A 42,708-nucleotide genomic window follows, 5' to 3' on the forward strand; every position below is an offset into this window, starting at 1 on the left:
AGTCGCTGGCTCACCCCGGGAGAGACCGTGGCCCGCTGGACGAGCATGAACACGATCTGCACCACGAGCGCGAACAACACAATCAGTACGGAACCACCAACAACGCTGGCGTAATCCTTGGTCGCGAAGCCGTCGATCACGAACCGCCCGAGCCCGCCGAGCCCGGTGTAGGCGGCGACCGTCGTGGTCGCCACCACCTGGATCGCCGAGAGGCGGAGCCCGAGCAGGATCAGCGGCAGCGCCACCGGCACCAGCACCCGGCCGAGCACCTGACCGCCCCTGAGCCCCATGCCGTAGGCGGCGTCACGCAGCTCCGGGTCGACGCCCCGGATCCCCTCGAACGTGTTGACCAGGATCGGCGGCACCGCCAGCAGCACCAGCGGGATGATCACCGGCAGGATGGAGGCGGTGCCGAGCAGCAGCACGAACAGCACCAGCAGGCCCAGCGTGGGCAGCGCCCTGGCCAGGTTGGCCGTGACGACCACGAGCAGGCCGCCCCTGCCGGTGTGGCCGATCAGCAGCCCGAGCGGCAGCGCGACCAGCGCCGCCAGGGCCAGCGCGAGGGCCGAGAACTCCAGGTGCTCCAGCAGGCGGGCCGGGATGCCGTCGGGCCCCGACCAGTTGGCGGGGTCGCCGAAGAAGTCGGTCAGCCAGCTCACGACGCCCTCCTGGCTCGTACCCACGGGGTGAGCAGCCGTTGCGCGAGCACCAGGAGGCCGTCGGCGACCAGCGCCAGCAGCACGATCAGCGCGATGCCGACGATCACCGGCGGCAGGAACGGGTTCTGGTAGGCCCGGGTGAACAGCATGCCGAGGCCGCCCTGGCCGATCAGCGCGCCGACGCTGACCAGGCTGATGCTGGAGACGGCCACCACCCGCAGCCCGGCGAGCACGACGGGCGTGGCGATCGGCAGCTCCACCTGGACCAGGCGGCGCAGGGGCGTGAAGCCCATCGCCACGGCCGACTGGCGGACGTGCTCGGGCACCGCGGCCAGCCCGTCGACCACGGCGGGGATGAGCACGGCCATGGCGTAGAAGGTCAGCGGGATGATCACGGTGAGCTGCGACAGGCCGGTGACCGAGATCAGCAGCATGAAGACCGGCAGCGACGGCAGCGCGTAGATGACGTTGAAGACGCCCGCCGTCGGCTGGTAGAGCCAGCGCCACCGCACGCTGGCCAGCCCCAGCGGCAGGGCCAGCGCGAGCCCGGCCACGATCGGCGCCAGAGACATGACGAGATGGTCGCCGAGCAGGTCCTTGATGCTGCCGACCCGCCCGGTGTCCCAGTTGCGCGCGATCCACTCCCAGAGTGTGGGCGGGCCGTCACCCATCGGCGGCCTCCGCGAGTGCCTCGTCGAGCGCCTCTCTGGTGGCCACGCCGACGACCCTGCCGTCGCCGTCGACGGCCACCGCGCAACCCGACGGCGACAGCAGCGCCGCGTCGAGCGCCGAGCGCATGGAGTCGTGGCCGTGCCTGAAGGCGCCGTAGGACTCCAGCGTGCCCGGCCGGTCGCCGGCGACCCAGCCGAGCGGCCTGTCGTCGGCGGTGACGACCAGCAGCCACGGCTCGGCCGTGGGACCGTCGAACCCCTCGGCGACGGTCAGGTCGGTGCGCAGCCGCATGCCCTCGGTGGAGACGAACTGCAGCCGCCGGATCCCCCGGTCGCGGCCGAGGAACTCACGGACGAAGTCGTCGGCGGGCTCCGACAGCAGCGTCTTGGGATCGGCCAGCTGCGCCAGGGTGCCGCCCACGCGGAGCACGGCCACGCGGTCGCCCAGCTTGATGGCCTCGTCGATGTCGTGGGTGACGAAGACGATGGTCTTGTTCAGCTCGGCCTGCAGCCTGAGCAGCTCGTCCTGCAGGGTGGTGCGGACGATCGGGTCGACGGCGCTGAACGGCTCGTCCATCAGCAGCACGGGCGGGTCGGCGGCCAGCGCCCGGGCCACCCCCACGCGCTGCTGCTGCCCGCCGGAGAGCTGGAAGGGGTATCTGTCGCCCATCGCCGGGTCGAGGCCGACGCGTTCGAGCAGCTCCATGGCCCTGGAACGGGCCTTCTTCCGGTCCCAGCCGAGCAGGTAGGGCACCGTCGCGATGTTGTCGACGATCTTGCGGTGCGGGAACAGACCGGCCTGCTGGATGACGTAGCCGATGCCCCGCCGCAACGTCGGCGGATCGATGCCCTGCACGGGCACGCCGTCGAGGAGGATCCGGCCCTCCGTGGCGTCGATCATCCGGTTGATCATCCGGAGGGACGTCGTCTTCCCGCAGCCCGAAGGACCGACGAACACCGTGATCTCGCCCGTGGGCGCCTCGAGACTCAGGGCGTCGACGGCGATGGTTCCGTCTGGGTAGCGTTTGGTGACAGCGTCGAATGTGATCACGCGCGACCTCTCGCATCGTGGCAGGGCCGCGACCCCCCCTGCCACGACCGCCGCATGATCTCTTGAACGACAACCCTACGGTGATCTGAACCGCCCTGTCGCATCGGCCCGAGCTTAAGCGCTTCACTCAGCAGGGTCGATTCTTAACGAAAACCGGACCCGATGGATGCGCCACCCTGGCTTAGTTGGCATGATTGCCTTACCAACTCTTGACGCCGCCTCCCCCTCCCCGGCAATCCGCATTCACAGCAAGAGGAACCGGCCCCGTGACACAGCCGCTCACCGATCAGCGCCCGCGCGCCGACCTGGTCACAGAGCTTTACGACCGTCACGCCGCCGGGCTGTTCGCCTACTGTGCTGACCAGCTCGGCGACCATGGCTCCGCGGCCGACACCCTGATGACCGTCCTCAGCGGCGTTCCCGCGACGGCGCTGCCACGCGCGGCGCTCTACGCGTTCGCCCGCCGCGAGATCCACCGGCGCGACGTCGTCTACGCGCCCCCCGTCGTCGACCCGCTCATCGACCCGGCCTCCGCGCTGGTCGAGCGCACCCTGCGCGAGCTGCGCCCGCACCAGCGCGAGGTGCTGCTGCTGTGCGAGGTCTGCGGGCTCGGCCGCGCCGAGCTGGCCTGGGTGCTCGACGTGGCGCCCGACACGGCCGAAGAGCTCGCGACCAGCGCCGCCCACCGCTACCGGCAACTGCTCGGCAGGGCGCTGGCCGCCACCGGGGCCCGGGTGCCGAAGCCGGTGGCCGACGTCTACGGCGCGCTCGGGGTCGCGCCGCTTCGCGACGTGCTCGGCCGCCTGCCGTGGCCGCTGCCGCCGGCCTCCCTCCGCGTCCACTTCGCCGGATCCCGTACGGCCGGGGCCGCGCCGCTGTTCGTCAAGCCGCTCTGGCCGGTGCCGCCCCGGTGGCCGTTACCGCTGAGCGAGCCCGATCCGGCGACGAGCACCGCCATCTTCCCGGCCGAGCTGCTGGCGCCCCCTCCACCGGCCCGCGTCCCGGAGCACGACGCGACCACGGCTCCGATGCCCCGGCTGCGCGACCCGATGGCCCCTACCGACACCTCCGGGTTCGGCCGGGTCTTCTCCCGGCCTCGCGAGCGGCCGTTCTTCCTGTCGGCTCCCGTGCCGGACGTCGTGCGGCCGGAGCCGCCCGCGACCGGCGACGTCCTCGTCCACCGCACCCCCGTCACCCCGCCGTCGCCCGGCGAGGGCTCGCCCGGCAACCTGTTCGTCCCCCAGAAGCCGGCCGAGGAGCCGGTCTACCGGATGCCGCTGCCCGAGGAGTTCGCCCGGCCGCCCGGCTCTCCGCCGTCCGCCCGGCAGACCGGCGCCCGCGACACCGGCGCCCCCAAACGCTCCGACAGCACCGCACCGGCAGCCGTCCGGGCATCCGATGCGCCGGAACGCGCCGACCGGAAGACCGACAGGCAGCCCGCTGCCCGGAAGGCCGGCGGCCGAGAGAGCGACACCTGGCAGGCCGACACCCGGAAGGCCAGAGGCCGAGAGACCGACGACCGGGAGACCACCACCCGGAAGGCCAGGGGCCGAGAGACCGACACCTGGCAGACCACCACCCGGAAGGCCGGCGGCCGAGAGACCGACGCCTGGAGGGCCAGGGGCCGGGAGATCGGGAGCCTCCGGCCGGGCCGCGGAGGCGCGGGGCCGGTTCCCGGTGACCGGGAGTCGGGCGCCAGGACCCCGCCGGCGGCTGGACGCGCGGACCGGAAGACTGGCGGCCGGGCGTTCGGCGCTCCCCACCGGCCCGGCCGCGCACGGCCGGTTCCGGGCGACCGGAGGGTCGCCGGGACGGTTCCGGGCGACCGGCGGCCCGTGAAGGCGGCCGCCGGCCGCGGGAAGGTCACGCCCAAGCCCGGTGCGCGCAAGCCCGGCAAACCCGGCAAGCCGCAGGCGCGCAAGCGCAGGCGCGGCAATCACGACTGGGCGTGGGAGCTGATCGGGTTCCTGATCTGCGTGGCCATCGCGATGATCGTGTTCTTCTCGATGCCGTCGCTCATCGGCCCCTGATCGCGGTCCGCCCTCGAACGGGTCAGCCGGTTAAGCCGGTCAGTCGGCGTGAAGGTCGGTCGATCGGACTGGCCGGTCGAACGGGCTGGCCGGTCGAACGGGTCAGTCGGTCGAACGGGTCAGTCGGTCGAACGGGTCAGTCGGTCGAACGGGTCAGTCGGTCGAACGGGCTGGCCGGTCGAACGGGTCAGTCGGTCGAACGGGTCAGTCGGTTGACAGGATCAGGCCGCTGGTCGGCACACCGGTGCCGGCGGTGACCAGGACGTTGCGCACTCCGGCGATCTGGTTGACCGAGGTGCCGCGGATCTGGCGCACTGCTTCGGCGATGCCGTTCATGCCGTGGATGTACGCCTCGCCGAGCTGGCCGCCGTGGGGGTTGACGGGCAGGTGGCCGTCGAGTTCGATGCCGCCGTCCTTGACGAGGCCGGCCGCCTCGCCGCGCCCGCAGAATCCCAGCTCCTCCAACTGGGCCAGGACGAACGGCGTGAAGTGGTCGTACAGGATGGCGGTCTGGATGTCGCCGGGGCCGAGTCCGGACATCTCCCAGAGCCGCCTGCCCACCACGGACATCTCCGGCAGGCCGCTCATGTCGTCACGGTAGTAGCTGGTCATCATCCGCTGCTCCTCGCCCGCCCCCTGCGCGGCGGCCGTGATCACGGCGGGAGAGCGGCGCAGGTCGCGAGCCCGCTCGGCGGAGGTCACCACGAGCGCCACCGCGCCGTCGCTCTCCTGGCAGCAGTCGAGCAGGTGCAGCGGCTCCACGATCCACCGCGACGCCTGGTGCTCCTCCAGCGTGATCGGCCGCTGGTAGAACCACGCGGCCGGGTTGGTGGAGGCGTGACGGCGCATGGCCACGGCGACCCGTCCGAAGTCCTCGGAGGTGGCGCCGTAGGTGTGCAGGTAGCGCTGGGCGAACATGGCCACCCAGGCGGCGGGCGTCATCAGCCCGAACGGCACGTGCCAGCTCATCTCCAGCCCCTGCGACGTCGGCTGGCCGCCGAGGCGCGCGTCGGGCTGCCCGAACCGCCGGCCCGAGCGCTCGTTGAAGGCGCGGTAGCAGACGACGGTGCGGGCCATGCCGGTGGCGACGGCCATGGCGGCGTGGGCCACCGTCCCGCAGGCGGCGCCGCCGCCGTACTCGATCCGGGAGAAGAACGTCAGCTCGCCCGCCCCGATCTCCCTGGCCACGGCGATCTCCTGGTTGGAGTCCTGGGTGTAGGTCACCATCCCGTCGACCTCGGCGGCGTCGAGGCCGGCGTCGTCGAGGGCGGCGAACACGGCCTCGGCGGCGAGCCGGAGCTCGGTCCGGCCGGAGTCCTTGCTGAACTCGGTGGCGCCGATGCCCGCGATGGCGGCTTGCGACTGCGACACGACACTGCTCCTTCGAACGAACGCACACTGACGCATTCCGCCTGGGCGGGGCGGTCAAGGGACCCGCTCAGGCGCCTCCGGCCGAGGGCTCGCCGAGCTCGGGCAGGGTGAAGGTCACGGTGCCGGTGGCGTGGTCGCCGAGGCTGACCTTGCCCCGCACCTCGGCCGTGAACTCGGCGCCCGCCCGCGAGACGATCGTCCCGCCGAAGCTCAGGCGGTCGCCCGCGTAGGCCGGGACGCCCAGCCTGACGTTGATCCGGTTGATGATCGCGCCGGGTCCCGTCCAGTCCGTGACGTACCGTTCGACCAGGCCCATCGTGGTCAGGATGTTGAGGAAGACGTCCTTGGAGCCCTGCGCGCGGGCGCCCTGGACGTCGTGGTGCAGGGGGGTGAAGTCCATCGTGGCCAGGGCGGTGGAGACGACCACCGTGGGCGTGAGGTCGATCGACAGCTCGGGGAGCACCGAACCGACCTCGACCTGATCTCCGGTCAGCGTCCGCATCACGGCTCCCGTGGCGCCCACATGGGCAGGATCAGTTCATCGTCCATGGCTCGATAGGTGGCGCGTAACGGCATGCCGATACGCACCGCCTCGGGCGGGCAGTCCACTACATTGCCCACGATTCTCACCCCTTCCGGCAATTCCACCACTGCCACCACGAAGGGCGTCTCGCGTCCGGGGACCGGAGGATGGTGGTGGACGACGTAACTGAAGACCGTCCCCTCGCCGCGGGCCACGACGTGGGTGCGGTTGGTGGAGCGGCAGACCGGGCAGACCGGGCCCGGCGGATGGCGGAGCTCCCCGCAGTCGGCGCAGCTCTGGATGCGCAGCTCGCCCTGCCGCACACCCTCCCAGAAGAACGCGGTGTCCGCGTTGACGGCGGGTCGCAGAGGGTAGGGCTCGGCTTGGCGGCGGGCCGGAACCGGGCGGAACTTCAGCACCCGGAACATCATCTCCGCCACCGGCTCGTCGGCCTCGTCGTACCAGGTGACGTTCCAGGTGACGAAGTATCCCTCGCCCAGGGCGGTCCGCTTCGGCCCGGCCAGCCCGGAGAAGCGCGTCGCGGGCGTCAGTCGTTCACCCAATCGGGCGTAGCGGTGGTAGACCTGCTCGCAGTTCGTCGCCACCACGCCCGTGTAGCCCTGGCCGTCGAGCGCCGCCATCAGGTCGTCCGCCGGCGACCGGACCTTGTCGCGGGGACGCACCCCCGGCATGGTCCACACCTGGGCCATCGCGGGCGGCGCGACGCCCCGCTCCAGGTAGACCGGGTTCGAGTCGCCCATCGCGTCCAGCCAGTGCCGGATCATGGGCGCGTTGACCGGATCCGCGCCCGGGGCGCCCCGCACCTCCCCGAGCGCCGCCTGCTTGGCCGCCAGCTCGCGCAGCTCCTCGTCGGTCATCGGGGCGGCCTCGGCAGGCTCAGCCCGAGCATGGCGATCAGCTCCCGCTGCACCTCGTTGACCCCGCCGCCGAACGTCAGCACGACCGCGCCCTTGACGCCGCGGTCCAGGCGCTCCATCAGCTCGGCCGTCTCCGGGTCGGACGGGTCGCCGTAGCGGGCCAGGACGTCGCAGACGATCCTGCCGACCTCCTGCATCCGCTCCGAGCCGTAGATCTTGGTGGCCGACGCGTCGGGGGCGCCCAGCCAGCCGAGGTCCATGTTCGCCGCGACCTGCCAGTTGAGCAGCTCGTTCGTACGGAAGTAGGCGCGCACCCGGCCGAGCGCGCGCCGCACGTCGGGCACGTCCACCAGCCCCGTGCGGCGGGCCCAGGCCAGGAAGCGGTCGTAGGTCTGGCCCAGGTTGCCGGCGGGGCCGAGCGTGACGCGCTCGTGGTTGAGCTGGTTGACGATCAGGTCCCAGCCCTTGTCCACCTCGCCCACCACCATGCCGACCGGGACGCGGACGTCGGAGTAGTAGGTGGCGTTCGTGTGGTGGCGGCCGTCCATGGTGATGATCGGCGTCCAGGAGTAGCCCGGGTCGGCCGTCGAGGCGATCATCATGGTGATGCCCTTGTGCTTCTTGGCCGTGGGGTTGGTGCGGGTGGCCAGCCAGATGTACTGGGCGTAGTGGGCTCCGCTGGTGAAGATCTTCTGGCCGTTCACGATGTAGTGGTCGCCGTCGAGCACCGCCGTGGTGCGCAGGGCGGCCAGGTCGGTGCCCGCCTCGGGCTCGCTGTAGCCGATCGCGAAGTGACACTCGCCGGCCAGGATGCGCGGCAGGAAGGTGTCCTTCTGCTCCCGCGTCCCGTACTGCATGAGGGTCGGCCCGACCGTCTGGACGGTGATGAGCGGGTACGGCACGCTCGCCCGGGCGATCTCGTTGGCGAAGATCTGCTGCTCGATCGGGCCGTAGCCGCTGCCGCCGTACTCCTTGGGCCAGCCGAGGCCGAGCTTCCCGTCGCGGCCGAGGCGGCGGCAGTGTTCCATGTACGCCTCGCCGAACGGGTCGTTGGCGATCTTGCGGCGGTCGTCGGCGGTGAGGCAGTTCCGGAAGTACTCGCGCAGTTCGTCACGCAGCCTGCGCTGGCCGGAGGTGAGGTCGATCAGCATCAGGCGAGGGCTCCGATCAGGTCGAGCTGGGCGTCCTGGCCGCCGAGCAGGTGCGCCAGGTGCTTGGCCTGGGCGAAGTAGCGGTGCAGCGGGTACGTCACGTCGAGGCCGAGGCCGCCGTGCAGGTGCTGGCAGGTGTAGAGGGCCCGCACCGCCTCGCCGACGTGGAAGGCGGCGACGGCCAGGTCCTCCTCGGCCGGCAGTCCCTCGCCGAGCCGCCAGGCGGCCGACCAGACGGCCACGTCGAGCGCCCGCCCGGCGACGTAGACGTCGGCGATCTGCATCGTGACGGCCTGGAACTCGGCGAGCACCCGGCCGAACTGCTTCCTGGTCCTGATGTACTCGGTGGTCAGCTCCAGCGCACCCGCGAGCACGCCGCTCGCCTGCGCCGCCACGGCGGCGGTGAAGAGCTGCCGCACCTCCGTGACGGCCTCGGGCCCGGCCACCCGCTCGGCCGGGGTGCGGTCGAGCACGATGGTGGCGGCCGGCTCACCGGTGGAGGTGAACTCGGGGGTCGTCTCCGGGGAGTCGACCAGGAACACGCCCTCGTCCGCGGTGACCAGCGCCCACGCCTCCAGGTAGGGCACTCCGGTCTTCCGCCCGGTCAGCACCCAGCCCTCGGAGGTCCGGTCCGCGGCGGTGACCGGCGGGTCGGCCGGCGCCCGGCCCGGCTCCCTGAGGGCCACGGTGGCCGAGCGCGCCTGCTGGTGGCGCGTGCCGTACCTGCTGAGGGCGAGCGAGCCGGCCAGGGCGGGCAGCGCGGGAACGGCCGCGGCCCGCGCGCCCACCTCGCGCAGCACGACCGCCATCTCGACGGGCCCCAGCCCTGCGCCGCCCGCCTCCTCGGGCACGCACACGCTGAGCAGCCCGGCCTCGCGCAGCCTGTCCTCTCCCGCCTCCTTGGCGAGCAACTCGGCGGCCAGCCTCCGCAGGTCCTGCTGGGTCTCGTCCAGGTTGAAATCCATCAGCCCTCCAGTAGTCGTCGCCGGCCGTTCGCGGCGAACTCGTCCTCGATCGCCCTGGTGTCCTCGCCGGTCAGCGGCCGCCAGCCCGCGCAGGTACGCCACCAGACCGGGTCGGCGGTCCGCCAGGCGTCGCGGACGAGGTGGCGTTTGACGACCTGGTGCGAGGGGGTCCGCGCCACGGCCACACGCGGTCCTCGTGGATCAGGCCGGGCCGGTCGTCCCCGGCCCAGGCCAGCGGCATCGTGGCCAACGTGTCCGCCGTCATGCGGCCTCCAGCAAGCGCTCGGTCAACCGAAAAGCAAACTAGAACAGATTCTAATATCTGTCTAGTGCCCGCACGTTCTGACAAGTCTGGATATATCCGTGTAACGCCGTGGACATGCATCTATACAGGTTCTTTGTGACTCGTGAGTAACAAGCCACGCCGTACGGAAATCAGATAACGTGTTCTCATGCGTACTCCGCACGCGACCATTGCCGTGCCCCCCGGCGACAGCGAGGGGACCATGGAGAGTCATCCCACCCCCGGCGGGCACAGTGTCCGGACGCGGAGCCAGCACCAGCGCCGCAAGCGCATCGTCCAGGCCGCCGCCGCCCTGGCCTCGCGCGGCGGCGTCGAGGCGATGCAGATGCGCACCGTCGCCGAGCGCGCGGGCGTCGCCCTCGGCACCCTCTACCGCTACTTCCCGTCCAAGATGGACCTGGTGGTGGCGGTCGTGGGCGAGGAGATCGACCTCCTGGAGAGCAGCATCGAGCGCCGGCCGCCGAGCGCGTCCACCCCGGCGGGCCGGGCCGTCGACGTCCTCATGCGCGCCACCCGCGGCCTCATGCGCGAGCCCGAGCTCGCCGACGCGCTGATCCGCTCACTGATCCTGGCCGAGGTCGAGACCCCGTTCGGCGACCGCATGACGGGCCTGCTGCTCCGCGTCGCCGCCGACGGGCTGTCCCAGGAGCAGGCCAGCGAGGAGCAGCTCGCCCTGGCGAGCTCGCTGTCCAGTGTGTGGGTGCACGAGCTGCTCGAGATGCTCCGCGGCCGCCGCGGCTACGAGCAGATCCAGCGCCGCATCGAGATCGCCGCCGAACGGCTCATCACCGACATCTGACGCGGCCTGCCGGGCGGCCCGCTGATCATCGGCGGGCCTAGGCTGGCGGGATGAAGATGCGCGCGATCAGTCAGGACACCTTGGGCGGCCCTGAGGTGCTGAAGATGACAGAGGTCGACCGGCCCGAGCCGGGGCCGACCGAGGTGTTGGTGCGGGTGCACGCGGCCGGGGTCAATCCCACCGACTGGAAGACCCGCGAGTCCGGCGGCGTGCTGCGCATGCGGCCGCCGTTCGTGCTGGGCTGGGAGGTCTCCGGCGTGGTCGAGGCCGTCGGCCTGGGCACGACGATCTACCAGCCGGGTGACGAGGTCTTCGGGCTGCTCCGCTATCCGCAGGGCAACGGCGCCTACGCCGAGTACGTGGCCGCGCCCGCCCGGCATTTCGCCCGCAAGCCCGGCAACGTCGACCACCTCCACGCGGGCGCGATCCCGCTCGCCGGGCTGACCGCCTGGCAGGCGCTCGTCGACACCGCGGGGGTCCACGCGGGCAGCCGCGTGCTCGTGCACGCGGCCGCGGGCGGCGTCGGGCACCTCGCCGTGCAGATCGCCAAGGCCCGCGGCGCCTACGTGATCGGCACCGCCAGCGCCGCCAAGCACGACTTCCTGCGCGGCCTCGGCGCCGACGAGCTCGTCGACTACCGCAGCGAGGACTTCGCCGAGGTGGTGCGCGACGTCGACGTGGTGCTCGAGACCATGGGCGGCGACTACGGGCCCCGCTCGCTGCGGACCCTGCGCGAGGGCGGCACGATCGTCTCGCTCACGATCTCGCTGCTGCACGAGGGCCTGCACGCGATGGCCGCCGAGCGCGGCATCCGCTCGGCGGCCATGCTGGTCGAGCCCGACTACGCGGCCATGCGGTCACTCGCCGCCCTGGTGGAGGCCGAGCGGCTGCGGGTCGAGCTGGCCGCCGTGCTGCCCCTCGCGGAGGCGGCCAAGGCCCACGAGCTGGGTCAGTCGGGCCGCACCACGGGCAAGATCGTGCTCAGCGTTCCGCAGTAAGCACGCGGTCCGCGATGAGAGCCGGGGCGGACTCACCGCTCCCCGGTGAGAACGAGCGCGGGTTCGGCGGGTTCGACCGAAGGGCGCTCGGCCGAGCGCCTGATCACGGCCAGCGCGACGACGAAGGCGACGGCGACCAGGGCCGCGCCGACCAGCAGCGCCAGCCGGTAGCCGCCGGTCAGCGCCGCCGCCGCGCCGGCGCCCTGACCGGCCAGGTCCTCGCTCCGGGAGGCCGACAGCGTGGCCAGGACCGCGAGGCCCAGCGCCGCCCCGACCTGCGCGGTCGTGTTGAACAGGCCCGAGGCCAGGCCGGCGTCCTGTTCGGTGGCGCCCGACATGGCCAGTACGGCCAGCGCGGGCATGGAGCCTCCGACCCCGATGCCGAGCAGGAGCGTCGCCGGCAGCACGTCGAGGACGTAGCCGCCGTCGACCGGCACCCGGGCGAACAGCGCCAGGCCACCGGCGATGAGCGCCAGGCCCACCAGCAGGACCCGCCTGGCGCCGAACCGGTGCACGAGCCGCTCCGCGTACCTCAGCGACAGGGTGCCCATCACGACCGTCGTCGGCAGGAAGGCCAGGCCGGTCGTGAGCGAGTCGTAGCCGAGCACCTGCTGCAGGTAGAGCACGCCAAGGAAGAACATGCCGAACATGCCGGCCACGGTGAGCGCCTGGATGGCGTTCGCCCCCGAGACGTCGGCCGAGCGGAAGATCCGCAGCGGGACGAGCGGGTTGCGGGCCTTCGCCTCGCGGATCACGAACGCGACCAGCAAGACGATCGTCGCGCCTCCGAGCCCGAGGGTCTGGGGTGCGCCCCAGCCCAGCTCGGCCGCGGGCTTGACGATCGTGTAGACGCAGAGCATCAGCGCGGCGGTGATCAGCACGGCGCCGGTCGCGTCCGCTCCGTCGCCGAATCCGAGTCCTCTGTCGCGGGGCAGCAGCCGGATCGCGGCCACCGCGGTGACCAGGCCGATGGGGACGTTGATGAAGAAGATCCAGTGCCAGTTGAGGCCCTGGGTGAGCATTCCCCCGGCGAGCAGCCCGATCGAGCCGCCCGCCGAGGCGACGAAGCTGAAGACGCCGATGGCCCTGGCCTGCTCCCGCGGCTCGGGGAACATCGTGACGATCATGCCCAGGATCACGGCCGAGGTCATCGCGCCGCCCACGCCTTGGACGAAGCGCGCGGCGATCAGCGCCTCCTGACTGCCCGCGAGCCCGCAGGCGAGTGAGGCGGCGACGAAGACGGCCAGCCCTGCCAGGAAGACCCCGCGTCTGGAGACGAGGTCGCCGAGCCGGCCGGCTAACAGCAAAAGGCCGCCGAAGGCGATCAGATAGGCGTTGACCACCCAGGCGAGGCTCGACGGGGTGAAACCGAGATCGTGCTGGATCGCCGGAAGCGCCACGTTCACCACCGTGACGTCGAGGACGATCATCAGCATGCCGGTGCACAGGACCACGAGCGCGACCCAGCGGGAGCGGCCGGTCAGTACGGAGCTCATCGGGATTCCCTTTCGGTAGGTTCGCCGGTGTAGACCGGGCCCGGCCGAGGAACTCATCGGACTGTCGGTGGCGCCGTCTATACAGGAGTTATGACCGACAAGCCATCGAACGAGGAGTTCCTCAGGCTGGCTGATCCGCTGCGCCGCGAGTTGCTGGCCCACTGCTATCGCATGCTGGGGTCGGTGCATGACGCCGAGGATCTCGTCCAGGAGACCTACCTGAGGGCCTGGCGGGCCTACGACAGGTTCGAGGGCCGCTCCTCCCTGCGCACGTGGCTCTACCGCATCGCCACCACGGCCTGCCTGACCGCGCTCGACAGCCGGAGCCGCCGGCCGCTGCCCACCGGGCTGGGCGCGCCGAGCGCCGAGGCCTCCGCGCCCCTGGTCGAGCAGCCCGAGGTGCCCTGGCTGGAGCCGGTGCCCGACGGCATGGTGGGCGCGGGGGCCGACGATCCCGCCGCGATCGTCACCTCGCGCGAGAGCATCCGGCTGGCGCTCATCGCGGCCCTGCAGCATCTGCCGCCCCGGCAGCGCGCGATCCTGATCCTGCGTGACGTGCTCAGGTGGCGGGCGGCCGAGGTGGCCGAGGTGCTCGAGACCACCACGGTGGCCGTCAACAGCGGTCTGCAGCGGGCCCGCGCCCAGCTCAGCGAGGTGTCACCGAGCCTCGACGACCGGGTGGAGCCGCTGCCCGCCGACCAGCAGGCCCAGCTCGACCGCTACGTGGCGGCCTTCGAGAGTTACGACGTGGCCGCGATCGTGGAGCTGTTCACCAAGGACGCGGTCTGGGAGATGCCGCCCTACACCGGCTGGTGGCAGGGCCCCGAGAGCATCGTCGAGCTCATCGAGACCCGGTGTCCGGCCGGGCGGGCGGGCGATCTGCGGCTCGTCCCCGTCGCGGCCAACGGCCAGCCGGCGTTCGGGATGTACTTCCGCGAGGGCGCGACCTATGACGCGTTCGCCTTGCACGTGCTCACCGTGACCGGTGAGGGCGTCAGCCATGTGGTGATGTTCTTCGGCGCCGAGCTGTTCGACACGTTCGGGCTGTCTCGCACGTTGCCGGCCGGGGACCGGGCTTCCACAGCAAAGTAGAACGCGTTACAGTCTGGACCGGAGCATCATTCTGGAGGCGACTGTGAGCACACCTGTGATCGTCGAGGCCGTCCGCACCCCCATCGGCAAGCGGGGCGGCCGGCTGTCCGAGCTCAAACCACAACAGGTGCTGGCCACGGCGCTCAACGGGCTGACCGAACGCTCCGGTGTCGACCCCGCGCTGGTCGGGCAGGTGTTCGCCGGATGCGTGACCCAGGCGGGCGAGCAGGGCGGCCATGTGGGGCGCATGGCCTGGCTCTACGCCGGCCTGCCCTACCAGACGGGGGTCACCACGATCGACGCCCAGTGCGGCTCGTCGCAGCAGGCCGTGCACCTCGCGGCGGCCATGGTCCGCGCCGGGGTGATCGAGGTGGGCATCGGCTGCGGGGTCGAGGTGATGAGCCGGGCGCCGCTGGGCAGCAATGTGCTGCCCGCCAATCCCCGGCCCGACGACTGGAGCATCGACCTGCCCGACCAGTTCACCGCCGCCGACCGCATCGCGCGGCGGCGCGGGCTGACCAGGGAGCGGCTCGACTGGTTCGGCGCGCGGTCCCAGCGGCTGGCGGCCAAGGCGTGGGCCGACGGGCGGTTCGAGCGGGAGATCGTGCCGGTCGGGTCCGTCACCCGAGACCAGGGCCTGCGTGAGACCACGGCCGAAGGGCTGGCCAAGCTCAGGCCGGTGCCGTCCGAGGATTCCCTGCACACCGCGGGCACGTCGTCGCAGATCTCCGACGGAGCCGCCGCCGTGCTGGTGATGAGCGAGGAGTCGGCGCTGCGCCACGGCCTGCGGCCCCGCGCCCGGATCCTGGCCCAGGCCCTGGTGGGCTCGGAGCCCTACTACCACCTCGACGGCCCGGTCGACGCGACGGCCAAGGTGCTCGGCTCGGCCGGGATGACGATGAGCGACATCGACAGGTTCGAGGTGAACGAGGCGTTCGCGTCGGTCGTGCTGTCCTGGGCGAGCGTGCACCAGCCCGACCTCGACCGCGTCAACGTCAACGGCGGCGCCATCGCGCTCGGCCATCCGGTGGGCGCGACCGGCGCCCGGCTGCTCACGACGGCGCTGCACGAGCTGGAGCGCTCGGACTCGTCGACCGCTCTGGTCACGATGTGCGCGGGCGGCGCGCTGGCCACGGCCACGATCCTCGAGCGCATCGCGTGACACGCCGGATATTCCGTATCCATCCCCCGGCCCGCTCCTTCACACTCGAACCACACGCTCTACGGGGGGATCATCGATGAGAAAGACCCGACGCCGGCCATACCTGGAGCAGAGCCCGCAGGACCTGGGCGGCGGGGTGTGGAGCGTGCCGGTGCCGATCCCCGGCAACCCGCTCGGCTACACCCTCGTCTACGCCGTCGAGTCGCCAAAGGGCCCGGTGCTGGTCGACGCCGGATGGAACCATCCCGACGCCTGGGAGGCGCTCCACGGCGGGCTCGCCTCCCTGGGCATCGACGTCGCCACGGTCAGAGGCGTGGTCGTCACCCACTTCCATCCCGACCACGCCGGGCTGGCCGGGCAGGTCAAGGAGACCTCGGGCGCCTGGATCGCGATGCACGAGGCCGACGCCGCGCTGGTCCGGCTCATGCACGGCCTGGCCGACGGCGAGCACCGCAGCTTCCAGGCCGACATGCTCCGCAGGGCCGGCGCCGACCCGGCGGAGGTGGACATCGCCACGGCCCAGCGCCCGAGCCCGCCGGCGCCGCCCGATCGCGAGCTGCGCGACGGCGACCTGGTCGACCTGCCCGGCCGCAAGCTGCGGGCCGTGCACACGCCCGGCCACACTCCCGGTCACATCTGCCTGCACCTGGAGGACGCCGACCGGCTGTTCACCGGCGATCACGTCCTGCCCGACATCACTCCTCACGTCGGCATCTATCCGTACGATCGCCATGATGTCGATCCGCTGGGAGAGTTCCTGGAGTCACTGGAGCGGATCGTCGAGCTGGGTCCGCTGGACGCCCTTCCCGCCCACGAGTGGATATTTCCTGATGCGGCAGCGCGAGCCGGCGAGATCCGCCAGCATCACGAGGAGAAGCTCACCGAGCTTCGCGCGCTGCTGGCCGAGCGGGCGGAGCCGCAGACCATCTGGGAGGTCGCCGCCATGATGACCTGGAACAGATCCTGGGACGACCTGTCTCCCATGCTGCGGGGCATGGCGGCCGGCGAGGCCGCGGCCCACCTGCGCGCCCTGGAGGCGCGCGGCGCGATCACGAGGGTCACCGGAGTCGAGCCCGTACGGTTTCAGGCCCTAGACTCCTAGACATCCGATGTCTAGGGAGAAAAGCGTGGCGGTCACCGACGCGGCCATCGACAAGATCAAGCAGATGATCCTCTCCGGCGAGCTGGCTCCCGGCGACCGGCTGCCGAAGGAGGCCGACCTGGCCGAGCGCCTCGGCCTGTCCCGCAACTCGCTGCGCGAGGCCGTGCGCGCACTGGCCCTGATCAACGTCCTCGACGTGCGGCAGGGCGACGGCACCTACGTCACCAGCCTGGAGCCGCGGCTGCTGCTCGACACCATGTCGTTCGTCCTCGACCTGCACCGCGACGACACCGTGCTGCAGTTCTTCGAGGTGCGCCGCATCCTGGAGCCGGCCGCCACGGCGATGGCCGCCAAGCTGATGACCGACGAGGAGATCGACGAGCTCCGCGTGATCCTCGAGTCGCTGCCCGCCTCTCCCACGATCGAGGAGCTGGTCGCCAACGACCTGCGGTTCCACCGGCGGATCGCGCTTGGGTCGGGCAACAGCGTCCTCTGCTCGTTCATCGAGAGCCTCTCGGGGCCGACGACCAGGGCCCGGGTCTGGCGCGGCCTCACCCAGGAGGGCGCGCTGGACAAGACGCGCGAGCAGCACACCGCGATCTACGAGGCCATCGCCGCCCGTCAGGCCGACGTGGCCCGCTCGTGGGCCACCGTGCACGTGGCGGGTGTGGAGTCCTTGCTTCGCCAGGCCCTCGCCTGACCGGATCGCGCACGGGTATCACACCTGTGTGGCTGACAAACTCGACCGGTATCGAAGCAAGCGCGACGCCGGCCGTACCCCCGAACCCGTCCCCACCGAGACCCCCGAGCCGGGCGAAGGCAACGCGTTCGTGATCCAGGAGCACCACGCGCGGTCGCTGCACTGGGACCTGCGGCTGGAGCGCGACGGCGTGCTCGTCTCGTGGGCCGTGCCCAAGGGCCTGCCCGGCGACCCCGGCACCAACCACCTGGCCGTCCACACCGAGGACCACCCGATGGAGTACCTCACGTTCCGCGGGGAGATCCCGCAGGGCGAGTACGGCGGCGGCACGATGACGGTCTGGGACCAGGGCACCTACGAGACGGAGAAGTGGTCCGACTGCGAGGTCAAGGTGGTGCTGCACGGCGCCCGCGCCTCGGGCCGTTTCGTGTTGTTCCAGACGAACGGCAAGAACTGGATGATCCATCGGATGGATCCCCCGGTCCGCGCCCCCTTCCCACCGCTCGACCCCATGCTTCCGGCCGAGCGCTCACGCCCGCCGCGCGACGCCGAGAAGTACGCGTTCGAGTTCGCCTGGGGCGGCGACCGCGTCCTGGTGCCGATCGAGGGCGGCCGGACGGACGCGGCGCGGAGGCATCCCTGGCTGCGGCCGCTGGCGGCGTCGTTCGGCAGCCGCACCGCGGTCCTCGACGGCGAGGTGGTCACGCTGGGCGGCGCCGAGGTGCTGGTCTGCTACGACCTGCTCTACGACGACGGCCACTCCCTGATCGCCGAGCCCTACACGGCCCGCCGCGCCGCCCTGGAGGCCCTCGGCTTGTCGGCGGCCCGCTGGCAGACCGCCCCCTCCTGGCCCGGCCAGGCCGGGCCGGTGCGCCAGGCCGCCCGTGACCAGGGCCTTCCGGGCGTCCTCGCCAAACGCCTCGACTCCCCCTACGAGCCGGGCCCGTCCACGTCGTGGATCTTCGTGCCGAATCGCCCGACGAATCCACCACCCGGCTAGCGACCAAGCCACGATCATCGCGATCGGCCCACCGTCCGACTGGCGTCCAGACCACCACCAGACCCGCGACCGATGCCCCATCGATAGGCCGTCCAACGCGCCGGCACCTTGCGACTGAACCGCCAGCACATGTCCGGCTCATGTGCCAGGTGGTGCTCCGCACGGGCGACCAGACCTACTCCTTCGGTGATCGCGGGCGCGCGATGCCGGTGAGTGCGCTGTGGGAGGCCGGATAGGCGATACTCGTCGGATGCGGATCGGCGAGATATCCCCTGAGAGCGGCATCGGCGCGGAGTTGCTGACGCTGCAGCGGGCCGCGTACGCCGTGGAGGCGGAGCTCATCGGCGACGACCGGATCCCCCCGCTGCACGAGAGCCTGCCCGAGCTGCGGTCGAAGCCGCTGCGCTGGCTGGGGGCCGTGGACGACGACCGGCTCGTGGGCGCCGTCGCCTGGGCGGAGACCGCGACCGAGGTGGACGTCGACCGGCTGGTCGTGCATCCCGGGGCACACCGGCGCGGCGTCGGGCGGTCCCTGGTCCAGGAGGTCATGACCAGGGCGGGAGACCGCACGATCACGGTGTCCACGGGCCGCGCCAACCACCCCGCACGGGCACTCTACGAACGGCTCGGATTCGCGCTGAGGGGTGAGACCGAGGTCATCCCCGGTTTGTGGGTCGTCGACTACGTCTGTCCCGGCTGAGCCTCCAGCGCCGGACCACAGGGCCGATCTTCCTCGTCGGGCCGGCACCCCGCGCGGGGGCGACCCTGGATTGATGCCTTCAGCTGGTCGGCCGGAGCCTGAGCCCCTGCATGCCGCCGTCGACCGCGAGGGCGGTGCCGGTGGTCGCGCCGGCCTCCGGACCGGCCAGGTAGGCGATCGCCGCGGCGACCTCCTCCGCGCTGACCAGGCGTCCCATCGGCTGCCGGGCGTTCAGCGCCTGACGTTCGGCCTCCGGGTCGTCGGCCGCGTCGAGCAGCCGGCCGATCCACGGGGTGTCGGCCGTGCCGGGATTGACGCAGTTGACCCGGATTCCCTCGCGCACGTGGTCGGCCGCCATCGCGAGGGTGAGTGACAGCACGGCCCCCTTGGTCGCGCTGTAGAGCGCCCGCAGGGGCAGGCCGGCGGTCGCCGCGATCGAGCAGGTGTTGACGATCGAGGCATGCTCCGACCTGCGGAGGTACGGCAGGGCCGCCCGGCTCACCCGGACCATGCCGAGCACGTTGACGTCGAACACCCGCTGCCACTCGCTGTCGGGGTTGTCCTCGACCGTGCCCTGAGCGCCGATGCCCGCGTTGTTCACGACCACGTCGATGCCGCCCAGCCGCTCGGCCGCCTCGGCCACCGCCGCCCGCACGGCGGCGTCGTCGGTGACGTCGGCCCGGATCCCGACGAACGGCTCGCCGGGCGGGTCGAGGTCGAGGCAGGCCACCCGCATGCCCCGCTCGGCCAGCAGTTTCGCGGTGGCCAGGCCGATGCCCGAACCGCCGCCGGTGACGATCGCTCTGAGACTCATGCGTCCTTCCAGACCTCGCCGCCCGGGTAACTGTGGGCGGCGATCGATTCGGGGTGCAGTTCCGCGCCGAAGCCCGGCGCGTCGGGAGTGACGTACCTGCCGCCGCTCACACCGCATCCCCACAGTCATACATCGGATGTCTCTGGGCCCGATGCTGCTGCTCGGCCGTAGCGTATGTCAAGACCTCAACTCCGGAAACATCGGATCGGTGAGCCCCTTTCGCCAACCGCTCCCCCGAACTCCGGCGAGTGTGCCGCCACCTGCGACGATGACGCTCCTCCCGTTCGCTCGCGAGTCACGGTGTCTCACGACTCGCCAGCTGTGGTCGAAAGAGACCCGATGACTCGGCCGTCCGTCCGGGAACCTGGCCGGCCAAGGGATAGGGCGGTTGACGACGACGGTGTAGCGTAATAGAACACGTTTCAGTATGGTTCTCGACCAAGCGCTTGATCAAATTGCCCGAGGTGAACTTCTGTGCGGATCGACCTCGTCGACCAAGACCTCTACGCGGATTCCGGACCACCACACGAGCAGCTGCGCTGGCTACGCGAGAACGACCCCGTCCACCGGCACGACGGCGAGCCTCCGTTCTGGGCCGTCACCCGCTTCGACGATGTCGTCCACGTGTCACGCCACTCCGAGCTCTTCTCCTCCTACCGGCGGCTGGCGCTGTTCAACGAGATGCCCGAGGAGCAACGGGCGCTGCAACGGCTGATGATGCTCAACCAGGACCCGCCGGAGCACACGCGGCGGCGCTCGCTGGTCAACCGAGGGTTCACGCCCCGCACGATCGGCGCCCTCGAACAGCACATCCGCGACATCTGCGACGACCTGCTCGACAAGTGCTCGGGCGAGATCGACTTCGTCACCGAGGTCGCGGCCCCGCTGCCGCTGTACGTGATCTGCGAGCTGCTCGGCGCCCCGGTCACCGACCGGGACAAGATCTTCGGCTGGTCCAACCGCATGATCGGCGCCGAGGACCCCGACTACGCCGACTCCCCCGAGGACGGCAGCGCGGCGGCCATGGAGGTCTACGCCTACGCCAACCAGCTGGCGGCCCAGCGCAGGAGCAATCCCCGGAACGACATCGTCACCAAGCTCATCCAGCCCGACGAGAAGGGCGAGACGCTCGACGAGAACGAGTTCGACCTCTTCGTCCTCCTCCTGGTCGTCGCCGGCAACGAGACCACCCGCAACGCGGCGTCGGGCGGCATGCTCGCCCTCTTCGACCACCCGGATCAGTGGGACCGCCTGGTCGCGGATCCGGCGCTGGCCGCCACAGCCGCCGACGAGATCGTCCGCTGGGTCTCCCCCGTCAACCTGTTCCGCCGCACGGCCACCCAGGACCTGGACCTCGGCGGCAAGCGGATCCGCGAGAACGACAAGGTGGTCGTCTTCTACTCCTCGGCCAACCGGGACGCCTCCGCCTTCCCCGACCCCGAGGTCTTCGACATCGGCCGCAGCCCCAACCCGCACATCGGCTTCGGTGGCGGCGGCGCCCACTTCTGCCTCGGCAACCACCTGGCCAAGCTGGAGCTTCGGATCCTGTTCGAGCAACTGGCCCGCCGCCACCCCCGGCTGCGCCGGACCGGCGAGGCCCGGCGCCTGCGCTCCAACTTCATCAACGGCATCAAGGAGCTGCCCGTCGTCATGAGCTAGTTTCATCGTCCGGATTGGAGCTTGCTCAACTCAGGCGTCGCAGTACGCCGCGGGCGCGCGGGCGACATGCTCAGCCGCCCGCCGCGGTGCTGGGCCGCCCCGGACCAGCAGCCCGGCCTCGATGTTCTTGGAGACACCCGACTGGGTCAGGTTGGCGCTGGACACCAGCAGTACGCGCTGGTCGGCGACTGCGAGCTTCGCGTGCATCTTGGCGCCCTGCTCCGCGCGCTCGCCTACCGGCCAGTGCCATAACTCGACACCCGGCAATCCGGTGAACGCGTGCGCGGGCTCGGCACCGCTGAGTGCCGACCCCGCGCCCTGCAGGGTCTCGACGACCACCATCACCGACACCCCACGTTCGAGCGCCCGGGCCAGCGCGTCGAGCAGCGGCTGGTACGGCGTGGCCGAGTAGGTCATGAGGACCAGCTCGTGCGACGCCTCGCCCGCCACGTCGATGAGCACCTGCGCGGTGGATCGGACGGGCACGGCATGCGTGGCCGGCCCGGTCCACACTGACTCGACCGTGGAGGTGGCCCGATGCCGCTCGTAGCCGGAAGCCACCCCGTGCAGGTAGATCGCCGTCTCTTCGTTCGGCATGCCCAGGACCAGCTGCGCGGACAGGATGCGTTGCGCGACATCGGGGAAGTCCGGCAGCGGCACCGCGTTCGTGATCCCGGACGCCGGGCCGCCTTCGGCGATCCGGTCGGCCAGGGTCCGTAGATGCACCGGGCCGAGGCGCTCCACTGCGTCCGCCGCGATCTTCTCGAAACGGAATTGGACGCCGCTCACGGCAGGTCGCGATAGAGGGCCAGGGCCGGATCGTCAATCGGCACGACGAACCTGCGGTCGAGAAACCGGTTGCCGCGCTCGCAGGTGGTCTCCGAGACGAACAGGCACACGTGGCATGCCGCGCCGTGCAGGAAGTCCTCCGGCTTGCGGGGCAGCCGCTCGGCACAAAGTGGATCGGAGGAGCAACTCCTGGCCTCGGCGAGCGCGCGGCGGGTCAGCCGCACCATACCGACCACGAGGCGTTTCCGGTTTCCCTTGCCGCACTGGTGGAAGAACCGCGCCTCGTGCGGCTTGTTCGGCTTGTCGTTCTCGAACTCGAACGCCCTGGAGTCGACGCGGGCCAGCAGGTTGCAGGCGGTGCAGCGCTTTCTGGGGAGACTTCTGAACGAGGAGTGACCAGATCGTAAGCGCCTGAACCTTTTTCACGAGAGCGTGGTCGCGGGCATCATCGCGAGGGCCGAGACAGGCGATCGGAATCATGCGGTGGCCGCAGGGTCAGCACTGCCTGAACACGCGACGGATCACGGCCAGCGCACCTCCGGGGTGCGTTCCACGAACTGCGCGTACTGCTCGAACGCCCGCTCAACCTCCGCCCGGTCGCTTCTGTGGAGTGGTAAGAGCGGCTGAACGGCGATCCGTACGCGGCTCTTCGCGAGGGTGCGTTTCCAGGTGGCCACGACCCGGCCGGCGCGTACCACGGTGGACTGGAAGACCCCGTTGTTACCGGGGATGATGGCCGCCTTGTGCTCGTCGGCGACCATGAGCGAGCGGTCCTTGTAGCCCAGCAGGTATTCGTCGAACCCCGGCAGCACGAGCACCTCGTCGTCGCCGGCCGGAGGAGGGGCGGTGTCGAGGAGCGCGGCGTCGAGGTACGTCTCCACCCCTTGGACGGTCACCCGGGCCAGCGCGTCGCCGGCCACGGCGATGCCGCGTTTGGCGTCGGCCGCGGTCAGGCCGGTCCAGCCTGCGAAGTCGTGCCGGGTGGTCGGCCCGCGGCCGCGGAAGTAACGCAGGGCGATGGTGCCCAGCGCCTCGTCGCGCTCTGGCCGGTGCGGGTCGGGAACCCACTCGTCGAGCAGCACGAAGCTCTGCTCGTTGCCGATGTTGGGGGCGATGCACAGCAGGCCCCGCTGGCTGGCGTACCACAGCAGGTGGTAGCCGCGCTGGCCACTGGTGTCGATGCCCTTGTCGGCCAGCACGGCCAGGCACTCCGACCGGCTCAGCCGCCCGCCGCCGGTCAGGGCCGCGCCCAGCACCTCCATGGCCTGAACGGCGGTCTCCTCCGAGAGGCCGAGTTGTTCGCGCCGCCTCGCCGCGCCGTTCAGCACCCGGACGCCCATCAATTCGACCATCCAGCGGGCGTCGCGGGACGGGACGAAATGGATGGTGCCACGCATCGGCCACGTGCGCAGCGCCTCACGCCGCTCCAGCGCGGCGGTGACGTCGGCGGCGGTGTATCCGGGCAGTCGCGCGCCGAACGACCACAGACCGCTGGCCAGGTCTTGCGCCTGCATCGCCCCGAGCCAGGTCACCACCTCGGCCACGCCCGTCGCCCGGCCGACGCCGCTGGGCGACGCTCGTAGCAGCAGGCTGGACATCCGCAGGCCGAGCACCTGTTGGGGGGAGAGTTCCACTGATTAACCGTATCCTTCGCCACCGACAATCCGACGATGTGATCGCCTGCTGGTGAGCCGGGGTGGGCAGGGCACTTAGCTCGTCTCCGGTGAACCGGAGCGTCCCGGCGTTCGGGTTCTTGCTGTCGCGCACGGCGAAGGCGTCGGCCGCGCCGGGGATCGCGGCGATCTCGACGCAGCTCTCCTGCTCCTCCTCCTGCTGGTTGCCGCCGCACAACCGGCGGTAGCGCGCTCCCGTGAGGTCCCGCTCGTACAGATCGTTCATCTCGGCCTCATTTCTCCAAGTCCTCCCGCCCGCGCGGGGTGTGCGGGCGGGTCTTACGGGCGGGCGGCCTGAACCCTGGGTGTACGTCAGGCCGCCCGCGGCCCCGCCGGCCGAGGTCGGCCCCGGTCGGCGGGGCGGCTCATCGGGCCTGGCCGGCGAGCAGGCGGCGCCACCATTCGAGCGCCTCCGCGCGGCGCCATCGCTCGGCCGTCCAGGACACGGGCGGCACGCCGGGGCGGGCAAGGGTCCGGCGGCGGATCTGGTAGACGCCGCCGCAGGCGACCAGCTCGTAGGCGGTCATCCGGCAGGAGCAGGTGTACGCGACGACCCGGCCGGGCCCAAGGCTCTGCTCGATCCACCACAGCGCCGTGCCCCCGGGGCGGGGCACGGCCGGATGCGGCGAAATGCCCAGGCAGTCATCGTCCTCTGCGGCGACAGCGAGCGGGGCGAGAACGACGGCGGACGCGGTCACCGCGTCGCCCGTACGATCCGGCGCTTCTGCTCGGCGATGCCCTCCTGCGCCGCGATGGCCTGGCACAACCCCACCAGGTCGTCGGCGTCGACCGTACGGTGCGCGCCCGCGTCCTCAACGGCCCGAGGAAACGGCCGCTCGCGCGTCGCCCACCACCGTCCGGCGTCGCTGCGCATGATCCGCCACCCGGCGAACACCGGACGAGCGGCGGCTACAGCCCTATCGTGTGTCATGGGTCAGGACCACCATCCTGATCTAGGGGTCCGCACGGCGGTTCCAGCGCCTGCGGACCCCGGCTTCGATCGCGTCACCTCCGATTACAACAGCGCGTAATCCTTTGATCACAGGTGCGATCTGGGGACACTAAGGGTTGGTCAGAACGTCCCCCAGGTCTGACAGCGAGGTGCTCACGATGGTGACTGAACTTCCCGCATGGGCCGTACGGCTGCGCGCCGAGCGCCGCAACCGGCTGTGGAGTCAGAAAGAGATGGCCCGTCGTCTCGTTGAGGCCGCTGATGATGAGACGCGCAAGTGCCTTCCCGCTCGGGAGACGATCGTTCGCCGAATCAAGGTGTACGAAGCCGGACACAACCAGCCGCGTGATCCGTACCGACTGCTATACACCCGGGCATTCGGGATCAGCGAAGCCGAATTGTTCGACATGCCGCAGGCTCCGTGGCGCCCGACCCTTGACGATGTCCTCGCCAAGCTGCCTGACAGCGATGCCCTCACCCCGCTCCCCACCCGGACCGGGCGGCGGATCGGAATGAGCACCATCGCCGTTCTGTCCGCGAGAGTCCATCGTTTGCGCCTGGCTGACGACGTGCTGGCCGGCGGCGACCTCCTGCAGCCCGCGTTCCGCGAACTCGACGCCGCCACACGGCTCTACCGCGAGGCCACCTACGCCGAGCACACAAGCCGCGCGCTGCTCGGCGTGATCGGGGAACTCGCGCAGATCACTGGATGGATCGCCAGTGACGCCGGACGACCCGAACAAGCAGCCAACATCTATCGACTCGGCATCCGCGCCGCTCAGGAGGCCGGGGACGGCACCCTGGAATCAAACCTCCTCGGCTCCCTGGCCTACCAGACGGCCAATCTCGGCAACCCTCAGGAAGGGGTGATGCTTGCCCGCGCGGCACTTGACGCGGCCGGGCCGCACGCGCCAGCGCGGGCGCGTGCTCTTGCCTGGGATCGCATCGCCTGGGCATATGTTCAAGTCGAGGAAGCTGAGCCTGCCATGCGAGCGTTGGGTGAGGCCAGGACCTCCCTTGAACAGCACGGCGGCGAGGACGAGCCCGCGTACTTGTACTGGGTGGACGCGAGCGAGCTGCAGATCATGGAAGCACGTGCCTATACCGAACTGCGCCGGCCGCTTCGGGCAGTGCCGCTACTCACCGACGTATTGGGTCGTTACGACGCTACCCACGCTCGCGAGCTCGCCCTGTACCTGTCTTGGCTCGTCGTCGCGCTCGCGGACGCCAACGAGCCAGAGGAAGCGGCTCGTGCCGCCTGGCGAATGTTCGACCTTTCGAAGGACGTGGCCAGCGACAGAACAGCGCGTCGTCATCGTGTCGTCATCGACCGGCTTGCGCCGTACCGGGACGTACCGCAGGTGCGGGAAGTGATAGACCGCGCTCAATGAGGAGTTGCACTCAGAGACAAAGCGCAGCTTCCCGTACGGGTGCGGACGCTGGCCGAAGGCAAGCTCGTCTATAGGCCCCAAGCTGGCGAACGGGTTCAAACCCGTACACCACTGTCGTGGACGCTAACCGACGCGTGTGGACACCGCCACGATCGAGTGGCTCGAACGCTGCCTGGACGAGCATCGCCGCGTCGAGGACACCATGGGAAGTGGTCCACTCCTGCCCGTCGTACGAGCTCAGCTCGACGCGGTCACCGTTCTCGCGCAGGGGACTCCGAGTCGGTTCGCTGCAAACCATCCGTCCGCAGAGCGGGCAACGCGTTCACGATGCCTTGAGAGCGGCAGTCAGGCAGTGATCGACTACGCGCCTGTTCTCATACGATGACCTACCGCCGAAATCATCGGGCTCCGGAGGAGAATCAACAGGCCCCGGGCTTGAGTTGCGACACAGGAGGCGAGTGTGTCGCCGTACCGGCCGTCCTCGACGCTCTGCAGAGTCACCAGAGCGCTGCTCTCGCCGGGCTCGACCTCGCCCACCACCCAGCGCTGCCCGCGGACCGAACCCAGCTCTCCGATGGCCGGCCTCTCAGAGGTCGCACTCGTCACCATTCGCTCCTCGCCGACGACCCTTGCCGGCTTGCGCCATGCCCTACTACCCCGAGACCCAGTAAAGCGGCTTCCTATCGACGACCGGGAACGATCCGGGTCCTTGACGCTGGCATCGGCCCGGAGGCACCTGCTGGAATCTACGGCAGATCGAACCGGCTCGCACCTGAGTGGCTGCCGATGCCTGGCGTTGCGGACAAGGCTCTGCGAAAGCCCGCAAGGAAGTACGCGTCGATCCGTTGGCGATCGGGTCGTAGCAGGGCGAGTTGGGGGCCCAACAGCAGCCCTCTCTCCGTGCCTGAGCTAGGCGCGCAGTTCGGGCAGCACTTCGACGGCCAGGCGCTCGGCCTGCTCGCGGAAGTCGCCCACGGGCATGAGGTTCATCGAGGTGAACCCCGACCGGGCGAACCCGAGCAGCCGTTCCGTCACCTCGGCGGCGCTGCCCGACACCACCCCGGCGTCGCCGGTCGGGGAGCCCACGTGCACCGGGACGTTGTAGACGCAGGCCACCTCACGCCCGCCCGCCGAGTCTGAGGCTGAGGCGGCGGCTAGGACCTGGTCGCGCATGGCCGCCGCCTGCTCCGGCGGCGCGAAGCCGTACGAGGGGATCCAGCCGTCCGCGAGGCGGCCGGTGGCCTCCAGCGCCCGCCTGCCGTAGGTGCCGAGCCAGATGGGGATCGGCCGCTCGGGCTTGGGCTCCAGGTCGGCGTCCACCACCTGGTAGCGGCTGCCCTCGAAGCTGAAACCGGGCTCCGACCACAGACCTCGGATGATCTGGACGGCCTCCACCATCCCGTCCACCTTCTCCCGGGGTGACGGCACCCCGAGCCCGAAGGCCCGGAACTCCTCGTCGGAGTAGCCGCCGCCGAGCCCCAGGATCAGCCGCCCGCCGGACAGCCGGTGCAGGCTCTCGGCCATCTTCGCCACCATCGCGGGCGAGCGGTAGGGCACGCCCAGCACCCGGGTCGCGAGCCGGATCCGCGTGGTGGCCGCCGCCACCCAGGTCAGCAGGGTCCACACCTCGTATGTCGGCTCGCTCCCACAGGGGTGGTCCGAGGCCGACACGAAGTCGAATCCCAGCGACTCGGCCCGTCTGGCGTCGCCCACCGGATCCGCTCCGGCCGCCGCCGAGGTCGAGATGCCCAGCCCGAAAAGTCTTGCGCTCACCATGCCTCCTCAAGGTTTACATGTAAACCTAAGCTAGAATTGGTTACACGTCAACAAAGGAGCATGCGCATGGCCGAGCCACGCTGGCTGGACGACGCCGAGTTCCGGGCCTGGATCGGCTATCGGAGGATGCGACTGCTCCTCGACGCCCAGGTCAGCCGTGACCTCATGCGGGATTCGGGGCTGTCGGCGCCCGACTACGACGTGCTGTCGGCGCTGACCTCGTCCGAGGGGCACCGGCGGCGGCTCACCGAGCTGGCCGACCGGATGCTCTGGTCCAAGAGCCGGCTCTCGCGCCACATCTCCCGGATGGAGCAACGCGGGCTCGTCACCCGCGAGGAGTGCGAGACGGACGCGCGCGGAGCCGTGGTCGTGCTCACCGAAGGGGGGCTGCGCGCGATCGAGGAGGCGGCTCCCGAGCACGTCGAGTCGGTCCGCCGCCACTTCATCGACCTGCTCTCCCCCGAGCAGCTGGAGGTGCTGGGCACCGTCGCGGAGACCGTGCTGGCCCACCTCGCGCCCGACGGCTCCCCAGAGGCGTCAGGGATGCAGCGCTAGCCCCTTGAGCACCTTGTCGACGGGGTTGCGCGGCCCGTGGACGGCCAGGCCGGCGAGCTGCAGCTCCGCCGCCTCCACCGCGCGCACCGCGGCCCGGTTGTCATCGTCGTGGCCCGTCTTGAACATCTCGTCGATGTAGACCGCGACGTCGAACCCCCTGGCCATCGCCTTCTCGCGGACGCGGCCGAGCGCCTCGGCGTCGGCCGCGTAGACGAGCACGGGCTGGCGGAACATCGGCAGATAGCCGTTGCCCGAGCCGTCGGCGTAGGGCTCGCCGACGGTCTCGGGCACCCCGCCGGCCACGGCGCTGGCCAGGAAGGCGGTGACGTTGAGCCGCTGCCAGACGGCCAGGTCGTCGCGGACCACAATGCCGATCTTCGTGTCGAAACGCATGCGGCCAGTCTCCCGTCCCCGCCTCCGCCGGGTCTTGAACGCTGGTGCGCCTACTGCACCCAGATGGGCTCCCAGTCGGGCACCTCGTGGAAGCGGCGCAGCTCGGCCAGCCCGGACAGGATGCCGCCCCAGGCCGCGAACGGAGGCTGCGCTCCGTCGAAGCCGCTCTGCATCAGCGTGAGCCGGGTCTTGCCGCCGGAGCCCTCCAGCTCCCAGGTGCCCACGCCGGTGCCGCCCCAGTCGACCGAGAGCTTGCGCCCGGGCTCCAGCTCCAGGATCCGCGCCGGGTCGGGGTTGTCGAACCCGCCCATGGCGTAGCGCCCTCCGACGTGCGGCTCGATCGCGATGGGGTAGCCGAACCAGCGGGTGGCCGACTCCGAGTCGGTCAGCGACTCGAACACCTTGTCCGGCGTCGCGTCGATCAGCACCTGTGCCAACAACTCGGACGTTCCGGTGAAGTCAACCTTCGGGGTGAGCTCACGGCCGTCGAAGTGCTCGGCCAGGTTGGCCAGCGCCAGATACCAGAAGGTCTGCAGCACGCCGCGGATGTTCTTACCCTCCAGGGCCTCCTGGTGGTCGTAGTGGCTCTGCGACACCGAGACGATCGTCGCCGACGGCCCGTCCTCCTCCACGGAGAACTCGGTGGTGGTCTCCACCCCGCCGAGCGTCCAGGCGAAGCGCACCGTACGGTCGTCGGCGTGGAGCAGCCGCTGGCGCGGCTCGTCGCCCTCGGGCGTGTGCCGGCCCCAGAACTCGTAGCGGCCGGGCAGGTCGACCTCGGCCTTCTCGGCCAGCCAGACGCGCATGGCCTCGGGGTCGGTCAGCGCGTGGCGCACCTCCTTGAGCGGCGCGTGGACGCGGGCGCGTACGATCATCGGCTCAGTCATGTGCTTCTCCTTTGGGGTAGCAGGCGACGGCGAGCTTGAAGGCGTCTCCCTCGGCTCCGCCGTACCTCGTGAACAGGTCGCGCATCAGGGTGTGCAGGTCGTTGAGGAACTCCTGGCGGTTCTCCGGCAGGACGCGGATCTCCCCGGACAGCCCGATCGAGGGCAGCTCCGGGGCCGTGCGGTCGAGCGCGGCGATGTCGGCCTGGACCTCTTCCATCAGGTCCAGCAGGTAGCCCAGGCTCAGCTCGTCCTGCGCCTTGCGCAGCCCGATCCGGCCCACCAGGCGCGGCGACAGCCAGTAGGAGCGGGCGGCGGCCTGGTAAATGCCTTCGAGGATGCCGCGCACCTTGCGCTCGGACACCAGGTCGACCAGTCCCGCGTCGACCAGCCGCTTGACGTGGTAGTAGACGCGCTGCGGCGTCTGCCCGAGCTGCTGCGCCACCTCGGTGCAGGTGCGCGGCTCGGCCAGCTGCCGCAGCACCTCCACGCGCTGCGGCTTGAGCAGTGCCTCAGCCTGCTCGATCTCTTCCAGATACAGGACATCTCTCATCGCAAAATCAATCCTTTACGTAAAACAAGTCTTTGTCAATGGGGGCGGCACAATGACAGGGTGACGGATGACTGGTCCCGCTACTGGCGCTCCCCCGATCAGCGGGTCGAGGCCATGCACGCGCACTTCGAACGGCACGTCTACCATCGCCACAGCCACGAGACCTACTCCTTCGGCGTGACGGAGGAGGGGGCTCAGGCGTTCACCTGCCGCGGATCGGCCCACACCAGCGCGGCCGGCATGGTGATGGCCTTCAACCCCGACGACCCGCACGACGGCCACGCCGCGACGGACACGGGCTTCACCTATCGCATGGTCCACATCCGCACCGACCTGGTGTCCGACCTGCTCGCCGATCTCACCGCCCGCCGCGCGGGCCTGCCGCTCTTCCCCGCCCCGGTGCTCGACGACCCGCTGCTGGCGACCTCACTGCGCTCCCTGCACCACGCCCTGCACAGCGATCTGCACAACGATCTGCACAGCAGTCTGCACAGCGGCCTGCACACCGCCCTGTCGGCCGGCGCCCCGGCGCTGCGCCGCGACGAGTTGCTCGCCGCCACGGTCTCGGCGATGGTACGGCGAGCGGCCGCGACCCCGGTTCCCCGGCGGACCGGGCTTCCCGGCTCGGCCCGCGTCGCCCGGCAGACCCGGCAGCTCCTCCACGAGCGTCACCTGGAGGACCTGACCATCGACGACCTGGTCGAAGCCACGGGCAGCAGCCGCTTCACGATCTACCGGGCCTTTCGCACCGCCTACGGCATGGCCCCCAGCGACTACCAGCGCCAGCTCAGGCTGCGCGCGGCCAAACGCCTGATCGCGGGCGGCCTGCCGATCGGCGAGGTCGCGGCGCGCACCGGGTTCGCCGACCAGAGCCACCTGACCCGCTGGTTCATCCGCCACTTCGGCCTCACCCCGGGCGCCTACCGCCAGGCCACCGGCACCACCACGGAGCCGGTGACGCGGGCGCCGTAGCGGCGGCCCGCCACGTGCGGGTCAGCGGCCGTCCCCCTGGAGGCCCTCAGCCCCGTACGGTGTCCGGCGTGCCCTTGGCCGTGCCGTAAAGAAGGGTGGTCTACAGACCTAAGGCCAGGAACCGTCACCGGGGTCGCCGCCGTCGGTGAGGAGGCGGAGGTCTGATTCGACCATCATCGCGACCAGTTCCTCGAACGGCACCGTGGGCTCCCAGCCCAGCTGCACCCTGGCCTTCTTGGGGTCGGCGCAGAGCAGGTCGACCTCGGCCGGCCGGTGCAGGCCCTGGTCGGTGACGACGTACCTCTCCCAGTCCAGGCCCGCGGCCGTGAAGGCCGCCTCCACCAGCTCGCGGACCGACTTCATCCGGCCGGTGCCGATCACGTAGTCCTCGGGGGTCGCGGCCCGCAGCATGAGGTGCATGGCCCGGACGTAGTCGCCCGCGAAGCCCCAGTCGCGCCGGGCCTCCAGGTTGCCCAGGCGCAGCTCGCCGGCCAGACCGAGCTTGATGCGGGCCACGCCGAGCGACACCTTGCGGGTGACGAACTCGGCGCCGCGCCGCGGCGACTCATGGTTGAACAGGATCCCGGAGACCGCGAACATGCCGTACGACTCGCGGTAGTTCTGGGTGAGAAAGTGGCCGTACGCCTTGGCCACGCCGTAGGGCGAGCGGGGGTGAAAGGAGGTGCTCTCGGTCTGGGGCGTCTCGCTGACCTGGCCGAACATCTCAGAGGACGAAGCCTGATAAAAGCGGATCTGCCCGTTAGGCGAGCCGCCTCGCGACACCCCCGAGCACACCCGGATGGCCTCCAGCATGCGCAACACGCCCATTCCGGTGACCTCGGCGGTCAGCTCCGCCTGCTCCCACGACATCGGCACGAACGAGATCGCCCCGAGGTTGTAGACCTCGTCGGGCTGCGCCCGCTCCACGGCCGAGATCAGCGACCCCTGGTCGAGCAGGTCGCCCCGGACCACCTTCACGTCGGCCAGCAGCTTGCGCATGCCCGACACCCGCGGATTGGCCTGGCCCCGTGCCAGCCCCCAGACCTCGTATCCCTGGCCGAGCAGATGCTCGGCCAGATAGGAACCGTCCTGGCCGGTGATGCCGGTGATCAGAGCGCGCCTGGCCAACGGGGTCCTCCCCTTATCACTAACCGCGTCCATTTGGACGGGAATGTACAGCTAAGCGGCTTGTCACAGCACCTCGTCAACCTAGAACACGTTCTACCGAACATCGCTCGGTCGTGCCAACATCGCAGATAGCACGGTGTGCGGGCCAGGTTAGGAACAATTCCAGCCGACCTACCGAATGGTAGCCTTCTCGGACTAAGGTCATCTTTCACGGTACACGCCCGACTCTGGGTGCTACCGAAGGAGAAAGGGGTGTCCGTGAGCGACGCGCTGCGGATCGCGCTGCTGTCCTACCGCAGCAAGCCCACCTGCGGCGGGCAGGGCGTCTATCTCCGCCACCTGAGCCGCGAACTGGTCGCCCTCGGGCACCACGTCGAGGTGTTCTCCGGCCAGCCCTACCCCGAGCTCGACGAGGGCGTGATCCTCAACAAGGTGCCGAGCCTCGACCTCTACCGCGACGAGGACCCGTTCAGGACCCCGAAGCTCGGCGAGTACCGCGACTGGATCGACTGGCTCGAGGTCGCCACCATGTGGACCGCGGGCTTCCCCGAGCCGCTGACGTTCACCCTGCGGGCCCACCGCGAGCTGAAGAAGCGCGTCGGCGACTTCGACGTCGTCCAGGACAACCAGACCCTCGGCTACGGCCTGCTCGGCATCCAGAAGCTCTTCCCCGTGGTCGGCACCATCCACCACCCGATCAGCGTCGACCGCCGCATCGAGCTGGAGGCCGCCAAAGGGGTCAAGAAGCTGACCATGCGCCGGTGGTACGGGTTCGTGAAGATGCAGGCCAAGGTCGCGCCCCGGCTGAACCCGATCCTGACGGTCAGCGAGTCGTCGCTGGCCGACATCCACCGCGACTTCAACGTGCCGCAGGCCAGCATGCGGCTGATCCCGCTCGGCGTCGACACCCGCTACTTCCACCCGCGTCCCGACAAGCCGCGGCGCAAGGGCTCGATCGTCGCCGTGGCCAGCGCCGACTCGCCGATGAAAGGCGTCGCCACCCTGCTGCGGGCCGTGGCCAAGCTGGCCACCGAGCGCGACGTCAACCTCACCGTGGTCAGCCGGCCCACTCCCGGCGGCCCCACCGAGCAGCTGGTCAAGGAGCTGTCGCTGGAGGACCGGGTCCGCTTCGTGCACGGCATCTCCGACGACGAGCTGGGCGAGCTGATCGCCACCTCGGAGGTCTCGGTCGTGCCGTCGCTCTACGAGGGGTTCTCGCTGCCGGCGGTCGAGCACATGGCCTGCGGCACTCCCCTGGTCGCGAGCCGTACGGGTGCGCTGCCGGAGGTGGTCGGCGACGCCGCGATCCAGGTGGCCCCCGGCGACGCCGAGGAGCTGGCCTCGGTGCTGCGGCGGCTGCACGACTCGCGCGAGGAGCGCGAACGGGTGGGCCGGGCCGGATACGACCGGGTCATGGAACGCTACACCTGGCACGTCGTCGCCAGGAAGACCGTCGAGGCGTACCACGAGGCCATCGCGGCCCGCCGTACACGGTGAGCCCACCACCCCCGATGAGCCCGGTTGCCCGACGAGCCCGGTTGCCCGATGAGTGCGTCACCCCGACGAGCCCACCACCCCCGGTGAGCCCACCGCCCCGATGAGAACGAGGAGACCTGTCAAGTGCTGACCGTGGACTTCGCCCGGCTGCCCGTCGGACCCGGCGTGCGCGTGCTCGACCTGGGCTGCGGCGGCGGCCGGCACGCCTTCGAGGTGCTGCGCCGCGGGGCCGACGTCGTCGCCTTCGACATGGACAAGTCGGAGCTGGACGACGTGGCGGCCATGTTCGTGGCCATGGACAAGGCGGGCGAGGTGCCGCTCGGCGCGACGGGCGAGACCGTCCAGGGCACGGCGCTGGACATGCCGTTCGAGGACGACGGCTTCGACCGGGTGATCGCGGCCGAGGTGCTGGAGCACATCCCCGACGACATGACCGCGATGCGGGAGATCTTCCGGGTGCTCAAGCCCGGCGGCACCGCCGCGATCACCGTGCCCAGCTTCCTGCCGGAGCGGATCTGCTGGGCGCTGGACGAGGACTATCACACGGCTCCCGGCGGACATGTCCGGATCTACACCTTGGCTGAGCTGTCGGCGAAGCTGAAGGCCACCGGGTTCGAGATCGGCCCCCACCACCACGCGCACGGCCTGCACGCGCCCTACTGGTGGATCAAGTGCGCGGTCGGCGTCAACAACGACGACCACCCGCTCGCCAAGGCCTACCACGAGCTGCTCGTCTGGGACATCATGAAGCGCCCGGCCGCGACCCGGATCGCCGAGACCCTGCTCAACCCGCTCATCGGCAAGAGCGTCGTGCTGTACGTCAGGAAGCCCGCGGCGTGATCGGTCGCGACGAGATCGTCCAGACGGCGCTGAGCATCGCGGCGATCCAGCAGGACGACGGTGGCATCCCGTGGCCCGAAGGGCACGTCGACGCGTGGAACCACATCGAGTGCCTGATGGCCATGAGCGTCGCCGGGCTGCGCGCCCCCGTCCGGCGGGGCTACGACTACCTGGCCGAGCACCAGCGCGACGACGGCTCGTGGCCGATGAAACTGGTCGGCGGCGTGGCCGTGGAGCGGGGCGGCGAGTCCAATCACGCGGCCTACATCGCGGCCGGCCTCTGGCACCACCACCTGGTCACGGGCGACCAGGCGTTCACCGAGCGGAGCTGGCCGATGGTCAAGGCCGCGCTCGACTACGTGGTGGGACTGCAGACCGAGCGCGGCGAGATCGTCTGGGAGCGCGACGCGCAGGGCCGGGCCTCGACCTACGCGCTGCTCACCGGGTGCTCCTCGATCCACCAGGGGCTGCGCTGCGGGGTGCTGCTGGCCGACCGTCTGGGCGATCCGCAGCCGCACTGGGAGCTGGCCGCCGACCGGCTGGCGCACGTGCTGTCGGCCCATCCCGAGGCGTTCGCCGACAAGAGCCGCTACTCGATGGACTGGTACTACCCGGTGCTCGGCGGCGCCGTGCGCGGCGCCCAGGCCTTCGAGCTGCTGGAACGCGAGTGGTCCACGTTCGTCGTGCCCGGGCTCGGCATCCGGTGCGTTTCCGACCAGCCGTGGGTGACCGGGGCGGAGACGTGCGAGCTGGTGCTGGCGCTCGACGCGCTGGGCGACCGCGAGCGCGCGGCCCGCCTCTTCGCCGACATGCAGCACCTGCGTCACGACGACGGCTCCTACTGGACGGGCTGGCAGTTCGCCAACCGCAAGCACTTCCCGCACGAGCGCTCCGCCTACACGGCCGCCGCGGTGATCCTGGCCGCCGACGCGCTGCACGGCCTGACCGCCGGCTCCGCGCTGTTCCGCGAGCTCGCCGCGCCGTCCGTCTCGCCCTCCGATCCCGATCTCTGCGGCTGCACCCCGGCACGCGCCTGACGGCTCTCCCACTCTCCCTCCGTACGCACGCGCAAGGGGTTTTGCGGGTTCTTTGCCGGGAAAATCGGAGCGGCTCCTCCGGTGCTCCGAAGGGGATGGCTAGCTTCGGGTGTGGCCGTACGAGGCGTCTTCGGGGGAAGCGTGGGCGACACGGGCACAACAGCGTTCTTGCACCAGGACACGACCGAACCGACCCTGAGCCAGGCTCGCGGCTGGCGAAGGCTGCTGGCCCGCGAAGAGCACGAGGCGGATCTGGGGCGGCGAAGGTTCATCCTCAGACACGGACCGGCGGGAACGATCATCGAAGACGCCGAGAAGTCATACCTGTTCGGTTTCAACGCCGTCGTCTCGCAGGAGATCGGCAAGATCGAGGAGCTCCCGCCGAAGCAGCGGGCCTTCGCCTACGAGGGCGCCGGCGCCGCCTGCACCGCGCTCGACCTGCTCACCCTTACCCGGGGCCGGCGCCTGCACGAGCTGCTGGCCGGCCCCGCCGCGTCCCATCAGTACGCCGCCCACCTCGGCGCCGGTCGCGGCTACGCGCTGCTGCGCCTGCGGCCGGTCCGGCGGGCGAAGCGGTCCCATCCGCTGCTCCGCTGGCTGGCCGTCGACGGTTACGGGTTCCAGCGCAGCCTCGACCACACCGACCGGATGGTGGGCGAGCGGGCCATACCCGACCTGCCGACGAGGGCCTTCCGCGGGACCTTCGACCAGGGGCTGGGCCGGCTGCTCTGGTATCACGACTGCGCCTCGCCCGGCGACGTCGCCGCCCGGATCTCCGCCTACCCGGCGGGGCGGCGGGCCGACCTGTGGAGCGGCGCCGGGTTCGCCGCGACGCGCGTGGGCGGCGTGGACCCCGGAGACCTGGAACAGCTGGCCGAGCACGCGGGTGCCGACGGCTTCCGCGCCCACCTGGCCCAGGGGTGCGCGTTCGCCGCGGCCACCGGGCTCTGGGCCAGCCCGCTGCCCGACCACGTACGGCGGGCCGTGCCGGTCCTGACCGGAGCCGAGCCCGACGAGGCCGCCTCATGGGTGGACGGGGCGCTCATCGCCCTCGGCCACGACCCGCACACCCACGACGACTTCCTGACCTGGCAGGCCGGCACCCGCCGGGCCTGGGCCCGGCGGCACGGCTGACCGCCGCTCCGCCGCGACCGGAAGACACCCGAGCCGCCCTCTCAGCCACCCGGCCGAACTCACCACTCAGCATCCCTGCCGAAATCCACTCCACCCACCCACCCGGCCGAAATTCACTCCATCTCAGCCACCCGGCCGAGATCCGATGCCGGGGGCCACGCGCTCCAGCACACGCAGCGACCCCTCCACCGCCACCTCGGCGAACGCGCCCGACTCCAGCGCGCGCAGGTAGACCCGGTAAGGCGCCTGCCCACCGTCGGCGGGGTCGGGATAGACGTCGTGGAAGACCAGCGCCCCGCCCCGCACGACGTGCGGCGCCCAGCCCTCGTAGTCGCGCGTCACCGGCTCCTCGGAGTGGCCGCCGTCGATGAACAGCAGGCCGAGCGGCGTGTTCCAGAGCCCGGCCACCTGCTCCGACCGGCCGACGATCGCGATCACCTCGTCCTCCAGCCCGGCCGCCGCGATCACGCGGCGGAACTCCGGCAGCGAGTCCATCTTGCCGAAGCGCGGATCGACCAGGGTCGGGTCGTGGTGGGCCCAGCCCGGCTGGATCTCCTCCGAGCCGCGGTGGTGGTCGACGGTGACGACCACGGAGCCGACCTGCCTGGCCGCGGCGCCGAGGTAGACGGCCGACTTGCCGCAGTAGGTGCCGATCTCGCAGATCGGGCCGCGCCCGCCGTATCTCAAGGCGGCCTCGAACAGGGCCATCCCCTCCTTCGAGGGCATGAACCCCTTGGCGTGCTCGGCTGCGTACACCAGTTCAGGCGGCATCGTCATAGCGCAGACCCTAACGGAACCGAACAACATTCCAGGGGCCCCTTGCCCGGCATTATGCAACCTGTTCTACTTGGCAGCGTGAATCAGCGCGCTCGCATCGCGATGTCCGACGAAGACGTCACCGCGTTCCTGGAGGGGTCTCGCAAGCTTCAGCTGGCGACCATCAACCCCGACGGCACACCGCACCTGGTGACCATGTTCTACGGGCTCGACGAGGGACGTATAGCCTTCTGGACGTACGGAAAAGCCCAGAAGACGCGCAACCTGGAGCGCGACCCGCGGGTGAGCTGCCTCGTCGAGGCCGGCGACGACTACGCGGAGCTCCGGGGAGTCCTGGTGTACGGCGAGGCCAAGCGTGTGGACGAGCCCGAGCACGTCCTGGCCATCGGCTTGGCGGTCGCCCGCAGGATGACCCCGGGTGTGGCGGACGAGCTGCTGCTGCCATACGTCGAGCAGACCGGCCGCAAGCGGGTCGCATTCGTGGTGGAGCGCACCAAAGTGGTCTCATGGGACCACAGGAGGCTCACATGAAGGTCAAAGTCGACGAGTTGGTGTGCGAGGCCAATGCGGTGTGCATGGGGCTCGCACCCGAGGTGTTCGATGTGGACGATGACGACCAGCTCCACATCCTGCTGCCCGAACCACCCCCCGAATTGCAGGACCGCGTGCGGCACGCGGTCCGCTCCTGCCCCAAAGCCGCACTTTCCCTTGAGGAATAGCTGGAGGAGGAACCCCCCATGCGCGCCGCCCTTCTACACGCCGTAGGCGACGACAAGCTGGACATCCGTGACGACGTCACCCTGGCCCCGGTCGGGCCCACCGACGTCCGCGTACGCATCAAGGCGACCGGCGTCTGCCACTCGGACCTGTCGGCCATGACCGGCGTGCTGCCGCAGCCCGTGCCGCTGGTCCCCGGGCACGAGGGCGCGGGCGAGGTGGTGGAGGTCGGCGACCACGTCACCTCTGTCCAGCCGGGCGACCACGTGGTCATCAGCTGGCGCCCGGCCTGCCAGGAGTGCGACCTGTGCCTGGGCGGCCAGCCGTTCCTCTGCATGAAGTACGTGATCGAGTCGTTCAGCAAGGGCAACTTCCGCTTCGGCGGTGACACCACGGCGTTCGGCATGGCCGGCTGCGGCACCTGGGCCGAGGAGATCGTCGTCCCCCGGCAGGGCGTGATCAAGATCGACGCGGACGTGCCGTGGGAGGTGGGCGCGCTGATCGGCTGCGGCATCACCACCGGCGTCGGGGCCGCGATCAACACCGCCCGGGTCCGGCCCGGCTCCACGGTCGCGGTCGTCGGCTGCGGCGGCGTCGGTCTCTCGGTCATCCAGGGCGCCCGCGTCGCCGGCGCCCGGACGATCCTCGCGATCGACCCGCTGGCGTCCAAGCACGAGCTGGCCAAGAAGGTCGGCGCCACCCACGCCGTCACCCCCGACGACGTGCCCGGGGCGCTGGCCGAGCTGACCGGCGGCAGCGGCTTCGACTACGGCTTCGAGGTGGTCGGCAAGTCGGCCACCATCCAGAGCGCCTGGCAGGTCACCCGGGCGGGCGGCGACGTCATCGTGGTCGGCGCGGGCGCGATGGACGACATGGTGTCGATCTCCGCCTTCAGCCTGCTCTTCGAGGGCAAGAACCTGCTCTCCAGCCTGTACGGCGAGGCGGACGTGCGGCACGACTTCCCCTACTTCGCCAACCTCTACAAGGCGGGCAAGCTGGACCTGGAGTCGATGATCAGCTCCCGCATCCGGCTCGCCGACCTCAACGACGCCGTGGCCGCCCTCAAGAGCGGCGAGGTCCTCCGCCAGATCGTCCTCATGGACTAGTAATCACCGAAGCACGTGCATGATCTCGTCTCTGACCCCGGCGGTCCGTCTTCGACCCCGGGGTCAGTTCCGTATCCCATGCCTCTACTGGTTGAATTCCCCACGGCTGGCACCGTCCAGGAAGCAGGCCCATTCGTGCGAGGTGAAGACCAGGACCGGGCCTGCGGGGTCCTTGCTGTCCCGCACCGCGACGACCTCGGAAAGGTTCGTGGCGACTTCCACGCACCCCCCGCCGCCGCCGTCACCCGAGATCGTCGCCTTGCGCCAGACAGCTTCGGCCAAGTCCATTTCGCCTAGCTTTGCGTGTTCCATCTGTCTATCGCATCCTTGATCGTCCGCTGCGATTGCCTCGCAGGGTAGGCGCCTGCCCGTATCGTGTCATAGCGTTTTTGATGCTGCGCGATCAGCAGAGAATCAGTGGATACCTGCCCTCCGGCGGTTGACTCCACGAGATTAAAGCGGTTATTGCCGGAGAAGGCACCCGCCATCGGCCACGCGCAACGAATCGAACCCGGTCGAATCCTCAACATGCCGGGGCCGTGCCCAGCTCCCTAAGAGGGCGCTCTCACAAGGCCATTTTAATCACCGCTCGAAAGAGCATTTGGCCAGTTCAGGGGTCATATAGGACCGTCGAAAATCGAGAACCTCGAAGGTTAGGACTCTACTGCCCGTAGAGCAAGCGGAAACATCCCACAATGCGCCCAGATTCGCATATATAGGAATAGTCACAACCCTCCCACTCGACACGCCTATATCCTGCATGTCCTGATTCCTCTGCGCGCGCATGCGCGCGTGTTCCTCACCAGGCAGGGTTGATTAGTTCGCTAATTAGGCAAGCCTCGCTAAGCCCGATGGACTGGGGCTGCGATCAGGGCGTCACCCCGGACGCTATCGCCCGCGTATCAGAGCGAGACGGCCTTAATGCTGCTTCCGGGGGAGTCCAGGAATGGCGTGGGCCAACAGGGCCCAGGCCGCGAGCAGGTACTTCCCGAGCGCTAACTTTCCTTGCGCCCGCTTCCGCGGTGGGTCCGGCCCCTCCTTTGGCGGCAGCCTCGCGACCTGTGCACGGCGTTCATGCCACGACGCTGGGGTGTAGCGGTCCCACGGCCGTCCCCCATGCGGGCTTTGGCGGGTGGCAGATGTGACAGTCGAGACTGCACGAGGCGGTGCATTCGGCAGCGCCACACCAGTGATAGCAGCGCTGACTGTCGTGCGCTGCGCTCCTCCCGCTGTCAGGAGTCATCCCGTATCTCCCTTGGCGGATCATGGCGGGCCTGTTGGACCGTCCCCACCCTCACCGCGTTCTGGGCCGTCCTGGCGTCGACGGTGGAGCCAGTCACCCCGTGCTTGATCTGCGATGGAGCGAACCAGCTGCGCCATGCGGCGCTCTTCCGAGGGCAGGTCAGAGAGCGATCCACGCCTCTCTGCGTCCGCTGCGCTCATCACTCGTCCTTGGATGCGGTGGCGATGAGGGCGGGCGCGACCACGCCCCCTGTGACTGCCTTGTAGGCATGCAGGATGTCGATCCCGATTTTGTTCAGGCTCGGTCGGCTACCGGGCCGGACGACCTTAGGCATCTTGCTCACCGCTGGCACCGTCACCAGGTAAGAGCCCGAACGACCGCCGACTACGGCCGTCGCGATCTCCTCCTTGCCCGGCCCGAAGACGCGCAGTATTGGCTGATCGATGATGGGAGGTTCGGAGACCGGGAAGGCAATCTCCTTATCGCTACCGCGCTTGTACCCAACCACGAGGCATATGTGCGTCTCGACGGTAGACCGGATACCCATCTCCTTCAGGACTTCCCGCAGTTCGGCAAGCGCGTCTTGCTGCGCGGCCATCGATTCCATCGAATGCGATTTGAGAGCACTGGCGTGATATGCGGCCTTTTGGTCCAGTGTCGTCATCGTCCACCTCCATCGTCCGGCCGACACAAGGCATGGGATCTTGTGTGTCCGAAGATTTGATATCTCTTCGGCCCTCCCCAGGGTGTCAGCGATCAGCTACGTTGTGCGGAAGAGAGGAAGGACAGTGCCGTACAGATGCGGCGTAGTTGTGTGTATCACGTGTGCTGTCACGTGCTGACGGTTCGGAGAGGAGATGCCAATGAGCGATCCCGAGCACGACCCGGATGCCAGCAATCCACTACTCGAATTCGGCCGAGAGCTGCGAAGACTACGCCTTGACAAAGGTCTAACCCTTGAGCAGGTCGCGATCCAGGCGGGTTACAGTTCCTCCCTGGCCGGCATGGTCGAGAGAGGGATTAGGAACCCGCCCGATGCTCTTATCCGACAGTGCGAAGTGGTGTTAGGGCTGGAGCCCCGGCATCTCTTCAAACTGCTGCCAGCCGAAAGACGCACATCAATCCTCCGCTCGCTTCTCCCATGGATGGAGATCGAGCGGCGAGCGCGGGAACTGTGGACGTGGGAGCCGACCATCGTGCCGGGACTTCTCCAGACGCCCAAGTACGCCGAGACCATCCTGAGTGGTAAGCCTGGGGTCCGCCCGGACCAGGTAGAGGAGGCAGTCCAGTCCCGCATGGCTCGCCAGGCCCTCTTCCGCCGTGACGACCCTCCGACACTCTGGGCTGTGCTCGACGAGGGCATCCTGCATCGTCCAGTGGGGAGTGAAGACGTCATCCGCGAGCAGCTAGCCCACCTGCTAGAGATGGCGCATACTCCCTGGGTAACGATACAAATCCTTCCGTACAGTGCCATGTCAACGGCCGGCCTCTTGGGTGGCTTCATGATCGCAATGACGCGGGGTCGACCCGACGCCGCGTACGTTGATTCCCCCATACTCGGGCGGATTTGGGATCAGCCGCCCGAGGTGGAAGCACTTAGAATCAGATACCAGACGGTGCGGTCTGAAGCACTCCCCCAGAGTCTTTCGCTCGAAAGAATCACTAAGAGGTTGGAGCAGGAATGGAGCTGGTAGTGAGCGAGGAGATCAGGTCTGCCGAGTGGCGGAAGTCCTCGCTCTCAGGTGACAACGGCAACTGTGTCGAGGCTGCCCCCCTTTCCGGTGGCCGAGTGGCGCTACGTGACAGCAAGGACCAGGACGGCCCAGTTCTGGTCTTCTCCCGAAGTGAGTGGGTTGCGTTCACCGGCGGTGTGCGCAGCTCGGAGTTCGACTTCTAGCCGCCTCGTATCTAGAGGCCCCTGCGATCGCAGGGGCCTCTTTGTGTCTCGGCCCGCCGCACAACGGTGTCTGGCTGGTAGACAGACAAGCCGCACACCTTCACTCGGCCCACGATCGGGGCCTAGTGCCGTAGCAGATCGGGTTTGCCCTGTTTCGTAACGGCGCGCCGATCAAGGTCCCACCTCGGTCGGCGTGATCGTTTCAGACTGCTGTGGTGGCTGAACGGGTTCGCGTCCGCGAGATCGATGACGATGAAGGCAACCGGCTG

General features: G+C 70.0%; 46 protein-coding genes and 1 pseudogene (1 of these 47 cut by a window edge). 22 read left to right on the forward strand and 25 right to left on the reverse strand.

Annotation, left to right across the window (positions count from 1 at the left end; genetic code table 11):
• The 3 genes in view from AB0C16_RS27040 to AB0C16_RS27050 are tightly spaced (each overlapping or abutting the next) and all read right to left on the reverse strand, a layout consistent with a single transcriptional unit that may run on beyond the window.
• On the reverse strand, window positions 1-659 hold the 5' portion of the coding sequence (locus tag AB0C16_RS27040) for an ABC transporter permease subunit (protein ID WP_357686763.1). Its footprint begins 28 nt before the window's first position; only the first 659 of its 687 coding nucleotides appear in the window; it begins with the start codon at window positions 657-659; its stop codon lies off the left edge, out of view.
• Window positions 656-1,330: an ABC transporter permease subunit gene (locus tag AB0C16_RS27045; RefSeq protein ID WP_357686764.1), complete on the reverse strand. Its 675-nt coding sequence runs from the start codon at window positions 1,328-1,330 to the stop codon at window positions 656-658. The genes AB0C16_RS27040 and AB0C16_RS27045 overlap by 4 nt, the downstream gene beginning before the upstream one ends.
• Window positions 1,323-2,381 carry an ATP-binding cassette domain-containing protein gene (locus AB0C16_RS27050; protein ID WP_357686765.1) on the reverse strand — a complete coding sequence of 353 codons (1,059 nt, stop codon included), beginning with the start codon at window positions 2,379-2,381 and terminating at the stop codon, window positions 1,323-1,325. Before AB0C16_RS27050 ends, AB0C16_RS27045 begins: the two co-directional genes overlap by 8 nt.
• A 266-nt stretch (window positions 2,382-2,647) precedes the next feature.
• Between AB0C16_RS27050 and AB0C16_RS27055 the strand changes: the two genes are divergently transcribed.
• On the forward strand, window positions 2,648-4,411 hold the full coding sequence (locus AB0C16_RS27055) for a hypothetical protein (RefSeq protein WP_357686766.1): 1,764 nt from the start codon (window positions 2,648-2,650) through the stop codon (window positions 4,409-4,411).
• A 204-nt stretch (window positions 4,412-4,615) separates the two neighbouring features.
• On the opposite strand, the gene AB0C16_RS27060 is transcribed toward AB0C16_RS27055, so the two are convergent.
• The 6 genes from AB0C16_RS27060 to AB0C16_RS27085 are packed head-to-tail and all read right to left on the reverse strand — an operon-like array spanning window position 4,616 to window position 9,484.
• Window positions 4,616-5,818 (reverse strand): lipid-transfer protein, encoded by a 1,203-nt coding sequence (locus tag AB0C16_RS27060; RefSeq protein ID WP_357686767.1) that lies wholly within the window; start codon window positions 5,816-5,818, stop codon window positions 4,616-4,618.
• Between the two features lie 31 nt (window positions 5,819-5,849).
• The gene (locus AB0C16_RS27065) at window positions 5,850-6,284 is read right to left on the reverse strand and encodes a MaoC/PaaZ C-terminal domain-containing protein (protein ID WP_357686768.1); all 435 of its coding nucleotides are present in this window, start codon (window positions 6,282-6,284) and stop codon (window positions 5,850-5,852) included.
• Window positions 6,284-7,183, reverse strand: a complete 900-nt coding sequence (locus tag AB0C16_RS27070; RefSeq protein ID WP_357686769.1) for a bifunctional MaoC family dehydratase N-terminal/OB-fold nucleic acid binding domain-containing protein — start codon at window positions 7,181-7,183, stop codon at window positions 6,284-6,286. Before AB0C16_RS27070 ends, AB0C16_RS27065 begins: the two co-directional genes overlap by 1 nt.
• A complete protein-coding gene (locus AB0C16_RS27075) occupies window positions 7,180-8,334 on the reverse strand; it encodes an acyl-CoA dehydrogenase family protein (RefSeq protein ID WP_357686770.1) in 1,155 nt (384 codons plus the stop codon). The genes AB0C16_RS27070 and AB0C16_RS27075 overlap by 4 nt, the downstream gene beginning before the upstream one ends.
• Window positions 8,334-9,299 (reverse strand): acyl-CoA dehydrogenase family protein, encoded by a 966-nt coding sequence (locus AB0C16_RS27080; protein WP_357686771.1) that lies wholly within the window; start codon window positions 9,297-9,299, stop codon window positions 8,334-8,336. Before AB0C16_RS27080 ends, AB0C16_RS27075 begins: the two co-directional genes overlap by 1 nt.
• Complete coding sequence (locus AB0C16_RS27085; protein ID WP_357686772.1) at window positions 9,299-9,484, reverse strand: hypothetical protein; 186 nt, start codon at window positions 9,482-9,484, stop codon at window positions 9,299-9,301. Before AB0C16_RS27085 ends, AB0C16_RS27080 begins: the two co-directional genes overlap by 1 nt.
• A 321-nt stretch (window positions 9,485-9,805) precedes the next feature.
• Between AB0C16_RS27085 and AB0C16_RS27090 the strand changes: the two genes are divergently transcribed.
• Both AB0C16_RS27090 and AB0C16_RS27095 read left to right on the forward strand, forming a co-directional pair.
• The gene (locus tag AB0C16_RS27090) at window positions 9,806-10,402 is read left to right on the forward strand and encodes a TetR family transcriptional regulator (protein WP_357686807.1); all 597 of its coding nucleotides are present in this window, start codon (window positions 9,806-9,808) and stop codon (window positions 10,400-10,402) included.
• Window positions 10,403-10,458: 56 nt separating this feature from the next.
• The gene (locus AB0C16_RS27095; RefSeq protein ID WP_357686808.1) at window positions 10,459-11,400 is read left to right on the forward strand and encodes an NADP-dependent oxidoreductase; all 942 of its coding nucleotides are present in this window, start codon (window positions 10,459-10,461) and stop codon (window positions 11,398-11,400) included.
• A gap of 32 nt (window positions 11,401-11,432) precedes the next feature.
• Here the strand turns inward: AB0C16_RS27095 and AB0C16_RS27100 are convergent, their stop codons facing one another.
• Entirely contained in the window at window positions 11,433-12,896 is a 1,464-nt protein-coding gene (locus AB0C16_RS27100) for a DHA2 family efflux MFS transporter permease subunit (protein ID WP_357686773.1), read from the reverse strand.
• A 90-nt stretch (window positions 12,897-12,986) separates the two neighbouring features.
• On the opposite strand from AB0C16_RS27100, the gene AB0C16_RS27105 reads away from it, so the two are divergent.
• The 6 genes from AB0C16_RS27105 to AB0C16_RS27130 all read left to right on the forward strand — a co-directional run bounded on the left by AB0C16_RS27105 (window position 12,987) and on the right by AB0C16_RS27130 (window position 18,652).
• Complete coding sequence (locus tag AB0C16_RS27105; protein ID WP_357686774.1) at window positions 12,987-13,988, forward strand: sigma-70 family RNA polymerase sigma factor; 1,002 nt, start codon at window positions 12,987-12,989, stop codon at window positions 13,986-13,988.
• Window positions 13,989-14,031: 43 nt separating this feature from the next.
• Window positions 14,032-15,150, forward strand: a complete 1,119-nt coding sequence (locus tag AB0C16_RS27110; protein WP_357686775.1) for a steroid 3-ketoacyl-CoA thiolase — start codon at window positions 14,032-14,034, stop codon at window positions 15,148-15,150.
• A gap of 76 nt (window positions 15,151-15,226) precedes the next feature.
• Window positions 15,227-16,252, forward strand: a complete 1,026-nt coding sequence (locus AB0C16_RS27115) for an MBL fold metallo-hydrolase (protein ID WP_357686776.1) — start codon at window positions 15,227-15,229, stop codon at window positions 16,250-16,252.
• A gap of 25 nt (window positions 16,253-16,277) precedes the next feature.
• Window positions 16,278-16,952 carry a FadR/GntR family transcriptional regulator gene (locus AB0C16_RS27120; protein WP_357686777.1) on the forward strand — a complete coding sequence of 225 codons (675 nt, stop codon included), beginning with the start codon at window positions 16,278-16,280 and terminating at the stop codon, window positions 16,950-16,952.
• A 28-nt stretch (window positions 16,953-16,980) separates the two neighbouring features.
• Window positions 16,981-17,952 (forward strand): DNA polymerase ligase N-terminal domain-containing protein, encoded by a 972-nt coding sequence (locus AB0C16_RS27125; RefSeq protein ID WP_357686778.1) that lies wholly within the window; start codon window positions 16,981-16,983, stop codon window positions 17,950-17,952.
• Window positions 17,953-18,202: 250 nt separating this feature from the next.
• The gene (locus AB0C16_RS27130; protein ID WP_357686779.1) at window positions 18,203-18,652 is read left to right on the forward strand and encodes a GNAT family N-acetyltransferase; all 450 of its coding nucleotides are present in this window, start codon (window positions 18,203-18,205) and stop codon (window positions 18,650-18,652) included.
• A gap of 79 nt (window positions 18,653-18,731) precedes the next feature.
• Here AB0C16_RS27130 and AB0C16_RS27135 read toward each other — a convergent pair whose 3' ends face one another.
• Window positions 18,732-19,466, reverse strand: coding sequence for an SDR family oxidoreductase (locus AB0C16_RS27135; protein ID WP_357686780.1), 735 nt, complete (start codon window positions 19,464-19,466; stop codon window positions 18,732-18,734).
• Between the two features lie 474 nt (window positions 19,467-19,940).
• Here AB0C16_RS27135 and AB0C16_RS27140 point away from each other — a divergent pair, with 474 nt between their 5' ends.
• Window positions 19,941-21,125 carry a cytochrome P450 gene (locus AB0C16_RS27140; RefSeq protein WP_357686781.1) on the forward strand — a complete coding sequence of 395 codons (1,185 nt, stop codon included), beginning with the start codon at window positions 19,941-19,943 and terminating at the stop codon, window positions 21,123-21,125.
• A 30-nt stretch (window positions 21,126-21,155) separates the two neighbouring features.
• Here the strand turns inward: AB0C16_RS27140 and drmC are convergent, their stop codons facing one another.
• The 6 genes and pseudogenes from drmC to AB0C16_RS27170 form a co-directional block, all read right to left on the reverse strand.
• Complete coding sequence (gene drmC / locus AB0C16_RS27145; RefSeq protein ID WP_357686782.1) at window positions 21,156-21,914, reverse strand: DISARM system phospholipase D-like protein DrmC; 759 nt, start codon at window positions 21,912-21,914, stop codon at window positions 21,156-21,158.
• Window positions 21,911-22,141 carry a hypothetical protein gene (locus tag AB0C16_RS27150; protein WP_357686783.1) on the reverse strand — a complete coding sequence of 77 codons (231 nt, stop codon included), beginning with the start codon at window positions 22,139-22,141 and terminating at the stop codon, window positions 21,911-21,913. The genes drmC and AB0C16_RS27150 overlap by 4 nt, the downstream gene beginning before the upstream one ends.
• A 294-nt stretch (window positions 22,142-22,435) precedes the next feature.
• A complete protein-coding gene (locus tag AB0C16_RS27155) occupies window positions 22,436-23,548 on the reverse strand; it encodes a winged helix DNA-binding domain-containing protein (protein ID WP_357686784.1) in 1,113 nt (370 codons plus the stop codon).
• A gap of 121 nt (window positions 23,549-23,669) precedes the next feature.
• Window positions 23,670-23,813 (reverse strand): annotated as a pseudogene (locus AB0C16_RS27160) (hypothetical protein); the annotation flags it as partial.
• Window positions 23,814-23,952: 139 nt separating this feature from the next.
• Complete coding sequence (locus AB0C16_RS27165) at window positions 23,953-24,285, reverse strand: hypothetical protein (protein ID WP_357686785.1); 333 nt, start codon at window positions 24,283-24,285, stop codon at window positions 23,953-23,955.
• Entirely contained in the window at window positions 24,282-24,518 is a 237-nt protein-coding gene (locus AB0C16_RS27170) for a hypothetical protein (RefSeq protein ID WP_357686786.1), read from the reverse strand. The genes AB0C16_RS27165 and AB0C16_RS27170 overlap by 4 nt, the downstream gene beginning before the upstream one ends.
• Window positions 24,519-24,697: 179 nt before the next feature.
• On the opposite strand from AB0C16_RS27170, the gene AB0C16_RS27175 reads away from it, so the two are divergent.
• Entirely contained in the window at window positions 24,698-25,930 is a 1,233-nt protein-coding gene (locus AB0C16_RS27175) for a transcriptional regulator (RefSeq protein ID WP_357686787.1), read from the forward strand.
• Window positions 25,931-26,839: 909 nt separating this feature from the next.
• On the opposite strand, the gene AB0C16_RS27180 is transcribed toward AB0C16_RS27175, so the two are convergent.
• Window positions 26,840-27,703 carry an LLM class flavin-dependent oxidoreductase gene (locus AB0C16_RS27180; RefSeq protein WP_357686788.1) on the reverse strand — a complete coding sequence of 288 codons (864 nt, stop codon included), beginning with the start codon at window positions 27,701-27,703 and terminating at the stop codon, window positions 26,840-26,842.
• 69 nt (window positions 27,704-27,772) lie between these two features.
• On the opposite strand from AB0C16_RS27180, the gene AB0C16_RS27185 reads away from it, so the two are divergent.
• Complete coding sequence (locus tag AB0C16_RS27185; protein WP_357686789.1) at window positions 27,773-28,261, forward strand: MarR family winged helix-turn-helix transcriptional regulator; 489 nt, start codon at window positions 27,773-27,775, stop codon at window positions 28,259-28,261.
• Here AB0C16_RS27185 and AB0C16_RS27190 read toward each other — a convergent pair.
• From AB0C16_RS27190 to AB0C16_RS27200, 3 genes are read right to left on the reverse strand one after another with little or no spacing between them, the layout of a single operon-like run.
• Window positions 28,244-28,654, reverse strand: coding sequence for a DUF2000 domain-containing protein (locus AB0C16_RS27190; RefSeq protein WP_357686790.1), 411 nt, complete (start codon window positions 28,652-28,654; stop codon window positions 28,244-28,246). The two genes, AB0C16_RS27185 and AB0C16_RS27190, sit on opposite strands and share 18 nt — an antisense overlap.
• 50 nt (window positions 28,655-28,704) lie before the next feature.
• The gene (locus AB0C16_RS27195; protein ID WP_357686791.1) at window positions 28,705-29,541 is read right to left on the reverse strand and encodes an SRPBCC family protein; all 837 of its coding nucleotides are present in this window, start codon (window positions 29,539-29,541) and stop codon (window positions 28,705-28,707) included.
• Entirely contained in the window at window positions 29,534-30,091 is a 558-nt protein-coding gene (locus tag AB0C16_RS27200; RefSeq protein WP_357686792.1) for a helix-turn-helix domain-containing protein, read from the reverse strand. Before AB0C16_RS27200 ends, AB0C16_RS27195 begins: the two co-directional genes overlap by 8 nt.
• A gap of 60 nt (window positions 30,092-30,151) precedes the next feature.
• Here AB0C16_RS27200 and AB0C16_RS27205 point away from each other — a divergent pair, with 60 nt between their 5' ends.
• On the forward strand, window positions 30,152-31,063 hold the full coding sequence (locus AB0C16_RS27205) for an AraC family transcriptional regulator (protein WP_357686793.1): 912 nt from the start codon (window positions 30,152-30,154) through the stop codon (window positions 31,061-31,063).
• Window positions 31,064-31,171: 108 nt separating this feature from the next.
• Here the strand turns inward: AB0C16_RS27205 and AB0C16_RS27210 are convergent, their stop codons facing one another.
• Window positions 31,172-32,191, reverse strand: a complete 1,020-nt coding sequence (locus tag AB0C16_RS27210) for a GDP-mannose 4,6-dehydratase (RefSeq protein WP_357686794.1) — start codon at window positions 32,189-32,191, stop codon at window positions 31,172-31,174.
• A gap of 252 nt (window positions 32,192-32,443) precedes the next feature.
• Between AB0C16_RS27210 and AB0C16_RS27215 the strand changes: the two genes are divergently transcribed.
• From AB0C16_RS27215 to AB0C16_RS27230, 4 genes are all read left to right on the forward strand, one after another.
• Window positions 32,444-33,688, forward strand: a complete 1,245-nt coding sequence (locus AB0C16_RS27215; RefSeq protein WP_357686795.1) for a glycosyltransferase family 4 protein — start codon at window positions 32,444-32,446, stop codon at window positions 33,686-33,688.
• Between the two features lie 123 nt (window positions 33,689-33,811).
• Entirely contained in the window at window positions 33,812-34,528 is a 717-nt protein-coding gene (locus tag AB0C16_RS27220) for a methyltransferase domain-containing protein (RefSeq protein ID WP_357686796.1), read from the forward strand.
• Entirely contained in the window at window positions 34,525-35,565 is a 1,041-nt protein-coding gene (locus tag AB0C16_RS27225; RefSeq protein ID WP_357686797.1) for a prenyltransferase, read from the forward strand. Before AB0C16_RS27220 ends, AB0C16_RS27225 begins: the two co-directional genes overlap by 4 nt.
• 168 nt (window positions 35,566-35,733) lie before the next feature.
• The gene (locus tag AB0C16_RS27230; protein WP_357686798.1) at window positions 35,734-36,699 is read left to right on the forward strand and encodes a DUF1702 family protein; all 966 of its coding nucleotides are present in this window, start codon (window positions 35,734-35,736) and stop codon (window positions 36,697-36,699) included.
• Window positions 36,700-36,822: 123 nt separating this feature from the next.
• On the opposite strand, the gene AB0C16_RS27235 is transcribed toward AB0C16_RS27230, so the two are convergent.
• Entirely contained in the window at window positions 36,823-37,470 is a 648-nt protein-coding gene (locus tag AB0C16_RS27235; RefSeq protein WP_357686809.1) for a class I SAM-dependent methyltransferase, read from the reverse strand.
• A gap of 84 nt (window positions 37,471-37,554) precedes the next feature.
• Between AB0C16_RS27235 and AB0C16_RS27240 the strand changes: the two genes are divergently transcribed.
• The 3 genes from AB0C16_RS27240 to AB0C16_RS27250 are packed head-to-tail and all read left to right on the forward strand — an operon-like array spanning window position 37,555 to window position 39,299.
• Window positions 37,555-38,007 (forward strand): pyridoxamine 5'-phosphate oxidase family protein, encoded by a 453-nt coding sequence (locus AB0C16_RS27240; protein ID WP_357686799.1) that lies wholly within the window; start codon window positions 37,555-37,557, stop codon window positions 38,005-38,007.
• The gene (locus AB0C16_RS27245; protein WP_357686800.1) at window positions 38,004-38,195 is read left to right on the forward strand and encodes a ferredoxin; all 192 of its coding nucleotides are present in this window, start codon (window positions 38,004-38,006) and stop codon (window positions 38,193-38,195) included. The genes AB0C16_RS27240 and AB0C16_RS27245 overlap by 4 nt, the downstream gene beginning before the upstream one ends.
• A gap of 18 nt (window positions 38,196-38,213) precedes the next feature.
• Window positions 38,214-39,299, forward strand: a complete 1,086-nt coding sequence (locus AB0C16_RS27250) for a Zn-dependent alcohol dehydrogenase (protein ID WP_357686801.1) — start codon at window positions 38,214-38,216, stop codon at window positions 39,297-39,299.
• A gap of 84 nt (window positions 39,300-39,383) precedes the next feature.
• Here AB0C16_RS27250 and AB0C16_RS27255 read toward each other — a convergent pair whose 3' ends face one another.
• Complete coding sequence (locus tag AB0C16_RS27255) at window positions 39,384-39,587, reverse strand: DUF397 domain-containing protein (RefSeq protein ID WP_357686802.1); 204 nt, start codon at window positions 39,585-39,587, stop codon at window positions 39,384-39,386.
• 1,154 nt (window positions 39,588-40,741) lie between these two features.
• Window positions 40,742-41,206: a hypothetical protein gene (locus tag AB0C16_RS27260; RefSeq protein WP_357686803.1), complete on the reverse strand. Its 465-nt coding sequence runs from the start codon at window positions 41,204-41,206 to the stop codon at window positions 40,742-40,744.
• 199 nt (window positions 41,207-41,405) lie between these two features.
• Between AB0C16_RS27260 and AB0C16_RS27265 the strand changes: the two genes are divergently transcribed.
• Window positions 41,406-42,236 (forward strand): helix-turn-helix transcriptional regulator, encoded by an 831-nt coding sequence (locus tag AB0C16_RS27265; protein WP_357686804.1) that lies wholly within the window; start codon window positions 41,406-41,408, stop codon window positions 42,234-42,236.
• Window positions 42,224-42,439 (forward strand): DUF397 domain-containing protein, encoded by a 216-nt coding sequence (locus AB0C16_RS27270; RefSeq protein ID WP_357686805.1) that lies wholly within the window; start codon window positions 42,224-42,226, stop codon window positions 42,437-42,439. Before AB0C16_RS27265 ends, AB0C16_RS27270 begins: the two co-directional genes overlap by 13 nt.
• Window positions 42,440-42,708: the final 269 nt, after the last annotated feature.

This window comes from Nonomuraea sp. NPDC048916 (assembly GCF_040649575.1).
Classification (GTDB): Bacteria; Actinomycetota; Actinomycetes; order Streptosporangiales; family Streptosporangiaceae; genus Nonomuraea.

What these genes read in the sequence shown, in the direction of transcription:
- AB0C16_RS27260 (WP_357686803.1), bottom strand. Translation starts at nt 41,206, where the DNA reads ATGACGACACTGGACCAAAAGGCCGCATATCACGCCAGTGCTCTCAAA.
- AB0C16_RS27095 (WP_357686808.1), top strand. Translation starts at nt 10,459, where the DNA reads ATGCGCGCGATCAGTCAGGACACCTTGGGCGGCCCTGAGGTGCTGAAG.
- AB0C16_RS27060 (WP_357686767.1), bottom strand. Translation starts at nt 5,818, where the DNA reads ATGCGTCAGTGTGCGTTCGTTCGAAGGAGCAGTGTCGTGTCGCAGTCG.
- AB0C16_RS27150 (WP_357686783.1), bottom strand. Translation starts at nt 22,141, where the DNA reads ATGGTGCGGCTGACCCGCCGCGCGCTCGCCGAGGCCAGGAGTTGCTCC.
- AB0C16_RS27080 (WP_357686771.1), bottom strand. Translation starts at nt 9,299, where the DNA reads ATGGATTTCAACCTGGACGAGACCCAGCAGGACCTGCGGAGGCTGGCC.
- AB0C16_RS27105 (WP_357686774.1), top strand. Translation starts at nt 12,987, where the DNA reads ATGACCGACAAGCCATCGAACGAGGAGTTCCTCAGGCTGGCTGATCCG.
- AB0C16_RS27255 (WP_357686802.1), bottom strand. Translation starts at nt 39,587, where the DNA reads ATGGACTTGGCCGAAGCTGTCTGGCGCAAGGCGACGATCTCGGGTGAC.
- AB0C16_RS27190 (WP_357686790.1), bottom strand. Translation starts at nt 28,654, where the DNA reads ATGCGTTTCGACACGAAGATCGGCATTGTGGTCCGCGACGACCTGGCC.
- AB0C16_RS27175 (WP_357686787.1), top strand. Translation starts at nt 24,698, where the DNA reads ATGGTGACTGAACTTCCCGCATGGGCCGTACGGCTGCGCGCCGAGCGC.
- AB0C16_RS27070 (WP_357686769.1), bottom strand. Translation starts at nt 7,183, where the DNA reads ATGACCGACGAGGAGCTGCGCGAGCTGGCGGCCAAGCAGGCGGCGCTC.
- AB0C16_RS27270 (WP_357686805.1), top strand. Translation starts at nt 42,224, where the DNA reads ATGGAGCTGGTAGTGAGCGAGGAGATCAGGTCTGCCGAGTGGCGGAAG.
- AB0C16_RS27045 (WP_357686764.1), bottom strand. Translation starts at nt 1,330, where the DNA reads ATGGGTGACGGCCCGCCCACACTCTGGGAGTGGATCGCGCGCAACTGG.
- AB0C16_RS27265 (WP_357686804.1), top strand. Translation starts at nt 41,406, where the DNA reads ATGAGCGATCCCGAGCACGACCCGGATGCCAGCAATCCACTACTCGAA.
- AB0C16_RS27075 (WP_357686770.1), bottom strand. Translation starts at nt 8,334, where the DNA reads ATGCTGATCGACCTCACCTCCGGCCAGCGCAGGCTGCGTGACGAACTG.
- AB0C16_RS27135 (WP_357686780.1), bottom strand. Translation starts at nt 19,466, where the DNA reads ATGAGTCTCAGAGCGATCGTCACCGGCGGCGGTTCGGGCATCGGCCTG.
- AB0C16_RS27170 (WP_357686786.1), bottom strand. Translation starts at nt 24,518, where the DNA reads ATGACACACGATAGGGCTGTAGCCGCCGCTCGTCCGGTGTTCGCCGGG.
- AB0C16_RS27195 (WP_357686791.1), bottom strand. Translation starts at nt 29,541, where the DNA reads ATGACTGAGCCGATGATCGTACGCGCCCGCGTCCACGCGCCGCTCAAG.
- AB0C16_RS27100 (WP_357686773.1), bottom strand. Translation starts at nt 12,896, where the DNA reads ATGAGCTCCGTACTGACCGGCCGCTCCCGCTGGGTCGCGCTCGTGGTC.
- AB0C16_RS27185 (WP_357686789.1), top strand. Translation starts at nt 27,773, where the DNA reads ATGGCCGAGCCACGCTGGCTGGACGACGCCGAGTTCCGGGCCTGGATC.
- AB0C16_RS27250 (WP_357686801.1), top strand. Translation starts at nt 38,214, where the DNA reads ATGCGCGCCGCCCTTCTACACGCCGTAGGCGACGACAAGCTGGACATC.
- AB0C16_RS27130 (WP_357686779.1), top strand. Translation starts at nt 18,203, where the DNA reads ATGCGGATCGGCGAGATATCCCCTGAGAGCGGCATCGGCGCGGAGTTG.
- AB0C16_RS27065 (WP_357686768.1), bottom strand. Translation starts at nt 6,284, where the DNA reads ATGCGGACGCTGACCGGAGATCAGGTCGAGGTCGGTTCGGTGCTCCCC.
- AB0C16_RS27235 (WP_357686809.1), bottom strand. Translation starts at nt 37,470, where the DNA reads ATGCCGCCTGAACTGGTGTACGCAGCCGAGCACGCCAAGGGGTTCATG.
- AB0C16_RS27200 (WP_357686792.1), bottom strand. Translation starts at nt 30,091, where the DNA reads ATGAGAGATGTCCTGTATCTGGAAGAGATCGAGCAGGCTGAGGCACTG.
- AB0C16_RS27090 (WP_357686807.1), top strand. Translation starts at nt 9,806, where the DNA reads ATGGAGAGTCATCCCACCCCCGGCGGGCACAGTGTCCGGACGCGGAGC.
- AB0C16_RS27245 (WP_357686800.1), top strand. Translation starts at nt 38,004, where the DNA reads ATGAAGGTCAAAGTCGACGAGTTGGTGTGCGAGGCCAATGCGGTGTGC.
- AB0C16_RS27115 (WP_357686776.1), top strand. Translation starts at nt 15,227, where the DNA reads ATGAGAAAGACCCGACGCCGGCCATACCTGGAGCAGAGCCCGCAGGAC.